Here is a 57,671-nt window from a genome sequence, read left to right as displayed (position 1 = left end):
TTCAGCGGGAGCTGCTGCGGGCGCAGAATCAGAGCCAGCCTTATTTCGATGTGCCCGGAAAGGTGCTGCATTTGGACGGGGACAGCAACTACATGAAAAAAAGCATGCAGCTGTACACCCAGATGCGCGTGCCGGCCCATGGCTTATTCGTGCATGAATCGCAAATGGCCGAGGCGGTCTACCGGCTCCTGCCGCAAATCAAGCCGGATATCATCGTGATCACCGGGCATGACGGCGTGCTCAAAAACCGCGAACAAAACGATTTGAACGATCTGATGTCCTACAAAAATTCGCAGAATTTCGTGGATGCGGTCCAGATTGCCCGGGATTACGAGAAAAACCGGGATAGCCTCGTGATCGTGGCGGGCGCCTGCCAGTCGCATTACGAAGCGCTGCTCAAATCGGGGTCGAATTTTGCCAGCTCGCCGGGACGCGTGCTCATTCACGCCTTGGACCCGGTGTATGTGGCGATCAAAGCAAGCTACACGCCGATTCGGGAGACGATCAATTTACCGGACGTCATCCACGGAACGATCAGCGGCATCGACGGCGTGGGCGGAATCGAGACTTACGGGAAGTATCGCGTGGGTCTTCCGAAGCCTCGGACGCTGACGGGAATAAAAGCGACCGTATAGGAATAGATGGCCGGGACAGAATAAAGCATAAGGCTTTGAATAATCAATATTTTTTATATTGACAATTTATTAAAGCCGCTGTTATAATTAAATTTTTTTGACAAATCACCTCTCTTTGGTTATAATGGACAAGGAAAGAGGTGGTAGTGCACAATGGCTAAAAATGCGCTATTGGAGATTAAACGCAGTTTGGAAACCCATGTCGGCTCCAAAATACGTCTTCGTGCAAACGGTGGTCGTCGAAAGACTATTGAACGGACCGGTGTATTAGAAGAAATCTACCCTTCTGTATTTATTGTCAGACTTGATCAGGAACAGCATGCCTTCAAGCGCGTTTCTTACAGCTACGCCGATATTTTGACGGAGTCCGTTGAAGTGATGGTCGACAGCGATGACGGTCAGGTACGCATTACCTATATACAGTAAGAAACAAACATTGGTTTGGCTTTCTTCAAGATGCAAGCAATGATAAGCGCGAAGTCGGCGTTTGCATTGCTTGCATTTTTTTTCGTGGGAATGAGAACGCGCAAAACATCCATACTAACGGTACCATTACGTTTTGAAGGAGGAGACGACTCTCATGTCCCGAAGACGCCGCGGCACGATGAGCGAGCAGCTGAAGAACGAGCTGGCCAAGGATCTGGGGTTTTACGACACGGTGCAAAAAGAAGGATGGGGCAGCATCAAGGCGAAAGACGCCGGCAATATGGTGAAACGCGCCATTCAGCTCGCGGAGCAGGCCGCCGCGAAGCAATACCAGGAGCAGCAGTCGGTTCGTCAGCAGCCGCAAGTACAGTCGGTCCGGCAGCAGGCGCCGTCGTACAATGCACAGCGTTCATACGCCGCCTCGCCGCCGCCTAGAGCGATGACCGCCGCCGCCGTGCCGCCGTACGTCGCGCAGCAAGCGATGGCGAATAATCACCAGCACACGTCCAATATGCATCCGTAACATCGGCCGTATCAAGCTAAGATGGCAAGCTCTGCAGCAGCGGGCTTCCGGCATCTTAGCTTTTCTTATGACCTTTTGTTATAATATGTGAAGTTTAACGATAATGGACGGGTGAATCGAACATGAAAATCTATGAGAAGGCGCCGGCCAAGATTAACCTGCTCTTGGATGTGCTGCGCAAACGCGACGATGGCTTTCACGAAGTCGAAATGATCATGACGATGGTGGATTTGGCCGATCGGCTCGAGATGGAGGAACTGCACAGCGATTCCATTATTATCTCGAGCCAGGCGGGATACATACCGCTCGACGAGAAGAACTTGGCCTTTCAGGCAGCGCGGCTTATCAAGGACCGCTATAATGTCCGCAAGGGCGTTTATATTCATTTAGACAAAAACATTCCGGTCGCCGCGGGACTCGCGGGCGGCAGCAGCGACGCCGCGGCGACGCTGCGCGGACTGAACCGGCTCTGGGAGCTCGGCATCTCGGAGGACGAGCTGTGCACGCTGGGCGCGGAGCTCGGCTCGGACGTCCCGTTCTGCGTGACGGGCGGCACCGCTCTTGCGACCGGACGGGGCGAGAAGCTCGAGCGCATCGCGAATCCGCCGCAATGCTGGGTCATTCTGGCGAAGCCGCCGATCAACGTATCGACGGCCGACGTGTACGGCAAGCTGCGCGCTTCCGAGCTGAAACGCCACCCGTCCGCCAAGGACATGCTGGAAGCGATTTCAACCGGTTCTTTCGCGGATGTCTGCACGAATCTTGGCAATGTGCTGGAAAACGTGACGCTGCAGCTGCATCCGGAGGTGCTGCAGTTGAAGGAAATCATGCAGCGGCTGGGCTCGGACGGCGTGCTGATGTCCGGAAGCGGACCGACCGTTTTCGGGCTGGTCAGCAAAGAAGCGAAGGTCTCGCGAATTTACAACGGGCTGCGCGGATTTTGCAAAGAAGTATACGTGGTAAGAATGCTGACATAAAGCCGACGTAAACCTTGATTAAATCCGTATGAAAATGGTATATTGACTTTATATTATTCGGATTTGGCAAGGGGGAAGGTCGTTTTGAAGAAATTAAAACGAAGTGCACGGTTAGTTGAGATGACGCAGTACTTACTTACGCGCCCCCACACGTTAATTTCTCTAACAGCATTCGCGGATCGCTATCAATCTGCCAAATCGTCCATCAGCGAGGATCTGGCAATCATAAAAGAAGTGTTCGAAGAAGAAGGCTTAGGCGAGCTTCATACGCTTGCGGGCGCCGCCGGCGGCGTGAAATACACGCCGAAAATGGGCGCCGCGGAGGCGTTGGACATTATGAACGGCATTTGCCGCCAGCTGGAGCAGCCGGAGCGCGTGCTTGCCGGCGGTTATTTATATATGACGGATATGCTTGGACAGCCCGGTCTGCTCGCGGATGTCGGCCGCATGTTCGCAACGGCCTTCGCCAACGCGGATATCGACGTGATCATGACCGTGGAGACCAAGGGCATTCCGCTGGCCTATGCGACGGCTTCCTGCATGAACCTGCCCGTCGTCATCGTTCGCCGCGACAATAAAGTCACGGAGGGCTCGGCCGTCAGCATCAATTATGTCTCCGGTTCGAATAAGCGCATCCAGACGATGTCCTTGGCGCGCCGCGCGCTCAAGGAGGGCGCGCGGGTGCTTATCGTGGACGATTTCATGAAAGCGGGAGGCACGATCCAGGGCATGATGGACCTGCTCTTCGAATTCAACGCGAAGGTTGCGGGAGTCGGCGTATTCGTGGAATCCGGAGAGTTGGATACCGAGGAACGGCTTCTGGAGGATTACGTGTCCCTGGCCAGGCTGACGGCCGTGGATATGAAGACGAAGCACACGACGGTCGTTCCGGGCAACTATTTCAATTAAATCCACAGTAACGGGAGGATTTTACAAACATGAAACAGCAACCGCAAATCGTATCGACCGATCAAGCGCCTGCGGCCATCGGACCGTATTCCCAAGCGATCAAGCTGGGCAACCTGCTCTTCACGTCGGGCCAAATCCCGCTGGACGCGGAAGGCATTCTGGTCGAAGGCGGCATCGAGGAACAGACGCATCAAGTATTCCGTAATCTGCAAGCGGTTCTCGCGGAAGCGGGCGCGACGCTGGCCGACACGGCGAAAGCGACGGTCTTCATCAAGGACATGAACCAATTCGCGGCGCTGAACGGCATCTACGCCTCCTACTTCGGCGATCACAAGCCGGCACGCTCAACCGTAGAGGTAGCGCGGCTTCCAAAGGATGTTCTTGTCGAAATCGAGCTTATCGTAGCGATATAAGTCGAATGGAAAAGAATAATCTTTTTCTAGAAAAAATATTTGAAATTTAGACAATGAATTTCCAGAATCATGAAGGATTTAGCATCGGAATGTGGAAGTATACACCAAGTCTTTGATACCCAAAGGTGGTGAACACAGATGCAAATTACCGATGTTAGACTCCGCCGAGTAAATTCCGAAGGTCGCATGAAGGCTATCGCCTCCATTACCATTGACAATGAGTTTGTCGTTCACGATATTCGCGTGATAGACGGCAACAATGGGATGTTCGTGGCTATGCCAAGCAAGCGTACGCCGGATGGAGAGTTTCGGGATATCGCACATCCGATCTCTTCGACGACACGGGAGAAGATCCAAGCTGCCGTACTCGCCGAGTACGAGCGTGCGGCCACGGAAGAGGAAGTTATTGAAGAAGGCGCTTAAATTGGGAATATTGGGGTTGAGAGGAAGAGAGCCGTCCCGGCTCTCTTTTCTTTTGCCGCGGGATACGATATATTCAGTAAAGCATTTATAAGAGTCTCAGCGGACTCCTGGGTGGAGGGACTTACGTGAAAGTAATGGCCATTATCCTTGCGGCTGGTCAAGGGAAACGCATGAAATCCAAACTATACAAAGTATTGCATCCGGTGTGCGGCAAGCCCATGGTGGCGCATGTGCTCCAGACGGTAAAGGATGCCGATTGCGAGCGAACGGTCGTCGTCGTCGGCCATGGCGCGGAGACGGTCCGCTCCTACCTCGGCGAAGAGGTCGAGTTCGCGCTGCAGGAGCAGCAGCTCGGAACCGGCCATGCGGTGCAGCAGGCGGAGCCGCTGCTTGGCGGACAAGAAGGCACGACGGTCATCCTGTACGGCGATACGCCGCTCGTGACGTCGGAGACGATCGCGTCGCTGCTGAAGTTTCATGCGGAGGCCGGTTCCGCGGCAACCGTGCTGACGGCCGTGGTGCCGAACCCGCAAGGTCTCGGGCGCATCATCCGCGACGAAGCCGGCAACGTGCTGCGGATCGTGGAGCAGAAGGATTGTACGCCGGAGCAGGCGTTAATCAGCGAAATCAACACGGGCATGTACGCCTTCGATAATAAGAAGTTGTTCCGGGCGCTCGCCAAAGTCACGAATCATAACGCGCAGGGCGAATATTACCTGACGGACGTCATGGAGATTCTGAAGAACGACGGAGAAAACGTCGGCGCTTATTGCACGCCTGATTATGCGGAAGGCGTCGGCGTCAACGACCGGGTCGGCCTTGGCGAAGCGGAAGCGCTGATGCGCGCGCGCATCGTCCGCAAGCATCAGCTCGGCGGCGTCACGATCATCGATCCCGCCGCGACATATATTGAAGCGGACGTCGTCATCGGCTCCGATACCGTGATCTATCCCGGAACGGTACTGCGCGGCGCTACTTCCATCGGCGAAGATTGCGTCATCGGTCCGAACGCGGACATCACGGACACCGCGATCGGCAACGGCGTCACGGTGAAGCATTCCGTTTCGGCGGAAGCCGTCATCGGCGACGAGTGCGCCGTCGGTCCCTACGCGTACCTTCGTCCGGGCGCCAAGCTCGGTGCCGGCGTCAAGATCGGCGATTTCGTCGAGATCAAGAACGCCGAGCTTGGCGAAGGCACGAAAGTATCTCATCTCAGCTATGTCGGCGACGCCAAAGTCGGCAAAGACGTGAATATCGGCTGCGGCGCGATTACCGTCAACTACGATGGTTACAACAAGTCGCTTACGGAGATCGGCGACAATGCTTTCGTCGGCAGCAACGTGAACCTGATCGCGCCGGTCAAGATCGGCGACGGCGCCTACGTGGTGGCCGGCTCCACGATCACGCACGACGTGCCGGCCAACGATATGGCGATCGCGCGCGTGCGTCAGGACAACAAGCCGGGTTATGCCGACAAGCTGCGCGGACGGGCGAAGGCCAAGAAAGAGGCCAAGTCGAAAGGCTGATTGATCGCGCGCCACTCCCGGCGCTCGTGGTGGCGCCGGAAGCGACGTGCACCCGAACGCGGTATGATAGTGCCGGTCGCATGACATGGCCAACGCTTCGATTTTGATTCGAAATGTCATAGGCTTCGAGGGCTGTTTTCCAGCCTTCGGAGCCTTATTCATGCTTGCGAATCGCACCAGTATCGTTTTCGAATCGTATTCGAAGCGCTTTTTCATGGCCGATAAGCGCGCCGCGGCTGCGCCCGTTTCGTTTAATTCCGTGCCGGAATGGGTATGAATATATGGAAATCGATTCGTACAAGGAGGTTTCCACAATGGCAATCGCGTTTCAAGCACAAGAACGGACGATCGGTACGAAGGGTGACATTCGGAAATTGAGGCTGAGGGGCAGTATTCCTGGCGTGGTATATGGTGCGAAGCTGAACAAGCCGCTGAACGTCGCGGTAAACGAAAAGGAACTGTCGGCGCTGCTGCGGTCCCATCCGCATGCTTTGCTGGAGCTTGATATTCCAGGGGCGGGCAAGCAGCCCGTTATGCTGACGGAAGTCCAGCGCGAGCCGTTGTCGCGGATGGTGCTTCATGTCGATTTTCATCAGGTGAACATGAACGAAGCGGTCAAGACCGCGGTTCGCCTCGATATGGTCGGCGATTCCACCGGCGTGCGCGAGGGAGGCATCCTGCAGGCGATGCTGCACGAGCTGGAGATTCAATGTCTGCCGGACCGGATTCCGGAATCGATCGAAGTCGACGTCTCGGCGCTCGGCATCGGGGAGAACTTGCTCGTCGGGGATCTGAAATTGCCTTCGGGCGTTACGACCCGGCTGGATGCCGAACAGGTCGTCGTGACGATCCTGGCACCGCAGAAAGATCTCACGGCGGACGAAGCGGAAGAGGCTGCCGAGGAGGCGGAAGCAGCCGCAGAGCGGTCGCATGAAGCGAAGATGGAAGTGCATACATCGGAATAACGAAGAAATCGGGGCTGCATCCGCAGCCCCTTTACTTTTTTTCAGTAGCCGGGCCTCGACACGAAGGTAAATTGCTTGCGGCTGTAGAAAATATTATTCATCTTGATGTACGATGGACTGAATTGTTCGACGAATCCGATATCATGATGCACTTTGCCCCAATATACCTGCACGGGCACATGGCATTCATGATGGTCCCGGAAATGGCAATCGTCGAAAATCAGTTGACCGTTCAAATACATCGATTAAAACGCCCCTTTGCATACGAAGTTCGGCAGTCCGCCGCCTCTATACATATGACATTTAGGAATGAAGATTCGTTGCAGGGGCAAAAAAGAAATTTCGACTACAGGAGTTGACGACAGCAGCATGAAATGGATCGTAGGTCTCGGCAACCCCGGAACCGCTTATCAAGGGACGAGGCATAATGTCGGGTTCATGGTCGTGGATATGCTCGCCAAACGGTGGGGCATATCGGTGACGCAAAGCAAGTGCAAAGGACTGATCGGCGAAGGCAATGTCGGGGGCGTGAAAGTGGCGCTGATCAAGCCGATGACGTACATGAACTTGTCGGGCGAGACGGTGCGCGGGTTCATGGATTATTTCAAAGCCGACCTGGAGGACGCCATCATCGTTTACGACGACATGGATACCGAGACGGGCCGCATCCGGCTCCGTTATCAAGGCAGTGCCGGCGGTCATAACGGCATCAAATCGATCATTCAGCATACCGGCACCCAGACGTTCAACCGGATCCGGCTCGGCATCTCGCGCCCGAAGCCCGGCATGAGCATCTCGGATTACGTGCTCTCGAATTTCCCGAAGGGCGAGGGAGAGCTGCTCAAGGTCATGGTGGAAGAGAGCTGCGACGCGGCCGAGTTCGCGCTGACGAACACATTCGAACGGACGATGGCCAAATATAACCGTTAAATTTCAGCCGCCGCGGGCATACTGAGGGTATAACGACCACTCAGGAGGCATAATTATGGCTGTGCATTATATTTGCCGGCATTGCAAAACGCCGATGGGCTCCATCAACAACGAGCAGATCTCGGAAACGCAGCTCGGTTTCCATTTCTTGACCCCCGAAGAACGCAGCGATATAATAGCGTATAATCCGAACGGAGACGTTACGGTCAACGTAGTCTGCGATTATTGTCGCGAAGCGATAGAGAGCAATCCCGAGCTGCTGCTGGTGGCGAATCCGCTGCAGTAGCCGCGGGTAAAGCAATAGAAGAGCCTTGGCGAACGGCCGAGGCTTCTTTTTTGTAACGACTCGGAAACACGCAAGTGGTTTGGAAAGAAACGAGGTGCCGCTAACGTTGAAAGCATTACTGGAAGCTTATGCCGCGGATACGGATTTTGGATCGATCGTATCCGGAATCAAGAAAGGAATGCGGGAGCAGCTGATATCGGGGCTGGCCGGCTCGTCGCGCCAGGTGATGATCGCCGCCTTGAAGCGGGAGTTCGACCGCCCGATCCTCGTCGTGACCCACAACATGTTCGCCGCGCAGAAGGTCGCGGAGGATCTCGTGGAGTGCTTGTCGCCCGACGAGGTGCTGCTCTATCCCGCCAATGAACTTGTCGCTGCCGAAGCGGCGATATCGAGCCCGGAAACGCTGGCCCAGCGGATGGATGTGCTTATCCGGCTGTCGCAGGGGTTTCGCGGGATCGTTGTCGTGCCGTTTTCCGGCGTCCGGCGGTTCCTGCCGCTGAACTCCGTCATGGCGAACGCGCGAATCGCGCTCAAGGTCGGCGAGACGCTAGCTTTGGAAGCGTTTTTACGACAGATGGTAGAGCTCGGCTACGAGCGCGTGGATAAGGTAGAGGGCAAAGGGGAGATGAGCGTCCGGGGCGGCATCGTCGACTTCTTCCCGCTGACGTCGCCGCACCCGTACCGGGTGGAATGGTTCGACGACGAGATCGACTCCATCCGCACGTTCGATTCCTCCGACCAGCGTTCCATCGAGAAGCTGGACGCCTACAGCGTGCCGCCTTGCCAAGAGCTGACCGCGGACAAACGCCGATTCGAGAACGCCGCGCAGCATGCGTCGGAATTGCTGGAGCAGCAGCTGCAGAAGATGACCGACCGCACGGCCAAGGACCGGCTGCGCGCCGAGATCGGCGCCGAGATCGAGAAGCTGCGGGAGCATCGCTATTTTCCCGAAATCTATAAATATATATCCCTGCTCTATCCCGAGCGTCAAACCTTGTTCGATTACGTGCCGTCCGACACGCTGCTCATCTATGACGAGCCGACCCGCCTGATCGAGACCGGCCGCCAGCTGGAGCGGGACGAGGTGGAATGGTCGACGCATCTCTTGACCAACGGCAAGTCGCTGCCGGCGCTTGCTCTCGCTCGCCCCTCGGACGACGTGCTGTTCCATCGCCCGTTCCCGACGCTGTTCCTCTCGTTGTTCCTCCGGCAAATCCCGCATACGCAGCCGCAAAATATCCTCAACGTCGTCAGCCGCGCGATGCAAAATTTCCACGGCCAAATGAACGTGCTGAAGGCGGAGATGGAGCGCTGGCGCAAAGCGGGCGCGACCGTCATGATGCTGGCCGGCAGCGCGGAGCGGATGGACCGCATGCGGCGGGTGCTCCATGATTACGGCATCGAGCCGCCTGCTTTGATCGAAGGCAACCTGCAGAGCGGATTCGAATTGCCGTCGGTGCATCTCATCGTCATCACCGAGGGCGAGATGTTCTCGCAGAAGCAGCGCAAGGCGCGCCGCCTCGACAAGAAAATGGATAATGCCGAACGGATCAAGAGCTACACGGAGCTGAAGGTCGGCGATTACGTCGTGCATCAGAACCACGGCATCGGCAAATATATGGGTATCGGCACGCTCGAGATCGCCGGCATCCATAAGGACTACATGCATATTATGTACGCCGGCGGCGACAAGCTGTCCGTGCCGATCGAGCAGATCGACCTGATCCAGAAATACGTCGGCAACGAAGAGAAAGAGCCGAAGGTCTATAAGCTCGGCGGCAGCGAGTGGACGCGCGTCAAGAGCAAAGCGCAGTCGTCGGTCAAGGACATTGCCGACGAGCTGATCAAGTTATATGCCGAACGGCAGGCGACGACCGGCTTCGGTTTCGGCCAGGATACCTCGTATCAGCAGGAATTCGAAGCGATGTTCCCTTATGACGAGACGGTCGACCAATTGCGGGCCATCGCCGAGATCAAGAAGGATATGCAGACGCCGCGTCCGATGGACCGGCTGCTCTGCGGCGACGTCGGCTACGGCAAGACCGAGGTCGCGGTGCGCGCCGCGTTCAAGGCCGCGATCGAAGGCAAGCAGGTGGCGATCCTGGTGCCGACGACGATCCTGGCGCAGCAGCATTACGAGACGTTCCGCGAGCGCTTCGGGGGCTTCCCGTTCAACGTGCAGGTGCTGAGCCGTTTCCGGTCGAAGAAGGACCAGTCGGCGACGATGAAGGGGCTCAAGGCAGGCACGGTCGATGTCGTGATCGGCACGCACCGCCTGCTGTCGCAGGATGTCATTTTCAAAGATCTCGGACTGCTGATCGTCGACGAGGAGCAGCGTTTCGGCGTGTCCCACAAGGAGAAGCTGAAGCGGCTGAAGACGAACGTCGACGTGCTGACGCTGACGGCGACCCCGATTCCGCGGACGCTGCACATGTCCATGCTCGGCGTGCGCGACTTGTCCGTCATCGAGACGCCGCCGGAGAACCGGTTCCCGGTGCAAACCTACGTGGTGGAGTACAGCCCGTCGCTGGTCCGCGAATCGATCGAGCGGGAGCTTGCGCGCGGCGGCCAAGTCTACTACCTGTTCAACCGCGTGCAGGGGATCTATCAAATGGCGGAGCAGATCAACGCCCTCGTGCCGGACGCGAAGGTGGCGGTCGGTCACGGGCAGATGTCCGAGCAGGAGCTCGAGAAGACGATTCTCGATTTCCTCGACGGCGAGTCCGACGTGCTGGTCAGCACCAGCATTATCGAGACGGGCGTCGATATTCCGAACGTCAATACGCTGATCGTGCACGATGCGGACAAAATGGGCCTCTCCCAGCTGTATCAGCTGCGGGGCCGGGTCGGGCGCTCCAACCGGATCGCGTACGCGTACTTCACGTACCAGCGGGACAAAGTGTTGACGGAGGTCGCCGAGAAGCGGCTGCAGTCGATCAAGGAGTTCACGGAGCTCGGCTCCGGCTTCAAGATCGCGATGCGGGATCTGTCCATCCGCGGCGCCGGCAATCTGCTCGGGGCGGAGCAGCACGGCTTCATCGCGTCGGTCGGCTTCGATCTGTATTCGCAGATGCTGGCCGATGAAATCGCCAAACGGAAGGCGGAAATGGGCGGCGAGGTCGAGGAAGTCGTCAAGGAAGTGAGCACGTCCATCGATATGAGCATCGATGCCTACTTGCCCTCTTCTTATATTTACGATAGCATACAGAAGATAGAGATCTATAAGAAAGTCGCGGCCGTCCGTACGTTCGAGGAAAGCGACGATCTGCGCGACGAGCTCGTGGACCGCTTCGGCGACCTGCCGCAATCGGTGGATAACCTGCTTTCCGTCGCGCGGCTCAAAGTGTTCGGCGCGATTTGCGGCATCGAGCAGATCGGCGGCAAGGGCGAGGACATCACCCTGAAGTTCGCGGAGCAGGAGAAGAAACGGTTCGACGGGAAGAAAGTGGACCGTCTCTGCCTGCAGCTCGAGAACCGGTTCGCGCGATCGACGGGACAAGAGGCTAATCCGCTCGTGCAGCTTCGCGGCAAAGGGTTGTCCGTGGAGCAGAAGCTCGAGCTGCTGGAACGGTTTTTGACGCAGTATAAAGACACCATTCACTCGAAAGGGGAACTACAGGATGTTACGCACTAAACAGGCAAGAAGAACGATCCTGCTTGCGCTTGTCGCCGTACTGGTCGTTGTGCTTGCAGCGGGCTGCGGCTCGAAGAAGGGGGAGGAATCCTCCGCTCCGGGCACCGGCACGGGCAAAACGATCGCCACGTACAAGGACGGCACCGTCACGGAGGGGGAGTTCAAGAAATACTCCACGTTCTTCGGCATCGTGCAGCCGCAAACGGAGATGTACCTGAGCATCCCTCAGCTTCAGGAGCAGTTCCTGCGCGAGTACATCGGCTATAAAATATTGTACAAGCCCCTCGCGGACACGAAGCTGACCGATGAAGAGCAGAAGAACCTCGACACCTTCTATACGCAGGTGAAGCAGCAAATCGATTCCGATGCGGCGACCAAGAAGAAGATCGACGACGCCGGCCTGACGGAAGCGGACATCCGTTATTTCTATTCGATGATCACCACGATCATGAAGGATGAAGAAAGCAAAGTCACGGACGCGGACGTTCAGAAGCAATTCGATGCGACCAAAGACGATTACAATATGATCAGCGTTCGCCATATCCTGATCGCGACGGCCGACCCGAACACGGGCGCCGAGACGCGCAAGGACGAAGACGCGCTGAAGCTCGCGAAGGACGTCAAAGCGCAGCTGGATGCCGGCGGCGACTGGAATGCCCTGGCGAAGAAATACTCCGACGACACCGGGTCCAAGGACAAAGGCGGTCTGTACGAAGAACAGCAGGCCAAGGGCTGGGTACAGGAATTCAAGGACGCGGCGAACAAGCAGGAGATCGGCAAAGTCGGCGATCCGGTCAAATCGCAGTTCGGCTACCATGTCATGAAGGTCGAGAAGCGCACGCCGACGACGTTCGACAAACTGACGGACGCGGATAAAGAAGGCATCAAGCAGGAAGCGGCCTCGGCGAAATTGAACGCGTTCATGACGACGGATCTGCCGAAGCTCATCACGAAGATCGACCTGCCGCAGCCACCGGCTGCGCCGGCCGACGGCACGAACTCCGGAACGAATACGGATACTAGTAAGAACGGAACGACCAACACGGATACGAAAGACGATGCGACCACGAACGATACCAAAACCGACGGCAAGTAAGCACTCGGCGGCAATCGGGCAGTAAACGCGGCTTTCACCGGCAACAAGCCCAGCCCGCAACGGCTGGGCTTGCGTTGATTATAAACGCGAATACGAGGAGGCACGAATCATGGGGAAGGCATTTTTTTATACGGGTTCGTACGGGACGCGGGAGCGGGAAGGCGTGAAGGCGATGCGCCTGGGCGCGGAAGACGGCAGGATGACGGAACGCACGGGCTTGGCGGGCATCCATCATCCTTCGTTTCTGAAGAGCAATGCGGCGGGAACGCGGGTGTATGTCGTCAGCGAGACGGGGGAGGAGCCGGGCAGCGTGTCCGGGTTTGCCGTCGATGCCGAGAGCGGCGCCCTCGCGCTCATTAACGAGGTCTCCACGTTGGGCGGATCGCCCTGCCATATCGCGCTCGATGCCGCGGAACGGCTCCTTATCGTCACGAATTATACGGGCGGTACCGTTAGCGTATACGCGGTGCAGGAGGACGGTTCGCTGAAGCTGTCGGACAATGTCGCGCATGCGGGCAGCGGGCTTCGCGGCGACAGGCAGGAGGGACCGCATCCGCATTCCGCCATATTCGACCTTGCCAACCGTTTCGCGCTGGTCGCCGATCTGGGCACGGATGAAATCGTGCATTACCGCATCGACCGCGAGAGCGGGAAGCTGATCCGTCATGGCGCCACGAAGACGATTCCGGGAGCGGGTCCGCGGCATATGGCGTTCAATGCAGCGGGCGACGTGCTATACGTAATCAATGAGCTGGACAACACGGTCTGCGTATACGGCTACGAGGGTGAAGATTCCGTGCTGACGCAGCGGCAAGTCATATCTACCCTGCCGGTTGCGTTCGCGGGGGAAAGTAGCTGCGCGGACATTCACGTCACGGGAGACGGCCGGTTCTTGTACGCGTCCAACCGGGGGCATGACAGCATCGCAGCTTATCGGATCCAACCGGACGGAGGGCTCGAGCTGATCGATATCGTCTCCAGCGGAGGCCGGACGCCGCGGAATTTCGCGATTTCGCCGGATGGGCAGTACGTGCTGGCGGCTAATCAGGACAGCGACAACATCGTCGCGTTCCGGATAGATCCGGATACCGGACGGCTCCTGCCGACCGGAGAGGCCGTGGAATCCTTCAAGCCGGTTTGCGTTGCGTTTCTTTAAGAAGCCAACGTGCATCAAGGTCATACGGGCTTGGGGGCATCGAACGATCGTGGCGGTACTGCATCAACAATGAGAAAAGGTTCCATTAGACCGGCTAAAATGATTCTTTGTTCCTAGAAAATCCATGGTCGGCGCGGTCGATGCCGGAACCGTTCGTTCGAACTTAACCGTTCTCCGTAACCGGAGAGCGGTTTTTTTATGCATTTCCACCAAGAGTTATGATATATATGTGTAATATATATGCAGACCGCAGAGGGTCATATGTCATGTTAACGAAAGGACTTCTTTCGAATTGGCATCAAATTTGAAGGAAAATGTCTAAACTCGGTCCGACAAAGTGAAATTTATACCATTTATGTAAACTTTATTGACATGTAAGCTAACGTGATTTTATAATGAGTCCACGAACGATGGAAGGGATATCCAGAAAATCGTTCGGATTAGAGAAAAGAAAACGGATAGGGAGTGGGAGAATGAAGGGTGCGTTTTGGAAAAGCGGGGTATTTGTAATACTGGCACTGCTCCTGGTGCTGGCCGGCTGCGGAAAAAACGATAACGCGGCTTCAACGACGACAAATGCGGATGGCACCAAAACGGACAACGGCGGAAGCACCGGCAGCGAGAGCGACAGCGGCGGCGGGGAGATAAAAGTCGGCATCCTTCATTCGTTAAGCGGAACGATGGCGATCAGCGAAGTATCGGTCAAGGATTCTGAAATGATGGCCATTGACGAAATCAACGCCAAGGGCGGGGTCATGGGCAAGAAAATCGTGCCGGTCGTCGAGGATGGCGCCTCCGACTGGCCGACGTTTGCGGAGAAAGCGAGAAAACTCATCTCCGAGGATAAAGTGGCCACCGTGTTCGGCGGATGGACCTCCTCCAGCCGGAAAGCGATGCTGCCGGTATTCGAGGAACTGAACGGTCTGCTCTGGTACCCGGTGCAGTACGAGGGACTCGAGCAATCGCCGAACATCATGTACACGGGCGCGACGACCAACCAGCAGATTGTCCCGGCGGTATCGTGGCTGCTGGAGAACAAGGGCAAGAAGTTCTTCCTGCTCGGCTCGGACTACGTCTTCCCGCGCACGGCGAACAAAATCATCAAAGAGCAGCTGAAGGTGGAAGGCGGCGAGCTGGCAGGCGAAGAGTACACGCCGCTCGGCCATACCGACTACGCGACGATCATCTCCAAGATTAAAGCGGCGAAGCCGGACGTCGTGTTCAACACGCTGAACGGCGACAGCAACGTCGCGTTCTTCAAGCAGCTTAAGGATGCCGGCATCTCGTCCGGCGATCTGACGACGCTGTCCGTATCGGTGGCGGAAGAGGAAATCCGCGGCATCGGCGCCGACGTGCTGGCCGGCACGTTCGCGGCGTGGAACTATTACGAGACGACGGATACGCCGGCGAACAAAACCTTCGTCGAGAACTACAAGAAGAAATACGGCGACGACCGCGTCACGGCGGATCCGATCGAAGCGGGCTACGATGCGGTGTACCTCTGGGCAGCGGCGGTCGAGAAGGCCGGCTCCACGGAGGTCGACAAGGTCAAGGACGCGGCCAAGGAGCTGGAGTGGGATGCGCCGGAGGGCAAGGTGAAGATCGACGGCGAAACGCAGCATTTGTACAAAACCGTCCGGATCGGCGAGGTGCAAACCGATGGACAGTTCAAGGAAGTGTGGAACTCCGGTTCGCCGGTGAAGCCCGATCCGTTCCTGAAGGGCTACGACTGGGCAAAAAGCTTGAGCGAAGGCAAATAAAACGGGGGGAGTATTCGTCGGCGGTTTGCTTCGGATGCTCCCTTCGTCATTCATTTCCCCTGAAGAAACCCATTCCGTTAATTAAGTGCAACTCATTCATTTCTTCATAAGGAGTGAAATTATGGACGTGATCATCCTTCAGCTGTTCAACGGCTTTAGCATCAGCTCGATTTTGCTGCTGATCGCGCTTGGACTGTCCATTACGTTCGGGCTTATGAAGGTCATCAACATGGCGCACGGCGAGCTGATCATGATCGGGGCGTACACCGCCTATGTCGTGCAGAATCTGTTCGCCGACTATATGCCCGCCTCGATGTTCGGCTGGTATTTCGCGCTGGCCATCCCGGTCAGCTTCGCGGTGGCGTTCGTCTTCGGCCTGGTGCTGGAGATGGGCCTGATCCGCTTTCTCTACGGCCGGCCGCTCGACAGTCTGCTTGCCACATGGGGCGTCGGCTTGATGCTCCAACAGCTGGCGCGCAGCATCTTCGGCGCTCCGAACGTGGGGGTGAAAAGCCCGGCCTGGCTGGATGGCGGCATGACGGTCGGCGACAACGTGTTTCCGTATAAGCGGCTGTTTATCATCGGGCTCGTGCTCGTCTGCTTGCTGGTCATGTACCTGTACATTTACCGCAGTCATCCCGGCCGCCGGATGCGAGCGGTCATGCAAAATCGCGAAATGGCCGCCTGCCTCGGCATCTCGACGCGCAGGGTGGACGCGACGACGTTCGCGATCGGCTCGGGCATCGCGGGCATTGCGGGCTGCGCGCTGACGCTGATCGGTCCGATCGGCCCGACGATCGGGACGTACTACATCGTCGACGCGTTCATGGTGGTCGTGCTCGGCGGCGTCGGGAAGCTGGTCGGCACCGTGTTCGGCGCGCTCGGCATCGGGCTTTCCAATACGCTCTTCGAGTATTGGACGACGGCCTCGCTCGGCAAGGTTCTCGTGTTCCTGTGCATCGTCGCATTCCTGCAGTGGAAGCCGAGCGGCTTCGTGGCGATGCGCTCGCGCTCGCTGGACAACTGATTCGGCCGGGGCCGGGAGCGCCCCTGAAAGGTGGAGGACAACATGCCTATTCGTAAACTATCGGCGCAGCGGCTGTGGCTGCTTGCCGCCTATGCCGCGGCCGCGGCGGCGCTCTTCTGCGCCCCGCTCATGCTGAGCGATTTCCGGCTTAACCTGCTGGCGAAATTTCTGGCCTATGCCATCGTCGCGCTGGGGCTTGACTTGATATGGGGCTACACCGGCATTCTCAGCTTGGGGCACGGGGTGTTCTTCGGGCTCGGCGGCTATGCGATGGCGATGTATCTGAAGATGGACGCGAGCGGCGGCAAGCTGCCGGATTTCATGGATTGGAGCGGCTTGACGAAGCTGCCGTGGTTCTGGAAGCCGTTCGAATCGCTGCCGTTCGCGATCGCGGCGGGCATTCTGGTGCCTGCGCTGCTTGCGCTCATTCTCGGCTTCTTTACGTTCCGCAACCGGATCCGGGGCGTGTACTTCACGATCCTGACGCAGGCGCTCGTCATCATCACGACCACGCTTTTCATCGGACAGCAAGCTTACACGGGCGGCACCAACGGACTCACGGGCTACAGTAAGCTGTTCGGCTATTCGCTCGGCTCGCCCGAGACGAAGCGGTGGCTGTACTGGGTGACGGTCGCGCTGCTGATCGGCGCGTTCCTGCTCTGCCGGTTCCTGGTGAAGAGCCGGTTCGGCAAGGTGCTCCGGGCCATTCGCGACGGCGAGAACCGTGCCCGGTTCATCGGCTATAATCCGGCGATCTATCAGATGGTCGCGTTCGCCTTTTCCGCCGGCTTGGCCGGCCTCGCGGGCATGCTGTTCGTTCTGCATGTCGGCATTATTTCCCCGTCCATGATGGGCATCGTCCCTTCGATCGAAATGGTGCTGTGGGTCGCGATCGGCGGCCGCGGCACGCTGGCGGGCGCCGTGATCGGCGCGGTGCTGCTCAATTACGCCAAGAGCAGCTTCAGCGAATCGTATCCGAATATTTGGATTCTGTTCATGGGCGCGTTGTTCGTCGTCGTCGTCGTCTTCCTTCCGAAGGGGGCGGCAGGGTTGTTCGGCCAATTCAAATGGCTCAGAAGGAGGAAGGCAGCCGATGAAGGAGCAGACGGAGTCCGTTATCCTGCAGTGTGACGAGGTGACCGTCGATTTCGACGGGTTTAAGGCGGTACAGGGCATGAATTTGACGCTGGCGCGAGGAGAGCTGCGGTTCCTGATCGGGCCGAACGGCGCAGGGAAAACGACCATGTTGGACGTGATCTGCGGCAAGACGAAGCCGGCGGTCGGGAAGGTGCTGTTCGGAGGCGGGCGCGTCGACATTACGCGCAAGAAGGAGCATCAGATCGCGGAGCTCGGGATCGGGCGGAAATTCCAGACGCCGTCGATCTTCGCGTCCTTGACGGTGCATGAGAATTTCGAAATCGCGATGAAGCAGAACCGGGGCGTGTTCGCCGCCATGCGCGCGAAGCTTCGCAAGGAAGACGCCGAGCGCATCGCGGCGCAGCTGGAAATGGTCGGCCTCGCGGATAAAGCGCAGTGGCGGGCCGGGGGCCTGTCGCACGGCGAGAAGCAGTGGCTGGAGATCGGCATGATGCTGCTGCAGGAGCCGGAGATTCTCCTGCTCGACGAGCCGGTGGCGGGAATGACCGACAACGAGACGGAGAAGACCGGCGAGCTGCTGCAGGAGATCCGCAAGAAGCAGTCCATCGTCGTCGTGGAGCACGACATGGAGTTCGTTCGCAATTTCGCGACATACGTCACCGTCATGCATGAAGGAAGGCTGCTGAAGGAAGGGTCGATGGACGAGGTGCAGCGCGACGACCGGGTAGCCGAAGTCTATTTGGGGAAAAGGCGGGATGCCGATGCTAGCCGTTCAACAGCTTGAAGCGGGGTACGGGGAAAGCGTGATTCTGCGCGGGGTCACGCTGCAGGTCAGGCCGGGTCAAGTTGTCTGCCTGCTCGGGCGCAACGGCGTCGGCAAGACGACGCTGATGAAGAGCATCATGGGCGTATTGAAGGCGCGCAAGGGGACCGTCTCGTACAAGGGCGACAACCTGACCAGGCGGGCGCCCGGGCAACGGGCCAAGAAGGGCATCGGCTACGTGCCGCAGGGGCGGGAGGTGTTCGCCCAGTTGACCGTGTTCGAGAACGTGCTGCTCGGACTCGAAGCATCCGGAGCGAAGACGCGGGTGATCCCGGACGCGGCGATCGAGAAATTCCCGGTGCTGCCGACGATGTACGACCGCAGGGGCGGCGACCTCAGCGGCGGACAGCAGCAGCAGCTCGCGTTCGCGAGGGCTTTGGCGTCCGAGCCCGATCTGCTGCTGCTCGACGAGCCCTGCGAAGGGATCCAGCCCTCCATCGTCGAGGATATTCGCGATGTCATCCGCACCATCAAGGCAGACGGCAAGACGTCGATCCTGCTGGCGGAGCAAAGCCTGGAGTTCGTGAAGAGCGTCGGCGATTACTTTTACATCCTGGAGAAGGGCGCCGTGGCGTGGGAAGGCGGTCTGGCCGACCTGAACGACGAGGTCATCCGGCAGTATTTAACGGTTTAGCTTCGCAACCGAATGTAATAAAACCTCACATTGGTATTGACACATTGCAGGGTATGCTTTTACAATACAGGTAGATGTAAGGTTAGCTCACAATTTCATAGCGGTTCCCGGCCATCATACTTGGGAACAACATGCTGTCTAGGGTTCCGTGACCGTTCGCGGTCAGTCTGGTCCAAGAGGCGGCGTATGGCGCAGCGTCCCGTATTCGCGGGGAACGCGGCTCCATATAACACGGAAGGACAAAAGCCTGGGAGATCTCTCCTTAGGCTTTTTCTTTTTTACCTGGAACGATGCGGCGCTCATCCAAAGGCCGGCGAATCGGATATTCCAGTACAAAGAGATGGGGAGTGGGGAGAACATGAAAGTGTTGAAACGATCGGTTACGCTGCTGCTGCTTATTGCCATGCTTACGGTGCTCGCGGGCTGCGGAGGCGCCAAGGAAGCTTCCTCGGGCGCTTCTTCGGACGATCCCATTACGATTGCGCTGAGCCCATGGCCGGGCTGGTTTTTCTGGTACTTGGTCGATGAAAAGGGCTTCTTCGACAAGCATGGCGTGAACGTCGACCTCAAATGGTTTCCCGTCTACAGCGACTCCCTGCAGGCGCTCTCGACCGGCAAGGTGGACGCGAACAGCCAGACGCTCAGCGACACGCTCGCGCCGGCATCCAAAGGCATCGGCCTGAAGGCCGTCCTCGTCAACGACAACTCCTTCGGCGGCGATGCCATCGTCAGCAAGACGAGCATCGGCTCCATCAAGGAGCTGAAGGGAAAAACCGTGGCGACGGAGCTCGGAACCGTCGACCATCTGCTGCTGCTGACGGCGCTCGCCGAGAACGGCATGAGCGAGAAGGATGTCAACTATGTGAACATGACGGTCAACGACGCGGGTCCTGCTTTCATCTCCGGCAAGACGGACGCATCCGTGCTGTGGGAGCCGTTCCAGACGACGGCGGTGAAAGAAGGCAAGGGCAAGGTGCTCTTCTCCTCCAAGGAAACGCCGGGCTTGATTCCGGATCTGCTCGTCTTCCGCGACAGCGTCGTGAAGAATCGACCGGACGATATTCAGAAGATCGTCGATGCCTGGTTCGACGCCCTCGATTACTTCCAATCCCATCAAGACGAAGCGATCGAGCTGATGGCGAAGAAGGCCGAGACGTCGCCGGAGGACTTCAAGCTCGGCCTCTCCAGCATCAAGCTGTTCACGCCGGAAGACAACGTAAACGCGTTCGGCAAGCGCGACGAATACACGTCGCTCGCCTATACCGCCAAGACGACCGCCGATTTCCTGCAAAAGCTGGACATGGTGGACGAGATCAAAGACTTCGATGCCTTGTTCGATTCGAGCTTCGTAGAAAAAGCCGCCAAGGAGTGATCGCCGATGAACGCGACCAAACGCCGGAAACCCCATACGTTTCAAATCTTCAAGGATATCGGCGGGAGGCCGTTTGCTTTCACGGCCGGCTTCTCCTTCCTGCTGCTGCTGATCGTCTGGTCGGTCTTGAGCTACGCGAAGGCGGTGAATCCCGTCTTCCTGCCGACGCCGGATAAGGTGCTGACGGAGATGATCAAGCTGCTCGGCACCGGCGAATATTGGCATCACATCGGCATCAGCGTGTTCCGGGTATCGGCGGGCTTCATCCTGGCCTGCATCGTCGGCATCCCGCTCGGAATCTTCGCCGGCACGTTCAAGTACGGGGAAGCCTTCGTGGAGCCGCCGATGGAATTTATCCGCTACATGCCGGCCGTGGCGTTCATTCCGCTCATCATGGTGTGGGCGGGAATCGGGGAATGGGCGAAAATCCTGCTCATCTTCCTCGGCTGCTTCTTCCAGCTCGTGCTGATGGTGGCCGACAATACGCGCCGCGTCTCGGCCGATCTGCTCCAGGCTTCGTTCACGCTGGGCGCGGGCCGTTGGAAAGCGATCGAGACGGTGCTCATTCCGGCGATTCAGCCGCAATTAATGAACACGCTCCGCCTCATTCTCGGGTGGGCTTGGACGTATCTCGTCGTGGCGGAGCTCGTCGCGGTCAACAGCGGCCTCGGGTATGCCATCATGAAGGCGCAGCGCTTCCTGAACACGGATCAGATCTTCGTCGGCATCATCGTCATCGGACTGCTGGGGCTGATCAGCGATCGGATCTTCGCTTTCCTGAACCGCAGATTATTCCCTTGGGCGTAAGGCGCCTTAGGCAAATTGAATCGTTGACAAGCAACTCCCGCCAAGGGAGAACGAACGGAGCGTGAGCGCCATGGAAGCTGCCCAGAAACAGGAAGCTTTAGCTTTATATGAAGAGAAAGCCGCCGATTCGACCGGATTAGCGACTGCCGAAGCGGACCGGCAAGGCGAAATCGTCATCGCGGGCTTGGGGAAGGTGTACGCCTCCAAGAAAAGCCGCTTCGAGGCGCTATCCGGCATCGATCTGACCATCGGCGCCAATGAGTTCGTGACGATCGTCGGGCCGTCCGGCTGCGGAAAGTCGACGCTCCTGCGGATCGTGGCCGGCTTGGATGACCTGACGGAGGGCAGCGTGCGGCTGGACGGGGAAGAGGTCGTCGGACCCGGCGCCGAACGGGGCATGGTGTTCCAGGGCTATACCCTGTTCCCATGGCTGACGGTACGCGAGAACATCGAATACGGCCCGAAGCTGAAAGGCGTCTCCACGCTGGAGCGCCGGGCGATCAGCAGCCATTTTCTGAAGGTCATCCGGCTGGAGCAGTTCGCGAACGCCTATCCGAAGCAGCTGTCCGGCGGCATGAAGCAGCGGGTCGCGATCGCGCGGGCGCTGGCGAATCGGCCGAAGGTGCTGCTCATGGATGAGCCGTTCGGCGCGCTGGACGCGCAGACGAAGCTGGAGATGCAGGAGATGCTGCTCGAGGTGTGGGAGAAGGAGAAAACGACCGTGCTCTTCATCACCCATGATATCGAGGAGGCGATCTTCCTCTCCCGGCGGGTCGTCGTCATGGGCGCCAACCCCGGCCGGATCCTGAAGACGTTCGACGTAAAGCTGCCCGCGCAGCGTACGCAGGAGATCCGGGAGCTGCCGGCGTTCCTGTCGCTCAAGCGCGAGCTCGGGGCGCTGCTGAAGCATTGATTCATCATCCCGCGAAAGAGGAGCGTTGCGCATGGAACGTAATGGAAATACAGGTCGCTGGAAAGCGCATTTGTTGACTGTGCTCGGTTTCGTCGTCACCCTGATGTTCTTTCGCCATCCCGCCGCTCGCCTATGAGCGGCGGTTTTTTTATGGCCATCGGCGCCTTTCGCGAAAGCCGTTTTTTCGACCGTCGAAGGACGGCTTTCCGGGTCGGCCGAATGCATAAGAAAATGGGAGGGGATGAATACTATGGTCAGTTCGCTAAACACCTCTTTCAAGGATTCTCTCCTCTTGAATAATAAAGCATTGCCGGCATCACAATCGTCCAGTCGAATTCAAAACCTTCCAAGGAAAGTGGGGCAACTAGAACATGAAAGCAACTGGAATTGTCCGTCGCATCGATGATCTCGGCCGGGTCGTCATTCCCAAGGAGATCCGCCGTACGCTGAGGATACGCGAGGGCGACCCGCTGGAAATATTCGTCGATCGCGACGGCGAAGTCATCCTGAAGAAGTATTCCCCGATCGGCGAGCTCGGCGATTTCGCGAAGGAATACGCGGAGTCCCTCTCGGAGAGCACCAACCACATCACGCTCATCACGGACCGCGACAACATCATCGCCGTCGCGGGCGCGCCGAAGAAGGATTACTTGGAGAAGCAGATCGGCGCCATGCTGGAGGGCTGCATGGAAAACCGCAAAACGGTCGTGGAGTCCAGCGGGGGGTCGTTCGAGGTCGTCAAGGACATCGGCGAAAACTTCAGCTCGTTCGTGGCGGCGCCGATCGTGGCCGGCGGGGATCCGATCGGGACGGTTGTGCTGCTGAGCAAGGACGAAGCGGTCAAAATGTCGCAAATGGAAACGAAAATGGCGGAGACCGCTGCCGGGTTCCTCGCCAAACAAATGGAGCAATAGCACGGGACAAGCTTCCTTGGAGGGATACGACCTTCGGGGGAGCTTTTTTGCTTCGCCGCGCCGGCCCGCCCGCGTTTGGGGTATAATGGGGGGCAGGAGAAGAGACAGGCAGGTGCGGACGTTTGAGGCAAAAGCAAGAACAAGATCGGCGTCGCGGGACATCGTCGGATGTTTCCGAAACGCTTGAAATAAACGAACGGCCTCCGGAGGAGTTCGGCGCCGGGGAGGAAGCCGGCCGCCTGCCCGACGAGGCGGGGCATCCGTCCGGAAGGTATAAAGACGTTGGCGCGACCGGGGGAAAAGGCCCGCGCTTCATGCAGGGCGCCGCGCTCATGGGCGTCGCGATGCTGCTCAGCAAGACGCTCGGCACGCTGCAGAAGATTCCGCTGCAGAACTTGGCGGGCGATCGCGTATTCGGCATCTATAATGCCGTCTATCCCCTGTATCAGCTGCTGCTTGTCATGGTGACGGCGGGCTTTCCCGTCGCGGTGTCGCTGATCGTGGCCGAGCGCGAGGCTGCAGGCGACCGGGACGGCTCGGAGCGCGTCCTGACGGCGAGCGTGTGGCTGTTGTCCGCGGGCGGGGCGATCGGCTTCCTGCTTTTATGGACCGGGTCGCACCGAATCGCCTCGTGGCTGGGCGACGAAGCGGCGGCGAACGCGGTCAAGGCGTCCGCGCTCGCGTTCTGGGTCGCCCCGGCGATGGCGGCGTTCCGCGGCTATTACCAGGGACTTGGGCGGATGCTGCCGTCGGCGGTCTCGCAGCTGTCCGAGCAAACCGTGCGCGTGGCCGGCATGCTGGCGCTGCTGCTCGCGGGCTGGCAGCTCGGCTGGTCCGATGCCCGGCTTGCGGCCGGCGCGACGGCGGGCTCCGCGATCGGCGGTCTTGCCGGGTTGGCGGTAATCGTCGCGTATTGGCTGCGGGAGAAGCGGGTTTCGGCAGACGAGGGATATGCAGCCGGGCTGGGAACCGGGCGGCATGCGCAGTTTGATGAAGCGGGAGAGGCGGATGAAGCGCGGGAGGAAAGGCATTCAAACGCGGATAGGGGGCGCGTTGAGGGACGGGCGAGCTTGCCGGCCTTGATGCGGCGCCTTGCCCTGCTTGCTGTGCCGGTAACGCTCGGGGCGCTGGCGATTCCGGTGCTGAACGTCGTGGACGCGTTCACGGTTCCCCGGCTGCTGCAGGGAAACGGCTTGGGGCAGGACGAGGCGATGACGCTCTTCGGCTTGTACAGCCGCGGCCAGCCGCTCGTGCAGCTGGTCGTCATGGTGGCCGGCGCGATAGGCGGGGCGCTTGTCCCCGCGCTTGCGGGCTCCCGCGCGCGCGGAGACGCGGCGGCCGTTCGGCTGCAGGCGGGCCTCGTGCTGCGCGCCGCGTGGGGCATCGGCGCAGCCGCGTCTCTGGGGCTCGCGGTGCTGGCCGAGCCCGTTAACATGCTGCTGTACGCGAACGATGCCGGCTCGCGGACGTTCGCCCTGGTCGGGTGCACGGCGCTCGCGGGCACCGTCGGCGCGTTGACCGCGGCCGTGCTTCAAGGGCTGGGGGCGGTGCGCACCCCTGCCCTGCTCATGCTGGGCGCGGCCGTGTTGAAGGCGGCGTTCAATGCCGCCCTGGTGCCGGCCTTCGGCACGGCCGGCGCCGCCTGCGCCGGCATCGCGGCGCTCACGGCGGCCGCCCTGCTGGGCTCGGGCGCCGTCGCCCGCGCCGCCGGCGCGGTCGTGCCCGCGCGCAGCGCCGCGGGCATGGGACTCGCACTCGCGGTCATGGCCGCGGTGCTCGTCCTGGCCGAGCGCGGCGGGGCCCCGCTGCTCGGCCTTGCGCTGCCGCCGCGGGCGGCAGCGGCCGCGCTCGCGCTCGGGGGCACCGCCCTCGGCGCAGCGCTCTTCGCCGCCGCCGCGCTGCGCTTCGGCGGCATCGGCGCGCGCGAGCTGCGCGCGCTGCCGGGCGGCGATGCGCTCGCCGCCCGCCTGATTCGTTGGCGCCTGCTGCCCAAAGGCGCCTGAACCGGCCGCCGCTGCGCGATGAATCGAGGCTCTTCTTCCGGAATCCAAGGAAGAAGAGCCTTTTCCATTGGAAATTCATGGCATGTTAGTGGGACATATATGACCTATTTCACTTTGAATCGCATTAAAAATTGTCATCGCGCACAAAAACAAACATCCTTCTTCGTTGTTTCCCCAAACTTGTGTCAACTATATTTACATATACTTCCTCCAACCCTTACGATTAAGCCGTAAGGATCGACCGAGACGGCATAAACGATAGAAGCCGAATGGGATCGGCACACGGGAGGGATACCATGTTTAGACATGTAACAGGCACGGGAATCGCGATGCTGCTTATTCTGCTCGCGCTCGCGGGCTGCGGCACGAACGCGGAGAACGATCCGGGCTCGAATGCCGGGCCGGCTGCGAACGCGGCAACCGCGGATCCGGCCAATACCGCCACTGCGACGGAAGAGCCGGCCGCGGAAGCTCCGGCGAACACGGATCCGACGGATGTCACCTTGATCGAAGGCTGGTACGCGAAAGGCGAGGACGGGGGTTATTTTGCCGCGCTCCAACAAAATTATTATCGAGACGCCGGCGTGAGCATGACGATTACGCCCGGCGGTCCGCAGATCTCCGCGATGACGCTGGTCGCTTCGGGGAAGGCCGACTTCGGCATCTCCTACGCGGACGACATCCTGCTCGCGAGGCAGCAGGGCATTCCGGTCGTCGGCATCCTGGCCGGCTTCCAATATTCGCCCCAAGTGCTCATTCACCATGCGGACGATGAGATCAAGAGCTTCGCCGATATCGGGGACCGAACCGTGTACGTGACGCCGGGTACGCTGTATTGGGAGTACATCAAGAGCAAGTTCAACCTGACGGAAGCGAAGCCGATGGCCTACACGGGCCAGCTGGTCAACTTCATCAAGGACAAGAAATCGCTGAACCAGGGCTATATTACGAACGAACCGTATGCGCTCGCCAACCAAGGGGTCGACGTATCCCTGCTGAAAGTCGCCGACTCCGGCTATGCCAACTATGCCGACGTGCTGTTCACGACGGAGGATTACCTGGCGAAGCACCCCGATGTCGTCAAGGCCGTCGTGCAAGCGAGCCAGAAGGGCTGGAGCTACTATTTGGACAATTACGAGACCGTCAATCCGCTCATCAAGACATACAATCCGGAGGCGACCTTGGACGCGATGAATTACGAAGCGGAGCACGAGAAAGAATTCATTCTGACCGGCGAGACAAAGGCGAACGGCATCGGAGCGATGACGGCGGACAGGTGGAACCAGCTGCAGGATCAACTGATCGAGATCAAGGGCTTGAAGGAGAAGCAGGACGTGACCAAAGCCTTCACGGCCGAGTTCCTGGCGAAACCGTAGTATGATAACGTGCCGGTCAAAAGTACGGGGCAAGCGCATAACCTCCGCGGTGGCGCGTGCATGGTCGCCGGTTCGGCCATCGCATTAACCCGCAATTCGGAATTCGCCCGGCGCATGAATTCAAGCTGCGCGCCAGGCCGTTTTCGCCGGCCTGGCTCCACCTCGAGCGTGATCTCGGGGTGGATTTTTCTGTTCGCGGGAACGGAGTGCTATAATGAATCCAGTTATGCGAGAAATCATTGCCAGGAGGTAACGAACGATGCAACCGACCATTACCGTCGTCGGACTGGGCTCCGGCGACGCCGATCAGCTCACGCTCGGCGCGTGGCGCAAGCTGCAGGAGGCCGCCCACCGCTACGTGCGGACGGACAAGCATCCCATGATGCGGCTGTTCAGCGACCATCAGCTTACGTATCAGTCCTTCGACTCGTTCTACGAGCGGCTGGATTCCTTTCCCGACGTTTACGAAGCCATCGCGGATGCGCTCCTTAAGGAAGCGGCGGCCAAGCAGTCGTTGGTCTATGCCGTGCCCGGCCATCCGATGGTCGCGGAACGCACGGTACAGCTGCTCCGCGAGCGCTGCCCCGAGCACGGCGTCGCCTTAACCATTCTGGGCGGCGAGAGCTTCCTGGACCAAGCATTCACGCGGCTCGGCTTCGATCCGATCGAAGGCTTTCAACTGCTCGACGCCGCCGATCTGAAGCCTTCCCTCATCCGCACGGAGCTGCATACCGTCATTGGCCAGGTATACGACACGTTCACGGCATCGGACGTGAAGCTGACGCTCATGGAGGTGCTGCCGGACGACCACCCCGTCACGATCGGCCATGCGCTGGGCGTGCCCGGCGAGGAACGGATCGTGACCGTGCCCCTGTACGAGCTGGACCGAACGCCGGGTTTCGGCAATCTGTCGCTCATTTGGCTGCCGCGTTCGACGGACGAGCGCCTGCGTAACCGCAGCTTCGAGCGGCTGCACGAGATCGTGGGCATCCTGCGCAGCCCGGAAGGCTGTCCGTGGGATATGGAGCAGACGCACCAGTCCATCCGCAAGAATTTCATCGAGGAGACGTACGAAGCGATCGAAGCGCTCGATAACGACGATCCCGACGGCATGCGCGAGGAATTCGGCGACGTGATCCTGCAGGTCATGCTGCACAGCCAGATGGAGGAGGAGATCGGCACGTTCTCGGTATACGACGTCATTCAGACGCTGAACGAGAAGCTGCTGTTCCGCCATCCGCACGTGTTCGGCGACTCGGCCGCGGGAGACGCGCAGGAGGCGCTGCGGAATTGGGAAGAGATGAAAGCCGAGGAGAAGCGCCGCAAAGGCATCGATCCTTCGAGGGCTTCGCAGCTGGACGGCATCCCGCCGGATCTGCCGGCGCTCATGAAAGCCTACAAGCTTCAAAAGAAAGCGGCAAAGGTCGGTTTCGATTGGGACGAGATCGGCCCGGTGCTGGACAAGATCCAAGAGGAGCTCGGCGAGCTGAGGGAAGCGATCGCGGCAAAGGATGCGGAGGAGCAAGCCGGGGAGCTTGGCGATCTGCTGTTCGCGACGGTCAATGCCGCCAGATTCATCCATGCCGATCCGGAAGAGGCGCTCTCGCGCACGAACCGGAAATTCAAGAAGAGATTTTCATATATTGAGGAGCAGCTTCGTATAAGCGGGCGTTCCTTTGACCAAACTGATTTAATAGAGATGGATCGTTACTGGGAGGAAGCGAAGCGGCTTCCCTAGCAATCCAGAAAGATTCGTCAAAATTCGGCTAATTTCCTCATAAAACACAAAAATATTTTCCAGTCAGGCAGGATTTTTTTGCTAACGAGCAGAATAGTACGTTTTGAGGAAACGAGGCTAACTGGCGGCTTTCGCGCCGCCTACAACCATATTTGAATTAATAGGAGGATTTTTACGATGAACAAAACGGATTTGATCAACAACATTGCAGCAAAGAGCGGCTTGACCAAACGCGATGTGGAATCGGTGCTGAACGGCTTCCTCGGTGAAGTTACGGACGCCCTGGCCGGCGGAGACAAAGTGCAGCTGATCGGCTTTGGCACGTTCGAGACGCGCAAACGTTCCGGCCGCACGGGCCGCAACCCGCAAACGGGCAATCCGATCACGATCGCGGAATCCAAGGTACCAGCGTTCAAAGCCGGCAACAAATTGAAAGACGCCATCAAGTAAGCATGCGTCTGGATAAATTCCTCAAAGTATCGCGTCTGATCAAGCGGCGCACCGTCGCTAAGGACGTCTCCGATCAAGGGCGCGTCTGGATTAACGACCGCGAAGCCAAAGCGAGCAGCGACGTCAAAGCCGGCGACGAGCTCAAGATTCAATACGGCCAGAAGATCGTCACCGTCCGCGTCGAGCGGATCGCGGAGACGACCAAGAAGGACGAGGCGAGCGGGATGTATACTTTGTTGAAGGAAGAATCGCGCCAGCCCGACAATAAGCTCGACTGGCAGTAAGCGCAGGCGGCCTCATCCGGCACCACCGGACGGGGCCGTCTTTTGTTTGCGCGGAATCGCTTGCGCGGGCAAATCCGCGGTTCCCCGGGCGTCGCGCGCGGGCATCCGGCCGTTCATGCGCGCATGGCCCCGGCACGCTTCGGAACAGTTCTAAAACCTGTCCGCCCCTCATAGGCTAGTCTCAGTTACTAGTAGGCTCGTAGAAGGGGGACGGGGCAGTGATGGAGCAGGGGAACAAAACGCAGAAGCGCCAGGAAATCAAAATGCTTAACCGCAAGATCCTTGAGATTACCGGCGTCATGAACGTGGAAAGCTTCGACGTGGAAGAGTTTCTGCTGGAGACGGAGCTTGGCTTCCTGGCGATCCGCGGGCAAAATCTGCACATGAAGCATCTGAGCCTGGAGCAGGGGCTTGTTGCCATAGAAGGGCTTGTCCATTCGCTCACGTATTTGGACGGCAATTCGGCCACGAAGTCCAAGGGCTTGTTCGGGAAGATCTTCAAGTGAGCGTAAGCCTCAGCGTGCAATGGTGGACCATGATGACGATGCTTCTCTCTGGGATCGGGATGGGCATCGTTTTCGACGGCTACCGCGTCGTATCGGACGAGCTTCGGATCAGCCGCATATGGGTGCCGATTTTCGATCTGCTGTATTGGATCGCCGCGACGATCGCGGTGTTTCAGGTGCTTTCGTCGAGCAATCACGGAGAAGTGCGGTTCTATGTGTTCCTGGGGCTTCTGCTCGGCATCGGCTGCTACTATTGGCTGTTCAGCAAGATCACCGTAAGGGTCGTGCAGCTGCTCATTCAGACCGTTCGCGCCGTCACGAAGTTCACGATTAGAGCCTTCATGGTTTTGATCGTGAAACCGCTCGTTTTGCTGTACCGGCTGGCAAGGCTCGTTTTGGCCTTTTTCCGGGCGTTTACTATTTTCCTCTTCAAAATTGTGGTACAATTGTTCCGTCCGCTTTGGCTTCTGCTCTCCTGGATGACGAAGCCGATTTGGAAGCCGGTGTTTCGCTGGTGCAAGAAGCGGGTATATCCGATTATCGCCAAGTGGCGGGTTGCGGAACGGTTTCAAGCGGGCAAGGGCGCCGTGCAGGGGCTTTGGCAGCGCTGGAAGAACCGCAACGACGCCAAGAAGGAAGATGATTAAACTTACGTCAGGGGGTCCATGAATGGCTGCCGCTAACTCGAATGCAGCGTCTGCGAATCGCGCGGGATCGAAACGCAGGCTTAAGCTCTGGTTTATGTTCGTCACGCTTTTCATGGGCTGGGCGCTCTATACATTCATTACGCAGCTTCACCATCAAGGCCAAGCGGAGCAGAAATTGGCAGCCGCGAAGCAGAAGGTCAACGAAGCGACCAAGCAATCGGAGGACTTGAAGCTCGAGCTCAAGCGGCTGAACGATCCGGAGTATATCGGACTGAAGGCGACGCAGGAATTCGGGATGGTCAAGAAGGGCGAGAAACAGATCGATGTCGTCCCGAGGCCGTAGCCGGGCGGCAAAACGGGTATACGTCTGTTGCCTTGCTTCTGCCGTTCGGGTATACTTAGCTTAAGTAACCGCAATTTTTCGAAATATAACAACGTATCCATGCAATGCTGTACATTGCTTATATTTCACAGGGTGACGCTCGCGGTTGCCGTTCGAAGACGGCGCCGGCCTGTTCATCATCTTGGCTTACCTCATTTTTCACCCGCGGAAGCTGCTGGAGCCGCGGATTTCGAAGCGAGATGCTTCTCATAACGGTTAGGGAGGAACATTTTTACCTATGGCAATTGAAGTGGGCGCCAAGTTAGAAGGCAAGGTGACAGGCATTACGCATTTCGGAGCATTCGTCGATTTGTCGGGAGGTGTCACAGGGCTAGTTCACATCTCAGAGATTGCCGATAACTACGTCAAGGACGTTAAAGACCATCTGAAACTGGAAGATGTCGTTACAGTGAAGGTCATTAACGTGGACAAAGACGGGAAAATCGGGCTTTCCATCAAACAAGCAATCGACCGGCCAGAAGGTTCTGCACCTCCTCAGCGCGAGCGCACCGGAGATCGCCCAGGCGGCTTCAACCGTCCGAGCGGCGGAGGCGGAGATCGCGGACCCGGCGGCGGAGGCGGAGGTTTCAATCGGCCAGGCGGCGGTGGCGGCGGACGTCCATTTAATAAAGCCGGCGGCGGCAAACCTGCTTACGGCAAGCCTTCTTTCGAGGATAAAATGTCGCGCTTCCTGAAAGACAGCGAAGAACGAATGTCCTCCCTGAAGAAGAACACGGAATCCAAACGCGGCGGTCGCGGAGCGAAACGCGTTTAATTGCATAGCATCTTTGAAGGCAGTGCCCCATCCGGCGCTGCCTTTTTTGATTTTCCTCTCCCGCTGTGACCTCTTTATGCAGCCCACCTGATAAATATACCCGCCCACGGAAAAAACTTTTCTCTTGTTCTCACGCTATCCCGACAGGTTCGGACGGCGAATCGTCACCGGACGCGCAACAATCGGCCACGCATTTTGTTGAAAGCCTACGCGGCGGAGCGCCGCAGCCCACGCCGTATCCCAGAAACGCCGCAGGATGCCGGTCCGGCGACACGCCGCCGCCCGCCGCGGCGAAATTGTCGGAAAAAACTTTGGCGCTGACAACGCTTTCTGACAAACTTTCTCGTTTGCCCGGCTCTATAATGGCGATACATTATTCCGAAAAGGGTGGTGCTTCACACCATGGCAGCCAAACCGAAAGTCGTGATGTTTCCAGGCATGCGCAAAACAAGCTTCGTGCAATCGGCACTTCATAAAGGGTTGACCCGCACGGGGGCCCTTCGCCTCGCGGGTATCGTCGCCTCGCGTAAATGGACGTTCATTCTCATGGCCGTCGGCTTTCTCCTCGGACGAGCCGTCATTCTGGAATCGCTTACCCCGTTCGCCGTCGCGTACTTTACCGTCATCTACTTTCTGCGAAAGGATCTGCATCTGCCGGTAGCCGCGACGATCATCGCCGGCAGCTGGTTCGCCGTCTCGCCGGATCCGATGTGGATCGCCATGGAGCTCGCGGTCGTCTACTTATTGCTGCGCGGGCTGGAGGCATACGAGAGGGCCGAGCTTTCCTACTCGCCGCTGCTCGTGTTCCTGGCCACGCTGCTCGTGCGGCTGTTCGGGGTCGTCACGCAGAGCTCGCTCGGCTGGTACGAGCTGATGATGGTCGGCGTGGAGGCGTCGCTCGGCTTCGTGCTCACCCTCGTCTTCGTACAAGCCCTCCCCGTGCTGACGTTCACGAAGAAGACCTCTTCGCTCAAGAACGAAGAAATCATTTGCCTCATGATCATGCTGGCCTCCATTATGACGGGAGCCGTTGGCTGGACCATAGAAGGGTTATCCATCGAACACATCATGTCGCGCTATATGCTGCTCCTCTTCGCCCTGGTCGGCGGCGCGCCGCTCGGCGCTTCCGTCGGCGTCGTGGCCGGCCTCATCCTAAGCTTGGCGGATGCCAACGCGATCGTTCAGATGAGCTTGCTCGCGTTTGCGGGCATGCTGGCCGGCCTGCTCCGCGAAGGCGGCAAAATGGCCGTCGCCTTCGGCATGCTGCTGGGTTCCTCCATCCTCGCGATCTACGTGGGGAACCAGACGGACGTGATGGCTTCCACGTGGGAGTCCGTCATCGCGGCGGCATTGCTGATCGCCACCCCCAAATCGATTACGCGCATCATTTCCAAATACGTGCCCGGCACGCAAGAACACGTCAAATCCCAGCATGAGTACGCCAAGCGCGTACGGGACGTGACGGCGCAGCGAGTGACGCAGTTCTCGGAAGTATTTCGTCAGTTGTCCCGAAGCTTCGGGCAATTCGGCGGCAGCACGGACGAGAAGGACAAGCGGGAAGAAACGGTCAGTCACTTCATGAACGCGGCGGCGGAGCGGGTTTGCAGCAGCTGCCACCGAAAAGATCTCTGTTGGGAGGGAAAATTTTATGACACGTACCGAATGATGACGAGCATGATGTCGACCGTGGAGGAAGGCCGCCGCATGGGGCCGAAGGAGGTGCCGAGAGAATGGAGCGTGCATTGCAACAAGACGCATCAGGTGCTTGGGGTGATGCAGCAGCAGCATGAATTGTATCAGCATGATCTTCAATGGCGGAAGCAGCTGAACGACTCGCGTCAGCTCGTGGCGGAGCAGCTGTCCGGCGTCTCGCAGGTCATGGAAGACCTGGCGAGGGAAATTCAGAGGGAAGGGCAGCAGCTGCACTTGCAGGAAGAACAAATCCGAGAAGCGCTGGAAGGGCTCGGTTTATCGATACAGGGCATCGAAGTCATTAATTTGGAGGAGGGGAATGTTGAAATCGAGGTGTACCACACCTTCGGGCAAGGTTATGACGAGTGCCGCAAAATCATTGCGCCGCTCCTCTCCGATATTCTGGGCGAGCCGATCGCCGTCATGTCGGAGAAGCTGCCGGAGAAAGACGGCAGCGCCGCGCTGGTCGTCTTCGGCACCGCCAAGGCGTTCGAGGTGGATACCGGCGTGGCCGGGCTGGCCAAAGGCGGGGATTTGCTGTCGGGAGACAGCTTCAGCACGGTCGAGCTGGGCAACGGCAAGTTTGCCGTGGCCATCAGCGACGGCATGGGCAACGGCGAGCGGGCGAAGCAGGAAAGCAGCGCGGCGCTGACGATCCTGCAGCAATTGCTGCAGTCCGGCATGGACGAGAAGCTGGCCATCAAATCGGTCAATTCCGTGCTCCTGCTTCGGTCCTCGGACGAAGTATTCGCAACGGTCGACGTAGCGCTGATCGACATGTATTCGGCGAAGACGACCTTCTTGAAAATCGGATCAACGCCCAGCTTCATCAAGCGCGGGAACGAAGTGATTCCGGTCTCGGCCAACAATTTGCCGGTAGGGATATTGCAGGACATTGACATAGATCTGATTCGCGTACAATTGCAGCCGGGAGACACGCTCATCATGATGACCGACGGCATCTACGATGCGCCGGGACATGCCGTGAACAAGGAGATGTGGATGAAACGGGTCATCCAAGAGATCAAGACCGACAACCCGCAGGAGATTGCGGACGCGCTTCTCGATACGGTAGTACGGTACCACAAAGGCGACATTGTGGATGATATGACGGTTGTCGTCGCAAGAGTGGACAAGCATCAGCCCGAGTGGGCGACATTCCGCTGGCCTGGTAGAACCACGGTCGAGCGTCCGAGGACGGTGAGCTGAGATGAATGGATATAAATTGATGCGAGGCGCATTTTTAAATAGAGGCACGGCAGCGTTGAACGGATGGAACGAAGCGGCGGAGGAGCGCGGAGTCAAGGCGCAGCGGAGGCGGACGCGCATACGAATGCCGGAGGACCGGCAGCCCGGGCGGGAACATTGGGCGCTCCGGGTGCCGCCGCCGCCTGAAGCGGAGGAGCGAGAACGGGTAGTCGAGCTGCGGCGATTCGGCCAAGCACCCGACATCCCGCAGCCCGCTCGAACGACGCTCGAACGTCAACGACAGAGAGCGGCGCCTGACATCCCGCAGCCCGCTCGGGCGACGCTCGAACGTCAACGACAGAGAGCGGCTCCTGACGACTCGACGCGGCGCGATGCGCTCCATCGCAAGCGTCCGGATGAATCAATCGGTCTCCGCCCGCTCAAACAAGCACCTGACCTTCAGCCGTTCAAACGCGTCTCCGAATCCGGTCAGCCGAAGCGAATGTTCATTGCCCGGCAGCGCAAACGAACGCCCGGTTCCCGGCCGCCGGAGCGCGTGCCGGCCATTTTGCGGGACCAATGATATCGGGGTCGTCCGATCCGCCTCATAGAATCGAGAGAATCGCAAGAAGCCTGCCGGCCCGCGGCAGGCTTCTTGTGCCGTGTACCCCGAGAGCAGGATTAGCCTCTTCTATTTATGGCAATGCTGATAGAACGAGTGCTAGCCAGCAACAGCTGCCAAGCGTTTTAATCTCAAGCTTTTGGGGGAATGTACAATGAGGCAGATTCTATTAGTGACGGACGGATGCTCCAATGTCGGCGTCAGTCCGGTAGTCGCGGCCGCGCAGGCGTATGCCGCCGGGATTACGGTCAACGTGGTCGGTATCGTCGATCAAGGCGATCTGGTCGAATTCGGCACGACGGAGATCGAGGAAATCGCCAAGGCCGGCGGCGGCTTGAGCCGGCTTTCCCATACGCGCCAGCTATCCCAGACGGTTCAAATGCTCACGCGCAAAACCGTCGTGCAAACGATTCAGCATGCCGTGCACCGAGAGCTGAAGCAGGTGCTCGGCGCCTCTTCGATCGAAGAGCTTCCGCCGGAGAAGCGCGGCGAAGTCGTGCGCGTCATCGACGAGCTCAGCGAGACGAGCGAGCTTCGGGTGGCCTTGCTGATCGATGCCAGCGCCAGCATGAAGCCGAAGCTCCAAGCGGTCGAGGAAGCGATCCGCGATCTGGCGCTCAGCTTGCGCTCGCGGCAGGGCGGCAGCGAGCTTTCGGTGTTTCATTTTCCCGGATCGGCATACGGCGAAGACTGCAGAATGGATCTGGATTGGACGGCGGATATCGGCGGCGTGAACGCGATCTTTCCGCGTCTGCAGATGCGCGGCACGACGCCGACGGGTCCGGCGATTTTGCATGTCATTGATTTTTACCGGAAAGCCGATTATGGTAATAGGAAGAATGATGAAACGGACGGGATGATGAGTGACTACGTCGTTTGATTGGAGCCTGCCGCGCGGCACGCTGATTCGGGGCAAATGGAAGCAGGGCGCGTACCGGGTCGAGAAGCCGCTCGGCGAAGGCGCCAACGGCAAGGTGTTCTTGGTGGAGCGGCAGCGGTATTTGTATGCCCTCAAGCTCGGCGCCGATGCGGTAGACCTGCAGTCAGAGGTCAACGTGCTGCAGGCGATAGCCGGGCAGAAACGCAGGCTGGGCTCCAAGTCCGGCGCGTTTCTGGTCGATGTGGACGATTATCAGGCCGCGGATGGGAAGGACTATCCGTTCTATGTCATGCGCTATATCAAAGGGATGACGTTAGGAGACTATCTCGAGCGCCAAGGCAAAGAATGGCTACCCGTGGTCGGCTTCCATCTGCTCGGCAAGCTGGCGGAGCTGCATGAAGCGGGCTGGGCGTTCGGCGATCTTAAGGTGGAGAACGTCATCGTCGAAGACTACGGCCGCCCCGAGCTCGTCGATTACGGCGGCGCCACGGCGTTCGGTAAAGGCGTCCGGCAGTTTACGGAGATCTACGACCGCGGTTATTGGAATGCCGGATCGCGCACGGCGGATGCGGGCTATGACCTGTTCTCGTTCGCCGTTCTTTGCGTTCAGCTTTACGAAGGGCGCAGGCTGGCGCAGCTGTCGGCCGGATTGCTGCCGCAGACGCGGACGCAGGAGGAGCTGGCGAAGCTCGCGGCGACGAGCCCGCAGTTGAAGCCGCTCAGCGGCTGGCTTCGCAAGGCCTTGTACGGCGAATTCCGCAACGCGCGCGAAGCGGCTGCCTCCTGGCAGCAATGGATGCACCGGCCGAACCGCGAGCGCGGCCATGCCGGCGCGCCGGCGCCGCGTTGGATGAAGGGCTTGTTCGCGCTCTCGGCAGCGGTCCTCGCGACGACGGTATATTGGCTGCTGCGCTCGGGGCTCTAACGAGAGAGAACTCGCGATTGCTTCGGCAGTGCGAATTCAATAGATTACCGATACTCTAGCGAACCGGTACTGCGGGAAGGAATGAAAGAAGTGGACGAATGGCTGAGCGAGTTGACGGAACTTGCCAGGGAAGAGAGGCTTTGGTCGTCGGGCGACACGCTGGTCGTCGCCGTCTCCGGCGGACCGGATTCCATGGCGCTGCTGCATCTGCTCCACCGTCTCTCGGTTCCCGAACGACTGACGCTGGTCGCCGCCCATGTCGACCATGGATTCCGCGGCGAGGAATCCGCGCGGGAAGCGGAGACGGTCAGGCAGTACGCCGCCATGCTCGGCGTTCCCTGCGAATCTACCTTTATCGACATGCCTGCTTATATAGAAGAATCGCGCATGAACGGCCAGGCCGCTTCCCGCGAGAAGCGCTATGCCTACCTTCATGGCGTTGCCCATACATACGGAGCGTCGCGCATCGCGCTCGCCCACCATGCCGACGATCAAGCGGAGACGGTCCTCATGCGAATCATGCGCGGGACCGGTCTTGGCGGACTGGCCGGCATCCCGATTTCGAGATTCGAAAAAAACGTGGAACTTATTCGGCCGCTTTTGCGTAAATACAAGGCAGACATCCTGCGCTACTGCGATTTGTGGGCCGTCCCGTACAGTCATGATAGCAGCAACGGGCATAAGCATTATTTTCGCAACGTTGTCCGGTTGGATATCCTGCCGTACCTGTCGGCGCATAACCCGCAATTCCCGCAGTCGCTCGTCCGATTGGCGGAGCTTGCGGCGGCCGAGGACGACTGGCTCGCGCAAGAAACGAAGGCGGTTTACGAACGCCATGTGCTGCCTTACCGCGAAGGATGCCAATTGAACCGCAAAGCGCTGCTCGGTCTGCACGTCGCTTTACAAAGGAGATTGATTAAACTAATATTGAGTTATATTGGCTTGGAAACGGAAACCACTTCATTCGAAAGCATAGAAACGATACGGCTTGCAGCCCTCGAGAGCGCAGCCACGACGTGGAGCTTCGATGCAGGCGGCGGCATCCGGTTCGTGCGCGAGTACGACAATTTGCTTTTTGTCCGTTCCTCGGGGGAAGAGAGACCTTCGGACGGATACGCTTACGAAGCGGCGGAAGGAACGACTTCCTTGCTGCTGCCCGAAGCGGAAGGGATTTTGACGTTCGAAGCGATGGCGGCATCGGCTGCGCAAGGTCCGGGAAACCGGCTGGAGGCGCTGTTCGACGCCGACGCGATTCATTACCCGCTCACGATACGAAACCGGCGGCCCGGCGACCGTATGGCGGTGCTTGGTTTAAACGGCACCAAAAAAGTACAAGATATGTTCGTTGATGATCGTGTTGCTCCCTCGCGCCGCGAGGTACTGCCGATCGTTGTCGACGCCAATGGATTGGTGATATGGATTCCTGGCATTCGCAGATCGGCCTCGGCTCAAATCACGGATTCGACACGACGCCTCATTCGCATGAAAGCGCGGTTTGCGTCGGATTTTACCGTTTGACCCATTTGTCCGAATAAGATGCGCGGAACCATTCATAGTATAGGCAAGAAACATTTAGGAGGGCCCGTGTTGCTGAACGACATTCAAGAAGTGCTTTACGACGCAGACCAAATTCAGCAGAAGGTGCAAGAGCTTGGCGAAACCATCAGCCGCGAGTTCGAAGGACGCAATCCGCTTGTCATCTGCGTGCTCAAAGGCGCGTTTATTTTTATGGCGGATCTGGTGAAGGCCGTTACGATTCCGCTTGAGATCGACTTTATGGCGGTGTCCAGTTACGGTCAATCGACCAAGACGAGCGGCGTCGTCAAAATCATCAAGGACCTTGACGCATCGGTGCAGGGACGCGACGTGCTCATTGTCGAGGACATCATCGACAGCGGGCTTACGCTCAGTTATCTCATCGACGTGCTTGAGCGCCGCAGCGCCAAATCCATTACCCTGGTCACGCTGTTCGACAAGCCGACCGGACGCAAGGTGGAACTGGAAGCGGACTATAAAGGCTTTGTGCTGCCTGACGCGTTCGTCGTCGGGTATGGGCTCGATTACGCGGAGCGATACCGCAATTTGCCGATCATCGGCATCTTGAAGCCCGAGGTTTATGAGAAGTAAACAAGGATGCAATTCACCGTGCGAGACAGCTCCCGCAAGCTGGGGCCAGTTGCAGGGTCAACTTATTTTTTGCGTCTTGAGAGGAGGTAGGGGATGAATCGGATCATCCGCAATACTGGCTTTTATTTGATTATTTTTTTGGTGACCGTCGGGATCTTCCAATTTATCAGCAGCCAAAATGACTCCAGCACAGAACTCAGCTACGATCAATTTAGGCAGGAATTGCAGACCAACAACATCGCGGAGTTGGAATATCAATTCGACGGCTATTCTTACTTGATCACGGGTGAATACAAGAAGAAGCCGGACAGCGCAGACTCCAATCAATTCTACACCCACTCCAACGTCGAAGAGTTCGTTGTGAAGGAAGTGTACGACGCCCAAGCCAAGAACGGATTCCAAATCAGCAGCAAGCCGATGCAGGGACAAAGCATTTGGCTGACCTTCCTGACGTCGATCATTCCGTTCGTGATCATCTTTATCCTGTTCTTCTTCCTCATTAATCAGGCACAAGGCGGCGGCGGCAAAGTGATGAACTTTGGCAAGAGCCGTGCCCGACTATATAACGAAGAGAAGAAGCGCGTTACGTTCGAGGACGTGGCGGGCGCCGACGAAGAGAAGCAAGAGCTTGTCGAAGTCGTCGAGTTTTTGAAGGATCCGCGCAAATTCGCTGCCGTCGGAGCAAGAATTCCGAAGGGCGTCCTGCTCAACGGACCTCCGGGTACAGGTAAGACGCTTCTGGCGCGCGCGGTTGCGGGCGAAGCGGGCGTGCCGTTCTTCAGCATCTCCGGTTCCGACTTCGTGGAAATGTTCGTCGGCGTCGGCGCATCTCGCGTGCGCGACTTGTTCGAGAACGCGAAGAAGAACGCGCCGTGCATCATCTTCATCGACGAGATCGATGCCGTAGGACGTCAGCGCGGCGCCGGCCTCGGCGGCGGGCATGACGAGCGGGAACAAACGCTCAATCAGCTCCTCGTCGAAATGGACGGCTTCGGCGCGAACGAAGGCATCATCATCGTGGCGGCGACGAACCGTCCGGATATTCTTGACCCCGCGCTTCTCCGCCCGGGCCGTTTCGACCGTCAAATCACGGTCGACCGTCCGGACGTGAAAGGCCGCGAAGCGGTATTGAAGGTACATTCGCGCAACAAGCCGCTCACGCGCGACGTGAAGCTGGATGTCGTCGCGAAACGCACGACGGGCTTCACCGGCGCCGATCTGGAGAACCTGCTTAATGAAGCAGCCCTTCTCGCGGCCCGGCGCAACAAGAAAGACATCGGCATGACGGAAGTGGACGATGCCATCGACCGCGTCATCGTCGGCACGGAGAAACGCAGCCGCGTCGTCAGCGACCGCGAGAAACGAATCGTCGCCTACCACGAAGCCGGCCATACGATCGTCGGCTACTTCTTGGAGCATGCCGACCAGGTGCATAAAGTCACGATCATCCCGCGGGGCAAAGCGGGCGGTTACGTCATCATGCTTCCGAAAGACGGCGACCGCATGTTGGCGACCAAGCAGGAATTGTTGGATAAAATCACGGGTCTGCTCGGCGGACGCGTAGCCGAAGAAATCTTCATCGGCGAGATCGGCACCGGCGCCTACAGCGACTTCAAGCAAGCGACGAGCATCGTCCGCGCCATGATCATGGAATACGGCATGAGCGATAAGCTCGGACCGATGCAGTTCGGCAGCTCGCAGGGGCAAGTCTTCTTGGGCCGCGATATCGGGCATGAACAGAACTACTCCGATGCCATCGCGTACGAGATCGACCAAGAGATGCAGTCCATCATTCAAGAATGCTACGCACGGGCTAAAAAGCTCCTGACCGAGAAGAGCAAAGAAGTGCATCTGATTGCACAAACCTTGCTCAGCGAAGAGACGCTGGAGATCGAGCAAATCAAGCGCTTGATCGAGAGCGGATCGATCGCCGGAGACGGAGAAGGCGGTTCTTCCGCTGGTCCGGTAAGCGACGAGCCGAAAGGCGAACCGATCGTCGATACGATCGGCGGCGTGAAAGTGCGCATTCAGTCCAAGGAAGCCGGAGATATCGTAACGCCGCCTGTCGATCCGGACAGCGGCAATGATAACGGCAACGGCAACGGCGGATCGCAACCCTCGTAATAAGAAATAAGGCCAAAGCTGCCCTTCGCAGACAACACTGCGAAGGGCAGCTTTTTGCATGTGTACGGCTTTGTTTTCCGTAAGGTCGCGTGTCACGCGGTAATGCATGCCGCATTCGCCATTGAAATGGCTTGAAAGCAAGAAGATACAAGCTTGCGCGACGCGCGCCTTTCTAATGCGCGCTAACCTGCCCTACAACGGTCAAAACGGCCGCTTTTGTGAGTTGACAGCCTACCGGACCTTGTGTAAATTTAATGTTAATCACTTGTAATGCCGACTGTGAATCAAGGGTTTGACAGGTAGGGTATCCTAACGGAAATGACCTCGTGCAGACTCTCGTTCTTGATCATAAAGCGGCACAAACAGGCATAAGGGCATTTGTGCCCGTTTTGTTTTGGCAGAGTTTGTGCATCAGTTCACAAAGTTTAGTGAAAAGAGGGGAATAGCCATGGAAGCATTAGCGCTCGAGCGGAAAGCGGAACAAAACCGCGAATTGCGGGAACGTTTGCTGCAGCTGAAGAAGGAACGCAACGCCATTATCCTTGCGCATTATTATCAACGCGACGAGATTCAAGAGGTAGCCGATTTCCGGGGGGATTCCTTCCTGCTCGCGCAGAAAGCGGCGCAAACCGACGCCGACGTCATCGTGTTCTGCGGCGTTCATTTTATGGGCGAGAGCGCGAAGATTCTGGCGCCGAACAAAACGGTCATTATCCCCGACGAGCGAGCCGGCTGTCCGATGGCCGACATGGTCAACGTGGACGGCTTGCGCAAACTGAAAGCCCAGCATCCGAACGCGAAAGTCGTCACCTATATTAATTCCTCCGCCGAGATCAAAGCGGAAACCGATATTTGCTGTACCTCCGCCAACGCCGTTCGCGTCGTCAATTCGGTCGATTCCGACGAAATCATTTGGGTCCCGGACAAAAACCTGGGCCACTATGTCCAGCAGAAAACCGACAAGAAGATGATTATCTGGGAAGGCTACTGCAACACGCACGATATGCTGACCGTCAAAGACGTTGAAGAAATGAGAGCGAAACACCCCAATGCGGAGTTCGTCGTGCATCCGGAATGCCGTCCGGAAGTCGTGGCGCTCGGGGATTTCGTCGGCAGCACGACGGCCATCATTAAATACTGCAAAGAATCCGACGCCAAAGAATTCATCGTCGGCACGGAAGACGGCACCGGCTACCAACTGCGTCTGGACAGCCCGGATAAGACGTTCCATTTCGCGACCAAATATTTGGTTTGCCCGAACATGAAAGTCAACAATCTCAAGAAGCTCGTGAAAAGCCTGGAAACGATGCAGCCGCAAATTTACGTGCCTGAAGAGGTCGCCAGCAAAGCGCGGCTGTCCCTGGAGCGCATGCTGCAAGTCAAATAACGCACTTTTACTTCACTTTCCGAAGAGAAAGGAAAGGATCGATATGATTCCACGCTATCTCGTAGACGAGCAGCTCGAAGAACTGCCGGTTTTGTATAAAGACGTCATTGTCATCGGGGCCGGCATCGCCGGTCTTTTTACCGCAATCAAGGCAAGCGAAGACAATGACGTGCTCATGATTACGAAGAAGTCGCTCCTCGACAGCAACACGCGTTATGCGCAGGGAGGCATAGCCGCGGTCATATCGGAGGACGATAAGCCGGAATACCATCGTCAAGATACGCTGCTTGCCGGCGCTGGCTTGTGTGCCCAAGAGGCGGTGGATATTTTGGTGCATGAAGGCACCATGGGCGTGCAGGATTTGGTGCGCATGGGCACGAAGTTTGATGTGGAGAACGGCGAATTTGCTTTGACCAAGGAAGGCGCGCACAGCCAGCGGCGGATTTTGCATGCGAATGGCGATGCGACCGGATTCGAGATCGTTCGTGCACTGTCGGAGAAAGCGGTGGCCAACCCCCGCATCGAGGTGTGGGACGATCATTTTGTCATTGATCTGATTACGGACGATAACGTATGCGTCGGCGCGCTCGTCCAGAAACCGGATGGACAGCGGCTGATCGTGCGCGGCAAAGCGACGATTCTATGCTCGGGAGGAACCGGACAATTGTACCGGTACACGACCAATCCGGAGGTCGCGACGGGCGACGGGATCGCGATGGCTTACCGTGCCGGCGCCGATATTCGGGATATGGAGTTCGTGCAATTCCATCCGACGTCGCTCTGTTATCCCGGCGCGCCCCGGTTCCTGATCTCGGAAGCGGTTCGCGGCGAAGGCGCCGTGCTGCGGAACATTCGCGGCGAGCGCTTCATGGAGAAGTACCACGAGCAGCTCGAGCTCGCGCCTCGGGACGTCGTGGCCCGCGCGATCGTCAGCGAGATGGAAGCGACCAATTCGACGTTCGTATTTCTGGACGTTACGCATGAATCCGCGGACATGGTCAGGCATCGGTTCCCGAACATTTATGAATACTGCTTGCAATATGGCCTTGATTTGACGACGGACTGGATTCCGGTGGCGCCTGCGGCGCATTATATGATGGGCGGCGTCAGAACCGACTTGAACGGCGAAACAAGCATAGCCCGTTTGTTCGCGTGCGGCGAGTGCTCGTCCACGGGCGTGCATGGCGCGAACCGCCTTGCGAGCAACTCGCTGTCGGAAGCGATCGTGTTCGGACGCCGCATCGTCGAGCGCATTAATACGCTGCCGCCTGCCGAGCAGGGGTTCCGAATGCACATGGATTCGCTGGAGCGAAGCGATGCCCCGATTCAAGCCGTGGTGGAGAAACGGCTCAAGCTGCAGAAGATCATGGTCCGTTACGCCGGACTGAAACGCAATGCCAGCGGTCTGAACAAAGGACTCGACGAGCTGAGCCGGCTTAGTTCGATTTTTCGCTCGGTCATCACGAAGCGCGAGGAATACGAGTTTGCGAACTTGTTGACCTGCGCGCTGCTGACGACGAAAGCGGCCGGCACCCGGGAAGAGAGCCGGGGCGCGCACAGCCGCGAAGATTTTCCGGAACGGGACGACCTGATCTGGCGCAAGCACGTCGTGCTTAATCGCGAGCACGGCTCAACGGAGGAGCGAATCGAATATGTTTGAAGCAACATTGGTCATGGCCGGCGGCATTAGCGCGGACGCGGTGCGCGCGCAAATCCGCGCATGGCTTGCCGAAGATATCGGAACGGGCGATATTACGAGCTGGGCGACGATTCCCGCGGGAAGCCGGTCGAACGCCGTTATTCATGTGAAAGAATCCGGCGTGCTTGCCGGCATGCCGATCGCGCGGCTCGTGTTCGAGGTCGTGGATGCGACGCTTGCGTTCCGTCCGCTTGCGGCCGACGGCCAGACGGTCGCGAAGGGCGACGTCATCGCGGAGGTGGAAGGAAGCACGCACAGCATCCTGACGGGCGAGCGGTTGGCGTTGAATTTGATGCAGCGGCTGTCCGGCATCGCGACCAAGACGCGCGCATTCGTCGATGCGCTCGACGGGCTGCCGACGCGTTTGGTAGATACGCGCAAGACAACGCCTGGACACCGCATGCTGGAGAAATACGCGGTACGGGTCGGCGGCGGCCATAATCACCGTTTCGGTCTGTACGATGCCGTCATGATCAAGGATAATCATATTAAAGGCGCCGGCGGCATCACGGGCGCCGTGCGCGCCGCGCGGGAAGCGATCCCCCATACGATGAAGATCGAAGTGGAAACGGAGTCGCTCGCGGAAGTGGAGGAAGCGCTGGCAAGCGGCGCCGACATCATCATGCTGGACAACATGCCGCATGATCGGATGCGCGAAGCCGTGCAGGTCATTAAAGCCCGCGCCCCGCATATCATCGTGGAAGCATCCGGCAACGTTCGCCTGGATACGGTTCGCGCGATCGCCGAATGCGGCGTGGACATCATCTCGGTCGGCGGCCTGACGTACTCCTTCCAATCGCTGGACATCAGCTTGGATTTGCACGGCAAAAAGGGAGGCGTATCCGTTTGATCGTCGTCGTTGACGTAGGCAATACGAATATCGTGCTCGGCATCTACGAAGGCCGGAAGCTGCTCTATCATTGGCGGCTCAGCACGAACCGTTCGGCGACCGTGGACGAATACGGCATCATGATTCACAATCTGTTTCAGATCGCGAACGTGAAGCTGGATCAGATTCAAGGCGTCATCATTTCGTCCGTCGTGCCGCCGCTGATGCGCACGCTGGAGCAGCTGAGCCAGAAGTATTTGCGCAAATCGCCGCTGATCGTCGGACCCGGCATCAAGACGGGCCTCAATATCCGCTACGAGAATCCGCGCGAGGTCGGCGCGGACCGGATCGTCAACTCCGTCGCCGGAATCGAGAAATACGGCACGCCGCTGATCGTCGTCGATTTCGGGACGGCGACGACCTTCGATTATATCGATGCGGACAATAACTACCTGGGCGGGGCCATCGTGCCGGGCATCGGCATTTCGACGGAGGCGCTGTACCAGCGCGCCGCGAAGCTGCCGCGCATCGAGCTGATCCGGCCGAAGAGCGTCATCGGGCGGAATCCCGTTACGTCCATGCAGGCCGGGATCATTTTCGGCTATGCCGGGCAAGTGGACGGGATCGTGAACCGAATTCGCAAGGAATTCGGCGTCAATCCGCGCGTGATCGCGACCGGCGGGCTCGCCGATTTGATCGCGGCCGAGTCGGATACGATCGAGGAAGTAGATCCGCTGCTGACTTTGGAAGGACTTCGCATGATTTACGAACGCAACCAGGATTGAGTTTAGGGAACATAACCACGACATCGTGCGCAACATTCATAGATGCAAGACGTTAGGAGGCCATCGCATGGCAGAGGTAATGAAGAGAAAGCAGGATTATCTCGTTCGAGGCACGGCCTGGAACGGGAAACTCCGCGTTTTTGCCGTACAGACGACCGAGCTTGTCGAGGAAATGCGCAGGCGGCATAACACGCTGCCGACGACGACGGCGGCATTGGGGCGGACGGCCACGGCGGGCGCCATAATGGGAGCCATGTTGAAGGGTAACGAGAAGCTGACGATTCAGGTGAAGGGCGACGGACCGGTCGGGCAGATCGTCGTGGACGCCAATGCTTACGGCGAGGTTCGCGGCTACGTGGACGATCCGCAGGTACAGCTCCCGAGCAATGCGCTGGGCAAATTGGATGTAGCGGGCGCCGTAGGACGCACCGGTTACATCCATATCATCAAAGACCTCGGGCTGAAAGAGCCCTACCGCGGCAGCACGCCGATCGTCTCGGGAGAGCTGGCGGAAGATTTCACGTATTATTTCGCTACGTCGGAGCAGACGCCTTCCGTGGTCGGACTCAGCGTGCTCGTCGACGAATACGGCCAGGTGATCACGGCAGGCGGATTTATCGTCCAAGTCATGCCCGGCATGTCCGATGACGAGGTGACGAGGCTGGAGACGGCGATTGCCGAATTGCCTCCGATCTCGACGTTGATGGAGCGAGGAGAAACGCCGGAAGGGCTGTTGCGGTGGGTAGTCGGCGAGGACGTGCAGCTGATGGACGAGCTTGGCATCGTCTTCAAATGCCAATGTTCCCAAGAACGCGTGGAGCGCACCCTCATCAGCATGGGGGCGCAGGAATTGAAACAAATCATTGAGGATGACGGACAAGCTGAAGTCGAGTGCCATTTCTGCAACGAGAAGTATGTTTTTGACCGCCCGCAGCTGGAGATGCTGCTCGAACAAGCGAAGCCGAAACCGATGCACTAATCGGAGGCCGAGCGAACATGAGGAAAGACCGGGTGCTGAAGTACATCGTGGTGCTTCAAGCATTGTGTTTGATTATTTTGGCGTTGATCGTCGTGTACCGCGTGCTGCTGCCGCCCAAGCCGCCGCCGCAGGTGCCTTCCGGAGATGCGCAGGACCACAACGACGCGCCCGCGGAAGAACCGGAACCCGTCGCGGCCAAGGTCGGCGGCGAGCCGATCACCGTGAAAGAACTCAATGACCAGCTGCGATTGCAGTATGGGGACGGCGTGCTGCGAACATTGATGGTCCATGCGGCCATTCGCATGGATGCGCAAGCTTATGGTCTGCAAGTAACCGGTGCCGAACTGAGCGAAGAGCTGGCTTCCGCGATGGATGGGTACGACAGCGAGGAACAGTATTTTGCCGCGATGCGGGACCAGCTCGGCCTGACGCCGGACGAGATCCGGGAGGATGCGAAGTACCGGCTGCTGCTGGAGAAGATCGCCGTGCGGACCGCCGACGTCAGCGCGGCCGAGGTAGACGCGTACATCGCGGACAACGAGCGGGAGTTTGCGGCCCGCACGCAGCTGCGCGTTTCGTGGATCGTATCGGAGACGGAGAAGGATGCGGACGACGTGCTGCAGAAGCTGGCCGACGGCGAGGATTTCGCGCTTATGGCCAAGACCTATTCCACCGACGCCGATACGGCCGATGACGGCGGAGATCTCGGGTACATCGACGCGGACGATCCGCTGGCCGACCAGGATATGCTCGAAGCCGCCAATAAGCTGAGCGTCGGAGAGACGACGGGGCCGATCCCGGTGGACGGCGGGCAAGCGGTCATCCGCTTGACGGAGAAGCAGACCGAAGAGCTGTTGGACCAGCAGCAGATGCTCGATCGGGCACGTAAGGAAATCGCCATGGAGAAGCTGAACGGACAGCGGGCGATCGAAGACAGCTTGCTTGCAAAATACAACGCCGTCGTCATCCAATAGCCGGACTAACAGCGTATCCCATGCGCCTGCAGACGGAAACTCACTATTGACAACGTCTGGGTTTCATTGGTACTATGTAATTAAAACCTACTGAATTGGTCGGAATAAGGAGGAGCAACTTTCATGGCTAAAATTGTACAAAGCGTTACCGAGCTCATCGGGGATACGCCGCTTGTCCGTTTGAACCGTTTGGTGCCGGAGGACAGCGCGGAAATTTACGTTAAACTGGAATATCAAAACCCGGGCGCGAGCGTGAAGGACCGGATCGCCATCAGCATGATCGAAGTTGCCGAGCAAGAAGGACGCATCAAACCAGGGGATACGATCGTTGAACCGACGAGCGGCAACACCGGAATCGGTCTGGCGATGGTCGCGGCGGCCAAAGGCTACAAAGCGATCCTCGTTATGCCCGAGACGATGAGCGTCGAGCGCCGCAACCTGCTTCGCGCCTATGGAGCGGAGCTCGTGCTGACGCCGGGAGCCGAAGGCATGAACGGGGCGGTACGCCGTGCGGAAGAGCTGCAAGCCGAGAACCCGTCCTACTTTATTCCGCAGCAATTCAAGAACCAAGCGAACGTGAAGATCCACCGCGAGACGACGGGCCCGGAAATCGTGGAAGCGATTAATTCGCTCGATGGCAAGCTGGACGCGTTCATCGCGGGAATCGGAACCGGCGGCACGATTTCCGGCGCGGGCGAAGTGCTCAAGAAAAACTTCCCCGGCATCAAAATCGTGGCGGTTGAACCTGCGGCATCTCCGCTGTTGTCCGGCGGCAGCCCGGGCGGGCACAAGATCCAAGGGATCGGCGCGAACTTCATTCCCGAGATCCTGAACCGCGAGATCTATGATCAAGTCATCACGATCGAGAACGAGGAAGCATTCGAAACCGCTCGCCGCGCCGCGAAAGAAGAAGGCATTCTGTGCGGCATTTCCTCCGGCGCCGCGATCTTCGCGGCACTGAAAGTAGCGAAAGAGCTGGGCAAAGGCAAGCGCGTCGTTGCGATCGTTCCGTCTAACGGCGAACGCTATCTGTCCACGCCGCTGTTCAATTTCGAGAACTAATTACGGCGTCCATGCCGTTCATACGGGAAGAGGACCTTCTTTTGCAGAGGTCCTCTTTTTGCATATCGTTCGTTGGGACTGCATTACGGCCCAATCGGCAGGTTTTCAGCGAGCGCGGTTCACCTCGGTCAGCTTCGCCAGCCCTTTTCTTTTCCGGGCAATTTCGGTATACTAGCTTCCAAACCGAGAGCGAAGGCTCTTACGAACGGCGAAGAAGCGGAGGGCTGCAAATTGGAACGGACAGCCTTTAAGGATTGGTTGGAGTGGCAGAGACAGGGCTATACGTCACTGCCGCTGCTGATGAAGCGCCCCCTGACGGGGAGCGAGGGCGAGCGTCCGGCTTCATGGGAAGCGGCGTGGAGAACGGCATCACCGCATGCTTTCGTGTTGGAAAGCGGCAAAGCCGGACGCTATACGTATCTGGGTCTCCATCCGGCTTCGGTCGTACGGGGCCAAAGCATGCGGGGAGAAGCGGTCGACGCGTCGACCGGGCGCGTGACGGTGTATGAGCAGAAGCCGCTCGAGGCCGTGCGCAGCTGGATGGGCGGACGCAAGGCGCCGCGCGTACCGGGATCTCCGAAGTGGACGGGCGGCTGCGCGGGCTTCTGGAGCTATGACGTCATAAGAACGATCGAGCGTCTCCCGGAGCTGGCGGCCGACGATCTTGGATTGCCGGAGTATCTGTTTATGCGCGTGGATGAGCTATGGATCCTCGACCATGCGGAAAGGCTGTTAATTACCGCGGTTCATACGGACCTGCCGGCAGACGCTTCGCATGCGATGTTGGAATCCTTATACACGGAAGCTTGCATCCGGACGGAGCGGCTGATGGCGCAGTGGGCGGCGTTCGCAGGCGGGCGCGCGGCGGTAGAGGCCGAAGCGCTGCGCGCCGAACGCGTTCGTTTTATGGACGAAGGGTCGCCTCACATCGACGTGGAGTCGGTGGGCGGGATCACGTCGCCTTTTGCCAAGGCGGCTTATCAGGAGGCGGTGGAACGGATTCGCGAATACATCGCGGCGGGCGACGTGTTTCAGGTCAACCTGTCCCAGCGTCAGGATCGGGCGTCCAAGACGGATTCCCGGGAGCTGTACGAATGGCTTCGCCTGGTGAATCCTTCGCCTTATATGGGCTACATCGGCGCGCCCGATTTCCAACTCGTGTCGGCTTCGCCCGAGCTGCTCGTGGAGCTTGCGGACGGCAAATTGGCGACAAGGCCGATCGCGGGCACCAGGCGCCGCGGCCGCACGGAAGAAGAAGATCGCAGGATGGCGGAGGAGCTGCTTGCCACGGAGAAAGAGCGGGCGGAGCATATCATGCTCGTGGATCTGGAACGCAACGACCTCGGGCGGATCTCGGCTTACGGCACCGTGAAGGTCGAGGAACTGATGATCATCGAATATTACAGCCATGTCATGCATTTGGTTTCCCAGGTGGAGGGCAAGCTGGCGGCGGGCAAGGATGCGTACGACGTGATCGCCGCGACCTTCCCCGGCGGGACGATCACCGGCGCGCCCAAGATCCGGACGATGGAGATCATCGAAGAACTGGAGCCGACGAGGCGAGGGCCCTACACCGGATCGATGGGATGGATTGACTATAACGGGGATATGGAATTTAATATTATTATACGAACGATGCTCGTGAAGGACGAAGTCGCGCATATTCAAGCCGGAGCCGGCATCGTGATCGACTCCCTGCCGGAACGCGAATATGTCGAATCCATGAACAAAGCCAAGGCGCTCTGGAAGGCAATCCAATACAGCGAGCAATGGACGGCGCTGGTCGGCGCTTCGGCGGGCAAGCAGCCAGTTACCGAAGGGGGAAACGCGAATGATATTGGTCATCGATAATTATGATTCGTTTACGTACAACTTGGTGCAATACCTGGGCGAACTCGGAGAGGACATCGTCGTCAAGCGCAATGACGAGATCGACCTGGAAGGCATCGCGGCGTTGAAGCCGGATCATATTCTCATATCGCCGGGTCCTTGCAGCCCGAACGAAGCGGGCATCAGCCTTGCGCTCATCGACCGCTTCAAGGGCGAGATTCCGATCTTCGGCGTCTGCCTGGGCCATCAGGCGATCGGACAAGCGTTCGGCGGCGAAGTCGTTCGCGCGGAGAAGCTGATGCATGGCAAAACCTCGCAGATCCGTCACGACGGACGGACCATCTTCGCCGGTATTCCCTCCCCCTACACGGCCACGCGGTACCATTCGCTGATCGTCAAGCGCAAGACGCTGCCGGACTGCCTGGAGATCAGCGCGGAGACGGATGAAGGCGAGATTATGGGACTGCGGCATAAAGAATACGCCATCGAAGGCGTTCAATTTCACCCCGAATCCATCATCACCGAGAACGGGCTTGCCTTGCTTCGCAACTTCCTCGGTTTGCGCGCAGGCGCGGCACGATGAACGTCGGATGGAACGGCTGCGTCAAGCCGCAGGAAGAAGCCGTGATCTCGGTTTACGATCACGGTTTTTTGTATGGGATGGGCTTATTCGAGACGTTCCGGACGTACGGGGGGCAGCCCCATTTGCTCGACCTGCACATGGAGCGACTGGCTGCAGGCTGCAGGTCGCTCGGCATTCGCTATGAGCCGGATGCGGGTGAGCTTCGTCGCTGGCTTCGCGAATTGATGGCCGCGAACGGGCTGGCGGAAGCGTACGTCAGGCTGACGGTGACGGCGGGCGAGGATATTCTCGGACTCCCGACCGGCGATTATGAATCGCCCAATGCGCTGCTGCTCGTCAAATCGCTGCCTGCGACCAACCCCGAGTTGTATATAACCGGCCGCGAACTCGTCCTGCTTTCGACCCGCCGCAATACGCCGGAAGGCGAAGTCCGGTTGAAATCGCTGCATTACATGAATAACATCGTGGCAAAGCGGGAATTAACGGCAGTAGGGGCTTCTCCCGGCGCGGAAGGGCTGATGCTGGCGCGGGAAGGCTGGCTGGCCGAGGGAATCGTAAGCAACCTGTTCTTCGCGCGGGCCGGGCAGCTGCGCACGCCGGCGATTTCGACGGGCATACTGCCCGGCATCACGCGCAGGCGGGTGCTGGAGCTGGCCGCGCAGGAGGGATTGCCCGCGGAGGAAGGCCTGTATACATGGGAAGAGCTGGCCGCGGCCGATGAGGTCTGGATGACCAATTCCATACAGGAGTTGGTACCGATCACGGCGCTGAGAGACGAAGAGGGACACATCCATAAGGTCGGTGGCGGGCATGCCGGGCCGATAACGACGAGGCTGCTGGGCTTTTACCGGGAGGATACGAACCAATGAACGAACAACAACGCGAACTTCAGCGATGGCCGTATCGGCGAGAATACGTTTTTCCCGGCGGAGTAAAGCTGGAGCTTGGCAAACGAACCTTGATCATGGGCATTTTGAATGCGACGCCGGATTCGTTTTCCGACGGCGGACGATACGGCGAAGCGGAAGCCGCGGTGGAACACGCGCGCCGGATGGCCGTCGAGGGCGCGGACATCATCGATATCGGAGGAGAGTCCACCCGGCCTGGATTCGCCGCGGTACCGCTGGAAGAGGAGCTGGAGCGGGTCATTCCGGTCATTCGCGCCATTCGGGCGGCGCTGCCGGACATGCCGCTTTCCATCGATACGTATAAGGCGGAGACCGCCATGCAAGCCTTGCAGGCGGGCGCGCACATCATTAACGATATTTGGGGGCTGAAAGCCGATCCCCGCATGGCAGAGGTCGCGTCGGCCTTCCGCTGTCCGGTCATCATCAGCCATAACCGCGATGATCGAGGATACGGCGACTTGGCGGCGGACGTTATGGCGGATCTTCGCGAAAGCATCGCGATTGCGCAGGCCGCCGGCGTGCGCGGCGACGACATTTGGCTCGACCCCGGCATCGGCTTCGCCAAGACGCATACGGACAACCTGTCGCTGATGAATCAACTCCATACGCTCACCGGAGCGGGTTACCCGGTCCTGCTCGGCACGTCCCGCAAGAAATTCATCCGCGATACGCTGGAATTGCAGACTAACGAAGTCGCGTTCGGCACGGCGGCCACGACGGTGTTGGGCATTGCCCAAGGCTGCCAAATCGTCCGCGTCCATGACGTGCGAAGCAACAAGGAAGCGGCCATGATGACCGATGCCATCGTCTATCCGCGTTAGAGACATTCGTTCTAACGGTTATGTAAGCTATACGAGCCCGTTTCGGGAAGGGGAATGAAAGATGTCGACGGATAAGATGACGCTGCGCGGCATGCGCTTTTTCGGGTATCATGGCGTTTTTCCGGAGGAAAATAAATTAGGACAGCAATATATTGTCGATCTTGGGCTTCGGCTCGATTTGGCGGAGGCGGCCGCGACGGATAATCTGGAGACCACCATTAATTACGCCGAAGTCTACGCGTTCGTGAAGAAGATCGTTCAAGGCCCGCCCTTCAAATTGATCGAAGCTTTAGCCGGTAACATTGCATCGTCCGTGCTCGACGCTTATACTAGTGTAAATGAAGTGACGGTATCCGTAACGAAGCCGAATCCGCCGTTCGAGATTTATTTCGACGGGGTGACGGTGGAACTTTGCAGAAAGCGGGATGACCATGGCAGACTACGACCCGCCGGCAACTGACGAGCGTTTGAACCCGGCCCGCCAAACGGCGTACATCGCGCTGGGCTCCAATGTCGGAGACCGCGCCGGGCTGCTTCGGGATGCGCTGCGCTTGCTAGACGAGCATCCCGCTATTGAAGTGCGCCGCATATCGGCCGTCTACGAGACCGCGCCGGTCGGCTTTACCGATCAGCCGGCTTTTCTCAATATGGCCGCGTCGCTCGGCACGTCGCTCGACCCGTTTCAACTGCTTCGGGCCATGCTCGGCATGGAGAGTCGGTTGGGGCGGACGAGGGATATCCGCTGGGGGCCGCGCACGATCGACCTGGATCTGCTGCTATACGAAGAGGTTGTGTTGGAGGAAGAAGAGCTGACGTTGCCCCATCCCCGGATGATGGAACGGGCCTTCGTCCTTGTACCGCTTGCCGACGTGCTGGACAAAGGGCATGCGTTGTACGGGCAGGCAACCGATATCGCGCAGCGGGCGTTACGGGACAGAGGGGAAGGAATCGCGCTATGGAATACGATCAATTGGCAGGGCGCGTCCGCGCATTCCGAAAGCTGAAAGGGTACACGCAACAGGAGCTGGCCGCAAAGCTGGAGATATCCGTTGCCGTGCTGGGCTCCTTGGAGCGGGGAACGCGCAAGCCCGACCCTAAACTGCTGGAACGCATCGCGGATGCGCTCGGAGTCGGCTACGCCGATTTAACCGCCGAATCATAATGAACCGTCTGCAACAAACTACATTATATTACCTCCGCGAGTCAGAAGGGAGACTGGATGTCCATGCTTAAAATCGGAAACATCGAGATGAAGAACAGAGTCGTGCTGGCGCCGATGGCAGGTGTGTGCAACCCGGCTTTTCGACTGATCGCCAAAGAGTTCGGTACCGGCCTGGTTTGCGCCGAGATGGTCAGCGACAAGGCGATCCTGCACGGCAACAAGCGCACGATGGAGATGCTGTTCGTCGACGAGCGCGAGAAGCCGCTCAGCCTGCAAATTTTCGGCGGCGACCGCGAGTCGTTGGTGGAAGCGGCGAAGGTCGTCGATAAACAAACGAATGCCGACATTATCGATATCAACATGGGGTGCCCCGTGCCGAAAGTAACCAAATGCGACGCGGGCGCCCGCTGGCTGCTCGACCCCAACAAGATTTACGAGATGGTGTCGGCGGTCGTCGATGCCGTCGATAAGCCCGTTACCGTCAAAATGCGCATCGGCTGGGACAGCGAGCACGTATACGCGGTGGAGAACGCGCAAGCGGTCGAGCGCGCGGGAGGCAAGGCGGTCAGCGTGCACGGCCGCACCCGGGAGCAATTGTATACCGGCACGGCCAATTGGGATATTATAAGGGATGTTAAGCAGGCGGTATCGATTCCCGTTATTGGCAACGGGGACGTATTCACGCCGGAGGACGCGCAGAAGATTCTGGAGCATACCGGCTGCGACGGCGTCATGATCGGCCGCGGCGCGCTTGGCAATCCATGGATGCTTTACCGGACGATTCATTATTTAACGACGGGCGAGCTCCTGAACGATCCGACGCCGCGCGAGAAAATGGATGTCGCGATCCTTCACATGGACCGCCTCGTCAACCTCAAAGGCGAATTCACGGCCGTGCGCGAGATGCGCAAGCATTTGGCTTGGTACCTGAAAGGGATTCCGGGCGCAGCGCGCGTCAAAGACGTCATCATGGAAGAAACGACCCGCGATAAAATGGTGCGAATTTTGGGGGATTTTGTCGAATCCCTTGGCGAGAAGAGCGAATCGCCCGTGGCCGCGGTCTCATCTTCCAAGGACGAGGTCGTGTACCACTGAAACCGAACGCAAAGGCGCCTGCGCGGCCCTTTGCGTTTCGCGAAGTTAAGCGATTACATGGGCAATTGGCTTTCGTTGACATATAGATAAACATGAAATATAATCTTCCAATAACAAACCGTCTGCCTGGATTAGGATTGTCGAACTGATTACTGCGCGGTGTCATCATGGGCATGGAGCGTAATATATTAAGTAACAGTGAATTCATACACAGGTATGAATAAAAGCCACATGACAGGAGAAATGGTACCATGAGCGATAAAGAGATTATTCTTACACAAGACGGTCTGAACAAGCTTGAGGACGAACTGGAGAACCTGAAATCCGTCAAGCGTCGTGAAGTGGCTGAGCGGATCAAAGTGGCGATTGGCTATGGCGATATCAGCGAGAATTCCGAATACGAAGACGCGAAGAACGAGCAGGCTTTTATCGAAGGCCGCATCATTACGCTGGAGAAAATGCTCCGCAACGCGCGCATCATCAATAACGACGAAATCCACGTGGATATGGTCAGCATCGGCTCGATCGTGACGGTTGAAGACTTGGAATTCGGCGATACGATGGAATACACGATCGTGGGTACGGCCGAATCCGATCCCCTGCAGAATAAGATTTCGAACGAAAGTCCGGTTGGAAAAGCGATTCTCGGCAAGAACAAAGGAACTACCGTGGAAGTCAGCGTGCCTGCCGGCATTATTCAATATAAAATCGTGGATATCAAGAAATAAACAGGCATGCCTTTCGAAAAAGCTTCCTTGTGGAAGCTTTTTTCAACATAGAGGAGCAATTCAGGCAGCAATCATGCGCGTGCGGCGGGCGTTTGCGCGTCCGTTGAGGAATTAGAAGGAGATGAATTATGGTGGAGCAAGGTACGGGTGGCAATCAAGAGCAAGAGCTGAGCGAGCTTCTGCAAATCAGAAGAGACAAGCTGGACGAGCTCCGGGGCTTGGGGATCGATCCGTTCGGCGGCAAGTTCGAGCGGTCCCATCAAGCGAAGCAAATTTTGGATTCGTATGACGAAACAAACAAGGAAGACCTCGAGGAGCAAGCCGTCGAAGTGTCCATGGCGGGCCGCATCATGCAGAAACGCAGCATGGGCAAAGCCAGCTTCGCGCACATTCAGGATTTGAGCGGCAAGATTCAAATCTACGTGCGCAAAGATTCCGTCGAGGAGAAGCAGTACCAGGCGTTCGATCTGCTGGATATCGGCGATATCATCGGCGTGCGGGGAACCGTGTTCAAGACCAACACGGGCGAGACATCCATTAAAGCGAAGGAAATCGAAGTGCTTTCCAAATCGCTGCTTCCGCTGCCGGATAAGTTTCACGGCCTCAAGGACGTAGAGCTTCGTTACCGTCAGCGTTACGTGGATCTCATCACGAACCCGGAAGTGCAGCAAACGTTCATTTCCCGTTCGCGCATCATTCAATCGATGCGTCGTTATCTGGATGCGCGCGGCTACTTGGAAGTCGAGACGCCGACGCTGCATGCGATCGCGGGCGGCGCAGCGGCGCGTCCATTTATCACGCATCATAACGCGCTGGATATGCAGCTCTACATGCGGATCGCGATCGAGCTTCATCTGAAGCGCTTGATTGTCGGCGGCATGGAGAAGGTTTACGAGATCGGCCGCGTTTACCGCAACGAAGGAATTTCGACGCGCCATAATCCCGAATTTACGATGATCGAACTCTACGAGGCCTATGCAGACTACAAAGATATTATGGCGCTTACCGAGTCGCTCGTCGCGCATATCGCGCAAGAGGTGCTCGGTTCCACGAAGATTATGTATCAAGGCCAGGAGGTCGATCTGACGCCAGCATGGCGCCGCGTCTCCATGGTTGATTTGGTCAAGGAAACGACGGGCGTCGATTTCAGCAAGCAAATGACGGACGAAGAAGCGCATGCCCATGCCAAGACTCACAACGTGAAGGTAGAACCGCATATGACTTTCGGCCATATCCTGAATGCTTTCTTCGAAGAGTTTGTGGAACACACGCTGATTCAGCCGACGTTCGTAACGGGTCACCCCGTCGCGATCTCTCCGCTTGCCAAGAAGAACGACCTCGATCCGCGCTTTACCGACCGGTTCGAGCTGTTCATCGTCGCGCGCGAACATGCCAACGCTTTTACCGAGCTGAACGATCCGATCGATCAGCGCCAGCGTTTCGAATCCCAGCTGCTCGAGAAAGAGCAAGGCAACGATGAAGCGCACGAGATGGACGAAGATTTCATCCGCGCGCTGGAGTACGGCATGCCGCCTACGGGCGGGCTTGGCATCGGCATCGATCGTCTGGTCATGCTGCTGACGGATGCGCCGTCTATCAGAGACGTCCTATTGTTCCCGCTTATGCGCGAGCGCACGGGTGAATAATAGAAGATTGGAAACGCAGGGATCCCTGCGTTTCTATTTTTTTTTGAGGAATGACGTATATTTTATAAAAAGTTATAAAAAAGGGTTGCAATCCCCTTCTGGGTTATGATATATTAATCAAGTCGCCGCTGAGACATGGGCGATACGAGAAAAGAACTTGTACCTTGAAAACTGAACAATGAGCGACCTGTCAAAAGGTTATAAAGTAAGTCAGCGA

General features: G+C 58.2%; 56 protein-coding genes, 1 pseudogene and 1 riboswitch (1 of these 58 running past the window's edge). Of the genes and pseudogenes, 56 read left to right on the top strand and 1 reads right to left on the bottom strand.

What is annotated here, in order from left to right; all coding sequences use genetic code 11:
* The 9 genes and pseudogenes from yabG to AC50YL_RS35050 form a co-directional block, all read left to right on the top strand.
* A protein-coding gene (yabG, locus tag AC50YL_RS35090; protein ID WP_161747116.1) for a sporulation peptidase YabG crosses the window boundary here: on the top strand, positions 1-635 show its 3' portion. Its footprint begins 241 nt before the window's first position; 635 of the gene's 876 nt are visible here — the last part of the coding sequence; the start codon falls outside the window, past its left edge; it ends in the stop codon at positions 633-635.
* A gap of 153 nt (positions 636-788) precedes the next feature.
* A complete protein-coding gene (gene veg, locus AC50YL_RS35085; protein WP_090648920.1) occupies positions 789-1,061 on the top strand; it encodes a biofilm formation stimulator Veg in 273 nt (90 codons plus the stop codon).
* A 154-nt stretch (positions 1,062-1,215) separates the two neighbouring features.
* A pseudogene (locus AC50YL_RS35080) lies at positions 1,216-1,389 on the top strand (small, acid-soluble spore protein, alpha/beta type); the annotation flags it as partial.
* A 317-nt stretch (positions 1,390-1,706) separates the two neighbouring features.
* Positions 1,707-2,561, top strand: coding sequence for a 4-(cytidine 5'-diphospho)-2-C-methyl-D-erythritol kinase (ispE, locus tag AC50YL_RS35075; RefSeq protein ID WP_494838017.1), 855 nt, complete (start codon positions 1,707-1,709; stop codon positions 2,559-2,561).
* Between the two features lie 84 nt (positions 2,562-2,645).
* Positions 2,646-3,470 (top strand): pur operon repressor, encoded by an 825-nt coding sequence (gene purR / locus AC50YL_RS35070; protein WP_494838016.1) that lies wholly within the window; start codon positions 2,646-2,648, stop codon positions 3,468-3,470.
* Between the two features lie 29 nt (positions 3,471-3,499).
* On the top strand, positions 3,500-3,883 hold the full coding sequence (locus AC50YL_RS35065; RefSeq protein WP_494838014.1) for a RidA family protein: 384 nt from the start codon (positions 3,500-3,502) through the stop codon (positions 3,881-3,883).
* Between the two features lie 138 nt (positions 3,884-4,021).
* Complete coding sequence (spoVG, locus tag AC50YL_RS35060; RefSeq protein ID WP_018759486.1) at positions 4,022-4,306, top strand: septation regulator SpoVG; 285 nt, start codon at positions 4,022-4,024, stop codon at positions 4,304-4,306.
* 125 nt (positions 4,307-4,431) lie between these two features.
* Complete coding sequence (gene glmU / locus AC50YL_RS35055; protein WP_494838012.1) at positions 4,432-5,832, top strand: bifunctional UDP-N-acetylglucosamine diphosphorylase/glucosamine-1-phosphate N-acetyltransferase GlmU; 1,401 nt, start codon at positions 4,432-4,434, stop codon at positions 5,830-5,832.
* Between the two features lie 314 nt (positions 5,833-6,146).
* On the top strand, positions 6,147-6,797 hold the full coding sequence (locus AC50YL_RS35050; protein ID WP_494838010.1) for a 50S ribosomal protein L25: 651 nt from the start codon (positions 6,147-6,149) through the stop codon (positions 6,795-6,797).
* A 41-nt stretch (positions 6,798-6,838) separates the two neighbouring features.
* On the opposite strand, the gene AC50YL_RS35045 is transcribed toward AC50YL_RS35050, so the two are convergent.
* On the bottom strand, positions 6,839-7,039 hold the full coding sequence (locus AC50YL_RS35045; protein ID WP_494838008.1) for a hypothetical protein: 201 nt from the start codon (positions 7,037-7,039) through the stop codon (positions 6,839-6,841).
* Between the two features lie 127 nt (positions 7,040-7,166).
* Here AC50YL_RS35045 and pth point away from each other — a divergent pair, with 127 nt between their 5' ends.
* The 47 genes from pth to lysS all read left to right on the top strand — a co-directional run bounded on the left by pth (position 7,167) and on the right by lysS (position 57,454).
* Positions 7,167-7,727, top strand: a complete 561-nt coding sequence (gene pth / locus AC50YL_RS35040) for an aminoacyl-tRNA hydrolase (RefSeq protein ID WP_494838006.1) — start codon at positions 7,167-7,169, stop codon at positions 7,725-7,727.
* 55 nt (positions 7,728-7,782) lie between these two features.
* Positions 7,783-8,013: an anti-sigma-F factor Fin gene (gene fin / locus AC50YL_RS35035; protein WP_494838004.1), complete on the top strand. Its 231-nt coding sequence runs from the start codon at positions 7,783-7,785 to the stop codon at positions 8,011-8,013.
* Positions 8,014-8,119: 106 nt separating this feature from the next.
* Positions 8,120-11,647: a transcription-repair coupling factor gene (mfd, locus tag AC50YL_RS35030; RefSeq protein WP_494838003.1), complete on the top strand. Its 3,528-nt coding sequence runs from the start codon at positions 8,120-8,122 to the stop codon at positions 11,645-11,647.
* Positions 11,634-12,743, top strand: a complete 1,110-nt coding sequence (locus tag AC50YL_RS35025; protein ID WP_494838001.1) for a peptidylprolyl isomerase — start codon at positions 11,634-11,636, stop codon at positions 12,741-12,743. The genes mfd and AC50YL_RS35025 overlap by 14 nt, the downstream gene beginning before the upstream one ends.
* Before the next feature lie 109 nt (positions 12,744-12,852).
* Positions 12,853-13,899 carry a lactonase family protein gene (locus AC50YL_RS35020; RefSeq protein ID WP_494838000.1) on the top strand — a complete coding sequence of 349 codons (1,047 nt, stop codon included), beginning with the start codon at positions 12,853-12,855 and terminating at the stop codon, positions 13,897-13,899.
* Between the two features lie 473 nt (positions 13,900-14,372).
* Positions 14,373-15,659 carry an urea ABC transporter substrate-binding protein gene (gene urtA, locus AC50YL_RS35015; protein WP_494837999.1) on the top strand — a complete coding sequence of 429 codons (1,287 nt, stop codon included), beginning with the start codon at positions 14,373-14,375 and terminating at the stop codon, positions 15,657-15,659.
* A 121-nt stretch (positions 15,660-15,780) separates the two neighbouring features.
* Positions 15,781-16,686, top strand: a complete 906-nt coding sequence (gene urtB / locus AC50YL_RS35010; protein WP_161747103.1) for an urea ABC transporter permease subunit UrtB — start codon at positions 15,781-15,783, stop codon at positions 16,684-16,686.
* A gap of 42 nt (positions 16,687-16,728) precedes the next feature.
* Positions 16,729-17,817, top strand: coding sequence for an urea ABC transporter permease subunit UrtC (gene urtC / locus AC50YL_RS35005; RefSeq protein ID WP_494837997.1), 1,089 nt, complete (start codon positions 16,729-16,731; stop codon positions 17,815-17,817).
* Complete coding sequence (gene urtD / locus AC50YL_RS35000) at positions 17,780-18,568, top strand: urea ABC transporter ATP-binding protein UrtD (RefSeq protein ID WP_494837996.1); 789 nt, start codon at positions 17,780-17,782, stop codon at positions 18,566-18,568. The genes urtC and urtD overlap by 38 nt, the downstream gene beginning before the upstream one ends.
* Positions 18,546-19,241, top strand: coding sequence for an urea ABC transporter ATP-binding subunit UrtE (urtE, locus tag AC50YL_RS34995; RefSeq protein WP_494837995.1), 696 nt, complete (start codon positions 18,546-18,548; stop codon positions 19,239-19,241). Before urtD ends, urtE begins: the two co-directional genes overlap by 23 nt.
* Positions 19,242-19,368: 127 nt before the next feature.
* A riboswitch (guanidine-I (ykkC/yxkD leader) is annotated at positions 19,369-19,497 on the top strand.
* Positions 19,498-19,599: 102 nt separating this feature from the next.
* Complete coding sequence (locus AC50YL_RS34990) at positions 19,600-20,613, top strand: ABC transporter substrate-binding protein (RefSeq protein WP_494837994.1); 1,014 nt, start codon at positions 19,600-19,602, stop codon at positions 20,611-20,613.
* Between the two features lie 6 nt (positions 20,614-20,619).
* Positions 20,620-21,420, top strand: coding sequence for an ABC transporter permease (locus AC50YL_RS34985; RefSeq protein ID WP_161747099.1), 801 nt, complete (start codon positions 20,620-20,622; stop codon positions 21,418-21,420).
* Positions 21,421-21,481: 61 nt separating this feature from the next.
* Positions 21,482-22,333: an ABC transporter ATP-binding protein gene (locus AC50YL_RS34980; RefSeq protein WP_494837993.1), complete on the top strand. Its 852-nt coding sequence runs from the start codon at positions 21,482-21,484 to the stop codon at positions 22,331-22,333.
* Positions 22,334-22,704: 371 nt separating this feature from the next.
* Positions 22,705-23,247, top strand: a complete 543-nt coding sequence (gene spoVT / locus AC50YL_RS34975; RefSeq protein WP_494837992.1) for a stage V sporulation protein T — start codon at positions 22,705-22,707, stop codon at positions 23,245-23,247.
* 122 nt (positions 23,248-23,369) lie between these two features.
* Entirely contained in the window at positions 23,370-25,250 is a 1,881-nt protein-coding gene (locus tag AC50YL_RS34970) for a putative polysaccharide biosynthesis protein (protein ID WP_494837991.1), read from the top strand.
* 296 nt (positions 25,251-25,546) lie between these two features.
* Complete coding sequence (locus tag AC50YL_RS34965; RefSeq protein ID WP_494837990.1) at positions 25,547-26,626, top strand: ABC transporter substrate-binding protein; 1,080 nt, start codon at positions 25,547-25,549, stop codon at positions 26,624-26,626.
* A gap of 259 nt (positions 26,627-26,885) precedes the next feature.
* Positions 26,886-28,364 carry a bifunctional methyltransferase/pyrophosphohydrolase YabN gene (yabN, locus tag AC50YL_RS34960; protein WP_494837989.1) on the top strand — a complete coding sequence of 493 codons (1,479 nt, stop codon included), beginning with the start codon at positions 26,886-26,888 and terminating at the stop codon, positions 28,362-28,364.
* 177 nt (positions 28,365-28,541) lie between these two features.
* The gene (locus AC50YL_RS34955; protein ID WP_161747095.1) at positions 28,542-28,814 is read left to right on the top strand and encodes an HU family DNA-binding protein; all 273 of its coding nucleotides are present in this window, start codon (positions 28,542-28,544) and stop codon (positions 28,812-28,814) included.
* Positions 28,815-28,816: 2 nt separating this feature from the next.
* A complete protein-coding gene (locus AC50YL_RS34950) occupies positions 28,817-29,098 on the top strand; it encodes an RNA-binding S4 domain-containing protein (protein ID WP_161747094.1) in 282 nt (93 codons plus the stop codon).
* A gap of 221 nt (positions 29,099-29,319) precedes the next feature.
* Entirely contained in the window at positions 29,320-29,604 is a 285-nt protein-coding gene (gene yabP / locus AC50YL_RS34945; protein ID WP_494838039.1) for a sporulation protein YabP, read from the top strand.
* Complete coding sequence (yabQ, locus tag AC50YL_RS34940; RefSeq protein WP_494837988.1) at positions 29,601-30,251, top strand: spore cortex biosynthesis protein YabQ; 651 nt, start codon at positions 29,601-29,603, stop codon at positions 30,249-30,251. Before yabP ends, yabQ begins: the two co-directional genes overlap by 4 nt.
* A 22-nt stretch (positions 30,252-30,273) precedes the next feature.
* Positions 30,274-30,594 (top strand): FtsB family cell division protein, encoded by a 321-nt coding sequence (locus AC50YL_RS34935; RefSeq protein WP_494837987.1) that lies wholly within the window; start codon positions 30,274-30,276, stop codon positions 30,592-30,594.
* A gap of 277 nt (positions 30,595-30,871) precedes the next feature.
* On the top strand, positions 30,872-31,408 hold the full coding sequence (locus tag AC50YL_RS34930; protein WP_494837986.1) for a S1 domain-containing RNA-binding protein: 537 nt from the start codon (positions 30,872-30,874) through the stop codon (positions 31,406-31,408).
* A 402-nt stretch (positions 31,409-31,810) separates the two neighbouring features.
* Complete coding sequence (gene spoIIE, locus AC50YL_RS34925) at positions 31,811-34,309, top strand: stage II sporulation protein E (protein ID WP_494837985.1); 2,499 nt, start codon at positions 31,811-31,813, stop codon at positions 34,307-34,309.
* Positions 34,310-34,364: 55 nt separating this feature from the next.
* Positions 34,365-34,871, top strand: a complete 507-nt coding sequence (locus AC50YL_RS34920) for a hypothetical protein (protein ID WP_494837984.1) — start codon at positions 34,365-34,367, stop codon at positions 34,869-34,871.
* 193 nt (positions 34,872-35,064) lie between these two features.
* Complete coding sequence (locus tag AC50YL_RS34915; RefSeq protein WP_494837983.1) at positions 35,065-35,790, top strand: vWA domain-containing protein; 726 nt, start codon at positions 35,065-35,067, stop codon at positions 35,788-35,790.
* Positions 35,774-36,715 (top strand): serine/threonine protein kinase, encoded by a 942-nt coding sequence (locus AC50YL_RS34910; RefSeq protein ID WP_494837982.1) that lies wholly within the window; start codon positions 35,774-35,776, stop codon positions 36,713-36,715. The genes AC50YL_RS34915 and AC50YL_RS34910 overlap by 17 nt, the downstream gene beginning before the upstream one ends.
* 81 nt (positions 36,716-36,796) lie before the next feature.
* Positions 36,797-38,233, top strand: a complete 1,437-nt coding sequence (gene tilS, locus AC50YL_RS34905; protein ID WP_494837981.1) for a tRNA lysidine(34) synthetase TilS — start codon at positions 36,797-36,799, stop codon at positions 38,231-38,233.
* A gap of 69 nt (positions 38,234-38,302) precedes the next feature.
* Positions 38,303-38,842 carry a hypoxanthine phosphoribosyltransferase gene (hpt, locus tag AC50YL_RS34900; RefSeq protein ID WP_161747086.1) on the top strand — a complete coding sequence of 180 codons (540 nt, stop codon included), beginning with the start codon at positions 38,303-38,305 and terminating at the stop codon, positions 38,840-38,842.
* 93 nt (positions 38,843-38,935) lie between these two features.
* The gene (gene ftsH, locus AC50YL_RS34895; protein ID WP_494837980.1) at positions 38,936-40,966 is read left to right on the top strand and encodes an ATP-dependent zinc metalloprotease FtsH; all 2,031 of its coding nucleotides are present in this window, start codon (positions 38,936-38,938) and stop codon (positions 40,964-40,966) included.
* Positions 40,967-41,414: 448 nt separating this feature from the next.
* Complete coding sequence (gene nadA / locus AC50YL_RS34890; protein WP_494837979.1) at positions 41,415-42,353, top strand: quinolinate synthase NadA; 939 nt, start codon at positions 41,415-41,417, stop codon at positions 42,351-42,353.
* A gap of 43 nt (positions 42,354-42,396) precedes the next feature.
* Entirely contained in the window at positions 42,397-44,013 is a 1,617-nt protein-coding gene (nadB, locus tag AC50YL_RS34885; RefSeq protein ID WP_494837978.1) for an L-aspartate oxidase, read from the top strand.
* Positions 44,006-44,902 (top strand): carboxylating nicotinate-nucleotide diphosphorylase, encoded by an 897-nt coding sequence (nadC, locus tag AC50YL_RS34880; RefSeq protein ID WP_494837977.1) that lies wholly within the window; start codon positions 44,006-44,008, stop codon positions 44,900-44,902. Before nadB ends, nadC begins: the two co-directional genes overlap by 8 nt.
* A complete protein-coding gene (locus tag AC50YL_RS34875) occupies positions 44,899-45,666 on the top strand; it encodes a type III pantothenate kinase (RefSeq protein WP_494837976.1) in 768 nt (255 codons plus the stop codon). The genes nadC and AC50YL_RS34875 overlap by 4 nt, the downstream gene beginning before the upstream one ends.
* 79 nt (positions 45,667-45,745) lie before the next feature.
* Entirely contained in the window at positions 45,746-46,645 is a 900-nt protein-coding gene (gene hslO / locus AC50YL_RS34870) for an Hsp33 family molecular chaperone HslO (RefSeq protein WP_494838037.1), read from the top strand.
* Positions 46,646-46,662: 17 nt separating this feature from the next.
* A complete protein-coding gene (locus AC50YL_RS34865; RefSeq protein ID WP_494837975.1) occupies positions 46,663-47,619 on the top strand; it encodes a peptidylprolyl isomerase in 957 nt (318 codons plus the stop codon).
* A gap of 123 nt (positions 47,620-47,742) precedes the next feature.
* Entirely contained in the window at positions 47,743-48,681 is a 939-nt protein-coding gene (cysK, locus tag AC50YL_RS34860; protein WP_494837974.1) for a cysteine synthase A, read from the top strand.
* Positions 48,682-48,912: 231 nt separating this feature from the next.
* A complete protein-coding gene (locus tag AC50YL_RS34855; protein ID WP_494837973.1) occupies positions 48,913-50,532 on the top strand; it encodes an anthranilate synthase component I family protein in 1,620 nt (539 codons plus the stop codon).
* Positions 50,513-51,094 carry an aminodeoxychorismate/anthranilate synthase component II gene (gene pabA / locus AC50YL_RS34850; protein WP_494837972.1) on the top strand — a complete coding sequence of 194 codons (582 nt, stop codon included), beginning with the start codon at positions 50,513-50,515 and terminating at the stop codon, positions 51,092-51,094. The genes AC50YL_RS34855 and pabA overlap by 20 nt, the downstream gene beginning before the upstream one ends.
* Complete coding sequence (locus AC50YL_RS34845; RefSeq protein ID WP_494837971.1) at positions 51,091-51,963, top strand: aminotransferase class IV; 873 nt, start codon at positions 51,091-51,093, stop codon at positions 51,961-51,963. The genes pabA and AC50YL_RS34845 overlap by 4 nt, the downstream gene beginning before the upstream one ends.
* Complete coding sequence (gene folP, locus AC50YL_RS34840; protein WP_494837970.1) at positions 51,960-52,823, top strand: dihydropteroate synthase; 864 nt, start codon at positions 51,960-51,962, stop codon at positions 52,821-52,823. The genes AC50YL_RS34845 and folP overlap by 4 nt, the downstream gene beginning before the upstream one ends.
* Positions 52,824-52,884: 61 nt before the next feature.
* Positions 52,885-53,283, top strand: a complete 399-nt coding sequence (folB, locus tag AC50YL_RS34835; RefSeq protein WP_494837969.1) for a dihydroneopterin aldolase — start codon at positions 52,885-52,887, stop codon at positions 53,281-53,283.
* Entirely contained in the window at positions 53,255-53,827 is a 573-nt protein-coding gene (gene folK, locus AC50YL_RS34830) for a 2-amino-4-hydroxy-6-hydroxymethyldihydropteridine diphosphokinase (protein ID WP_494837968.1), read from the top strand. The genes folB and folK overlap by 29 nt, the downstream gene beginning before the upstream one ends.
* Positions 53,779-53,985: a helix-turn-helix domain-containing protein gene (locus AC50YL_RS34825; protein WP_161747074.1), complete on the top strand. Its 207-nt coding sequence runs from the start codon at positions 53,779-53,781 to the stop codon at positions 53,983-53,985. The genes folK and AC50YL_RS34825 overlap by 49 nt, the downstream gene beginning before the upstream one ends.
* Before the next feature lie 63 nt (positions 53,986-54,048).
* Entirely contained in the window at positions 54,049-55,080 is a 1,032-nt protein-coding gene (gene dusB / locus AC50YL_RS34820; RefSeq protein WP_494838035.1) for a tRNA dihydrouridine synthase DusB, read from the top strand.
* A 251-nt stretch (positions 55,081-55,331) separates the two neighbouring features.
* A complete protein-coding gene (gene greA, locus AC50YL_RS34815; RefSeq protein ID WP_494837967.1) occupies positions 55,332-55,808 on the top strand; it encodes a transcription elongation factor GreA in 477 nt (158 codons plus the stop codon).
* A 128-nt stretch (positions 55,809-55,936) separates the two neighbouring features.
* Positions 55,937-57,454: a lysine--tRNA ligase gene (gene lysS, locus AC50YL_RS34810; RefSeq protein ID WP_494837966.1), complete on the top strand. Its 1,518-nt coding sequence runs from the start codon at positions 55,937-55,939 to the stop codon at positions 57,452-57,454.
* Positions 57,455-57,671 lie beyond the last annotated feature (217 nt).

The sequence above is a fragment of the Paenibacillus sp. J22P277 genome (assembly GCF_059383675.1).
Note: the sequence above shows the minus strand (reverse complement) of the source record. Positions and strands in the feature narration are given on the sequence as shown.

Bases quoted from the DNA above. Each gene is read 5' to 3' on its own strand.
- urtD (WP_494837996.1), top strand. From the start codon at position 17,780: ATGAAGGAGCAGACGGAGTCCGTTATCCTGCAGTGTGACGAGGTGACC.
- pabA (WP_494837972.1), top strand. From the start codon at position 50,513: ATGATATTGGTCATCGATAATTATGATTCGTTTACGTACAACTTGGTG.
- nadC (WP_494837977.1), top strand. From the start codon at position 44,006: ATGTTTGAAGCAACATTGGTCATGGCCGGCGGCATTAGCGCGGACGCG.
- urtC (WP_494837997.1), top strand. From the start codon at position 16,729: ATGCCTATTCGTAAACTATCGGCGCAGCGGCTGTGGCTGCTTGCCGCC.
- urtB (WP_161747103.1), top strand. From the start codon at position 15,781: ATGGACGTGATCATCCTTCAGCTGTTCAACGGCTTTAGCATCAGCTCG.
- spoVT (WP_494837992.1), top strand. From the start codon at position 22,705: ATGAAAGCAACTGGAATTGTCCGTCGCATCGATGATCTCGGCCGGGTC.
- spoVG (WP_018759486.1), top strand. From the start codon at position 4,022: ATGCAAATTACCGATGTTAGACTCCGCCGAGTAAATTCCGAAGGTCGC.
- lysS (WP_494837966.1), top strand. From the start codon at position 55,937: ATGGTGGAGCAAGGTACGGGTGGCAATCAAGAGCAAGAGCTGAGCGAG.
- nadB (WP_494837978.1), top strand. From the start codon at position 42,397: ATGATTCCACGCTATCTCGTAGACGAGCAGCTCGAAGAACTGCCGGTT.
- AC50YL_RS35050 (WP_494838010.1), top strand. From the start codon at position 6,147: ATGGCAATCGCGTTTCAAGCACAAGAACGGACGATCGGTACGAAGGGT.
- AC50YL_RS34965 (WP_494837990.1), top strand. From the start codon at position 25,547: ATGTTTAGACATGTAACAGGCACGGGAATCGCGATGCTGCTTATTCTG.
- fin (WP_494838004.1), top strand. From the start codon at position 7,783: ATGGCTGTGCATTATATTTGCCGGCATTGCAAAACGCCGATGGGCTCC.
- AC50YL_RS34915 (WP_494837983.1), top strand. From the start codon at position 35,065: ATGAGGCAGATTCTATTAGTGACGGACGGATGCTCCAATGTCGGCGTC.
- AC50YL_RS34930 (WP_494837986.1), top strand. From the start codon at position 30,872: ATGGCAATTGAAGTGGGCGCCAAGTTAGAAGGCAAGGTGACAGGCATT.
- AC50YL_RS34825 (WP_161747074.1), top strand. From the start codon at position 53,779: ATGGAATACGATCAATTGGCAGGGCGCGTCCGCGCATTCCGAAAGCTG.
- AC50YL_RS34950 (WP_161747094.1), top strand. From the start codon at position 28,817: ATGCGTCTGGATAAATTCCTCAAAGTATCGCGTCTGATCAAGCGGCGC.
- yabP (WP_494838039.1), top strand. From the start codon at position 29,320: ATGGAGCAGGGGAACAAAACGCAGAAGCGCCAGGAAATCAAAATGCTT.
- AC50YL_RS34845 (WP_494837971.1), top strand. From the start codon at position 51,091: ATGAACGTCGGATGGAACGGCTGCGTCAAGCCGCAGGAAGAAGCCGTG.
- hslO (WP_494838037.1), top strand. From the start codon at position 45,746: ATGAAGAGAAAGCAGGATTATCTCGTTCGAGGCACGGCCTGGAACGGG.
- spoIIE (WP_494837985.1), top strand. From the start codon at position 31,811: ATGGCAGCCAAACCGAAAGTCGTGATGTTTCCAGGCATGCGCAAAACA.
- AC50YL_RS34955 (WP_161747095.1), top strand. From the start codon at position 28,542: ATGAACAAAACGGATTTGATCAACAACATTGCAGCAAAGAGCGGCTTG.
- folK (WP_494837968.1), top strand. From the start codon at position 53,255: ATGGCAGACTACGACCCGCCGGCAACTGACGAGCGTTTGAACCCGGCC.
- ftsH (WP_494837980.1), top strand. From the start codon at position 38,936: ATGAATCGGATCATCCGCAATACTGGCTTTTATTTGATTATTTTTTTG.
- pth (WP_494838006.1), top strand. From the start codon at position 7,167: ATGAAATGGATCGTAGGTCTCGGCAACCCCGGAACCGCTTATCAAGGG.
- AC50YL_RS35065 (WP_494838014.1), top strand. From the start codon at position 3,500: ATGAAACAGCAACCGCAAATCGTATCGACCGATCAAGCGCCTGCGGCC.
- AC50YL_RS34935 (WP_494837987.1), top strand. From the start codon at position 30,274: ATGGCTGCCGCTAACTCGAATGCAGCGTCTGCGAATCGCGCGGGATCG.
- tilS (WP_494837981.1), top strand. From the start codon at position 36,797: ATGAAAGAAGTGGACGAATGGCTGAGCGAGTTGACGGAACTTGCCAGG.
- AC50YL_RS35025 (WP_494838001.1), top strand. From the start codon at position 11,634: ATGTTACGCACTAAACAGGCAAGAAGAACGATCCTGCTTGCGCTTGTC.
- folB (WP_494837969.1), top strand. From the start codon at position 52,885: ATGTCGACGGATAAGATGACGCTGCGCGGCATGCGCTTTTTCGGGTAT.
- dusB (WP_494838035.1), top strand. From the start codon at position 54,049: ATGCTTAAAATCGGAAACATCGAGATGAAGAACAGAGTCGTGCTGGCG.
- AC50YL_RS34990 (WP_494837994.1), top strand. From the start codon at position 19,600: ATGAAAGTGTTGAAACGATCGGTTACGCTGCTGCTGCTTATTGCCATG.
- urtA (WP_494837999.1), top strand. From the start codon at position 14,373: ATGAAGGGTGCGTTTTGGAAAAGCGGGGTATTTGTAATACTGGCACTG.
- nadA (WP_494837979.1), top strand. From the start codon at position 41,415: ATGGAAGCATTAGCGCTCGAGCGGAAAGCGGAACAAAACCGCGAATTG.
- cysK (WP_494837974.1), top strand. From the start codon at position 47,743: ATGGCTAAAATTGTACAAAGCGTTACCGAGCTCATCGGGGATACGCCG.
- greA (WP_494837967.1), top strand. From the start codon at position 55,332: ATGAGCGATAAAGAGATTATTCTTACACAAGACGGTCTGAACAAGCTT.
- AC50YL_RS35020 (WP_494838000.1), top strand. From the start codon at position 12,853: ATGGGGAAGGCATTTTTTTATACGGGTTCGTACGGGACGCGGGAGCGG.
- AC50YL_RS34985 (WP_161747099.1), top strand. From the start codon at position 20,620: ATGAACGCGACCAAACGCCGGAAACCCCATACGTTTCAAATCTTCAAG.
- veg (WP_090648920.1), top strand. From the start codon at position 789: ATGGCTAAAAATGCGCTATTGGAGATTAAACGCAGTTTGGAAACCCAT.
- AC50YL_RS34865 (WP_494837975.1), top strand. From the start codon at position 46,663: ATGAGGAAAGACCGGGTGCTGAAGTACATCGTGGTGCTTCAAGCATTG.
- folP (WP_494837970.1), top strand. From the start codon at position 51,960: ATGAACGAACAACAACGCGAACTTCAGCGATGGCCGTATCGGCGAGAA.
- urtE (WP_494837995.1), top strand. From the start codon at position 18,546: ATGCTAGCCGTTCAACAGCTTGAAGCGGGGTACGGGGAAAGCGTGATT.
- AC50YL_RS35045 (WP_494838008.1), bottom strand. From the start codon at position 7,039: ATGTATTTGAACGGTCAACTGATTTTCGACGATTGCCATTTCCGGGAC.
- ispE (WP_494838017.1), top strand. From the start codon at position 1,707: ATGAAAATCTATGAGAAGGCGCCGGCCAAGATTAACCTGCTCTTGGAT.
- yabN (WP_494837989.1), top strand. From the start codon at position 26,886: ATGCAACCGACCATTACCGTCGTCGGACTGGGCTCCGGCGACGCCGAT.